The sequence below is a fragment of the Eubacteriales bacterium mix99 genome (assembly GCA_038396605.1).
Lineage (GTDB): Bacteria > Bacillota > Clostridia > Caldicoprobacterales > DTU083 > UBA4874.
In genome coordinates this window covers 1,038,088-1,095,758 of record CP121690.1, presented here as the reverse complement: position 1 = coordinate 1,095,758, position 57,671 = coordinate 1,038,088, and the positions used below count along the sequence as shown (strand labels likewise).

Below are 57,671 nucleotides of genomic sequence, written 5' to 3'. Positions count from 1 at the left end.
TCAATTAGCATTTCTAAAAAAAGTGCCCACAGTGTCGATATTCTGTGGGCTTTCTGGTATTCTGACAGGTATTGCGGTTCAGGCCAAAATTCAGTCGGCTTCTGGAGAGGATATTATCAGGAATTCGAGGCGAAAGGTGCACTCAGGACAGATATTTGATCGGATTCTGCGGGGCATTGTTCACGCGGACTTCAAAATGCAGATGCGGTCCGGTGCTGTTGCCGGTGCTTCCCATATGTGCAATCAACTGTCCCCGTCTGACAACTTCGCCGGAAGATACGTCAAAGCTTTTCAAATGGCCGTAGCAGGTTATCAGGCCGCTGCTTCCGTGATCAATTTGTATGAAATTCCCATAGCCGCGGCTGGTACCTGCAAAAATGACCTTGCCGGAATCCGCTGCATAAATGGGGGTGCCGACGGAGTTTGCTATGTCAATGCCTTTATGCAGCCTGCCCCATCTCTGTCCAAAGCCGGAGGTAAGTCTGCCGCTGGTCGGCTTATATAGGGAACCGCCTCCCCCGCGGGAGGACAGGGCGGATTGCTCCGCTTTTCCGAACCCTTTGGCAATGATTTTCTTTACCGGCTCGGAAAGGACCTGCCCGGACAGGACTGCCCTGTTTTTTTCTTCCCCGTTCACCTTTTCCACCCGGATATCCATTTTCTTTCTCCCTTCCCTGCCTTTCTGAAGGGTTTTGGTCCGGCTCCTGTCCATGGATTCGTCTTCCCGTACCTCTGTTTCAAAGGGGATCGCTTCCTCCTGGGAAATCACTTCGGTGGTTACCACATTCAAAGGGCTCCTGTTACAGTATAAACGAAGCTTCTGGCCGGGCTTCAGATGGTCCGGATCCGGAACATGGGAATTTTCCGCAACGAGCCTGTCCAAATCCATATCATGGGATTCTGCAACCGTGGTGAGAGTATCTCCATCCGCTACGGTATATTCCTGAACGGTTTCCCTGCCCTTTGCCGTTTCCGCCAATACCGTGTCCATATCCTGAACCTGATCCGGCGGAACGGATATCGGAACAATCTTGATTTCCTCCTGAAAGGTTACGCTTTCCGGCTTCGTCCCATCTTCAACATATTGGGATTTGAACCGATTCAGGAATTCATTCGCTTCTTTTTCGTTCTTTACTGTTCCGATCCGTACGTCGTTTGCATAAACAGCAGAAGCATTGCATTGGACTTTTGCTTCCCTTCGGATCACGTTTTGGGTATCCGGCGGCAGGTAAACCCGTTTCGGGGACACCAGCTTTTTCTCAAATGTAATCTCCTGATCCAGGGAAACATCCATGTCATACTGCCGCTTTGTCTCTTCGATCTTCTGAGCAAGAGCGGACTTCACCGGACCCGGATCGGATACATAAACCAGCTCCGTCCCATCCATGGATACCTTATAGGCTGGTACCAGGCCGGAGAGAGTCTGCCCGTCATCCGGACGCACGGCTGCCCCGTCCGCCTCCAGAATCCCGGCTGCCAGGAAAATCATCAGCGTCAGCAGAATGGACAGCTGATGCTGATAAATCCGAAAGAACTTATCGTCTGCCATGCCGGAAATCCTGTTTTTCATCCCGGCCAGACTTTTTTTCGCTTTGGTAAGAAAAGAATTCATTGTCGCTGCTCCTTTCCAACGGAGTATATTTTACATTAAAGTTAAAAATATTTCAATATTATTACGAAATTATTTCATTATTATTATTTATGGCTCATCTTTTAGTGCCATGTTTTAATATAAATTTAATATATATTAATATTTACTGTTCCTGAAAAATTATTCATGCTTTTCATCATAGAGCCATTTGTTGAAATCCCCTTCCCAGTTCTTACCCGTTACACGATGGAACGTCCGGACCATATCTTCCTTGCCCGCATTCCGGAACTGATACTCCCTGCAGTATTCCTGGAGAACCTGAAGAAAGGTCTCCCTTCCCATCTTTCTTTGAAGATCATGAAACATCATTGCCCCTTTGCCGTAAACCAGCAGGTCATAAAGCGTCCCGTCGGAAAACTCATAGGCAGGACGGTGAATGGTTTCATCCACCTCCGCGGATTTTATATAGTAGGGGAGATAGCTGTACTTTCCTTCCCCCATTGTGCTGTGATAGACCCTTTTCTCCTGATTTGCCCCATAGCGGTTCCCATAATACAGAACAGTGGAATACTCCGTCAGGCCTTCATCCATCCAGGCATCCCTGACCTCATTGTTGCCGACCAGGCCATACCACCACTGATGCGCGGTTTCATGAGCGGTAACCAGCTCCAGGGAATCCGTTTCTCCCGGAGCATACAAATTGTGATCCATCATAATCAGATTCGGATATTCCATTCCGCCGATAAAGAAATCCGCCTCCACTACGGAAAAATGGCGATAAGGATATTTCCCAAAGGATTGATTATAGAATTTCATGGCGGAAGCCGCATAATCCAGAGCCCTTTCCCCGGTTTCCTCCGTGTAATAATAGGAAGTCACAGTGGCAGATCCCACCCTGCGGGATGCCGTCTGAAAATCCTTGCTGGCGATCCATGCAAAGTCCCGGACGGCCGGTGCATGAAACTTCCAGACTGTATTTCCGCTTTTCCCATCTTCCTTTTTACAGTCACCGGTGGCAGCAAGAACATAGTCCGACGGCACCTTTATGGTAACCTCATAATTGGCGGTATCGCTGTAAAAGGGATCCCCTATGGCATAATACCGGTCAAGATTCCATCCGTTTTCATCATGTACACAGGCAATGGGATACCAGTTTGCCGCCTTGTAGGTATGATCCCCATATCCAAACCGTCCGAAACAGTTTGGCATCCGGACCAGGTAATGCATTTCAATGGATAGGGCCTCCCCCGGTTTCAGGCTTCTCTCCGGAATCAGCATCAACACATTCTCACTGTCTCCGCCAATGACGAAGTCCGTTTCCTTTCCATTGATCCAAATGGTATCCATATCCAGGGAACCGGGAGAAAAGCCGTTGGGATAGGCGCGCATCCTGTCCCTTTCCTCAAAGACCGGCTTCTCCTCATAGCGGTAAGCATTGGGATAAAGATGAAAATAAAGCCGCGTCAGATTCTGGCCGGAACGATTCCGATATTCCACCTTTTGTCTGCACGCAAGGGTTTTCCGTGACGGATCAAAGGTAGCTGATATTTCATATTGACTCAGATCCCGGGATGCCCTGGCAAGCACCGAATTCCCTTCCAGCCGGCTCTTCCATCCCGGAGCATCGGTAAAGAACAGCCCGGCCAGCAGACCAATGGCGGCCAGCAGACCAATGAGCGAATACCTCAGTTTCCGGTTTTTCCATATTTTCATAAAACGACCCCGCCTTCCTCTTTCCACTGAAATCCCGTCGGTATCCATTTATATGCGGCCGTCTTCTGTGATTATGAAAAAAAGGTCCCCTGAGGGGATCTTATGCATTGCTTCAAAAGAGCGTTACTTCAATAGATCGGAAACCGCTTCCCGGTTCTCTGGGCTGCCGAAAATTTGTCCGGCCTCCCCTGCAGTATATTCCGGTATGTCCTCCAGCCCGGCTTTTGCCTTTATAATCCGCATCACAGAGGCATTCAGCCGCTCTTCCGTGATCCGGCCGGATGCCACGGCTCCCTTCAGTGCTTCCAGCACATCCGTCTGCATCTCCTGTCCAAATCCTATGGCAAAAAGATCCACCCCAGCCAGAATTGACGCCACAACGGCTTCTTTCCTTTCCTCTCCCTGGGGATACCCTTTCATATCAATGGCATCGGTAATCGCCACTCCCTGATAACCCATTCTGTCCCGCAGCTGCTCCTGCACGAAAACAGAGGACATGCTGGCCGGCTTTCCGGACGGATCGATATTGGGATAAGACAGGTGTCCCACCATGATCATATCCACACCAGCATCGATCATTGCCTGAAACGGAACCGCATCCTTCTGCTTCCATTCCTCCAGGGAAGCCGGAATCACCGGCATGTCCCTGTGGGAATCCACCACCGTGCCGCCATGCCCGGGAAAGTGCTTCGCGCAGCCCTGAACCCCGGTTTCTTTCAGCCCTTCCAGAAAAGCCGCCGCCTGATCGGACACTTTCTCCGGGGTATCCCCGTAGGAACGGCCAAGCATAAATTTGTTTTCCGGATTGTCCACCACATCCACCACGGGGGCAAAATCCAGATTTGCACCTGCTGCCGCCAATTCCCTTCCAATTACTTTCCCCGTGGCTCTTGTCAGCTGGGCATCCTCATGCCGGCCCACCTCCCTGGCGCCGGGAATCGGGGTTCTCCCTTCCGGAAGACGGGTTACCGTGCCGCCTTCCTCATCCATGGCAATCCAAAGCGGAAGCGGATTTCCCTCATTGTATCCCTTCCACTGCTTTGTCAGTTGATACAATTGGTCAAAGTTTTCAAAATTATCCCGGAACAGCACCACGCCGCCGACCTTACGTTCCCGGATCATCTGCGCGGCTTCCTCATTGTTCCGGCATCCCACCACCACCAGCTGACCGATTTTCTCATCCGGGGTCATGGACTCCAGAATCTTTCGATAGGGAAGGTCCGGATCTTCCGACGGAACCGGCTTCTTTGACGGGAAAGTGCCGCTTCCGGGAGCCGAATCCGCCGGCTGGCCCGATTCGGCCGGCGGATTCATCCCTTCCCCGGAAGGAGACGGGCTGCCTCCGTTCTGCCCCGTCTGCGGACTGCAGGCGGACAGCAATACACACACCAAAAGGAGACAAACCCCGCTTTGACCAAAAGAACCCATTGCGAAACGCTTTTTATTCAATTCAATTCACTCCATTTCCCACCATCTGTTTTTCTTCCATGATCTTTTTATTCTACCGCCTGTGTCAAAATCCTATTAGTTTTTCTTCAAAACCCGGGGGAAAATGCCTCCAAAATTATATACCCTTCAGCTTTCTGCTGTATACCATGGCTTCCAAACATATTTGAAATACCCAATTGACACTATATATAGTATATGATATTATAAAGAAAACAATATATAGGGTAATATGGTGCCGAACCCCGGAAGACATCGCTGTCATCGCTGCATTGCCGGATGGATCACATGTTCCTGCATTGGGTGGATCGCATGCATTCTGCCGGGGAAAGGTGAAAAGGGAAGCAGGTGAAATTCCTGCACGGTCCCGCCGCTGTATCGGGGAGATTTTTCAAACAATCCACTGGCTTTTGCCGGGAAGGGTTGAAAAATTCAGGATCCGGAGTCAGAAGACCTGCCATATCGCCACACCGGAACTCTACGGACGATAGGGGGTGTGACCAGGGACAGGTATAACGGGCTGCCATATATTCCGCATTGCCGTGCTTTTTCCCTTCCGCCTCCGCATTTTTCGCGAGGCTCTTATTTTACATAAAATGCTGTCATTCTTTGCTTTCTGCAAAACAGAAGTCAAAGTTCCGGAAAAAAGGAAGAGGAGAAAGGTAGGATGCAAAAATGATCACAAAGATAAGGAAAAGGGACGGCAGGGAAGTACCGTTCAATATCGAGAAAATTACCAATGCCATTTTCAAGGCAGCCGTTGCTGCAGGAGGCAGTGATTATCATACCGCCGAATCCCTGGCGGAGCAGGTGGCGGAAACTCTGGAGCACGGCAAGGAAAAGGTTCCTTCCGTGGAGGAAATCCAGGACACCGTGGAAAAGACACTCATTGAATCCGGCCATGCCCGGACGGCCAAAAAGTTTATTCTCTACCGGGCAGAGCGCACCCGTATCCGGGAAAAGAACACACAGCTGATGAAGACATACGAAGGACTGACCTTCCAGGATTCCAGGAACAATAACCTGAAACGGGAAAACGCCAACATCAACGGGGATACCGCCATGGGTACCATGCTGAGATACGGTTCGGAAGGAGCAAAGCGGTTCAACAGTCTGTATGTATTGAAGCCGGAGCATTCCAAAGCGCACAATAACGGCGACATCCACATTCACGACATGGACTTTCTGACCCTGACCACAACCTGCTGCCAGATTGACATCAGGAAGCTGTTCCGCCATGGGTTTGCCACCGGCCACGGACATCTCCGGGAACCGCAGGACATCCAAAGCTATGCAGCCCTTGCCTGCATTGCCATTCAGTCCAATCAAAATGACCAGCACGGCGGACAGAGCATCCCGAACTTTGATTACGGCATGGCTCCCGGTGTCGCCAAAACCTATGCCCGGCTCTACTTTCAGAATCTTGCCAAGGCACTGGAGCTCCTGGGCAATGTGGAAAATGCAGCAAAGCAGGCCCAAAGCATACGGGATTCCATCCGAAAGGAATACCATCTTCGTCCCACTCTGGGAAACGTTGAAAACTATCAAACTATCGAGAAGCAGATGCTGAACCGCATCGTTCCCGAAAAATCAGCCGTTCAGCGGATTCAGTCCTTCGCAGCCGAAAGTGCGGAAAAGGAAACGGACCGGAATACCTATCAGGCAATGGAAGCCCTGATCCACAATCTGAATACCATGCACAGCCGGGCAGGGGCACAGGTTCCCTTCAGCTCCCTCAATTATGGGACAGATACCTCCCCGGAAGGGAGAATGGCCATGAAGAACGTGCTGCTGGCAACCGATGCAGGTCTGGGAAACGGGGAAACTCCCATATTCCCCATCCATATCTTCAAGGTGAAGGAAGGGATCAACTACAACCCGGGAGATCCCAATTACGATCTGTTTCAGCTTGCCTGCAAGGTCAGTGCAAAAAGGCTGTTCCCCAACTTCTCTTTCCTGGATGCGCCCTATAACCTGAAATACTATAAGCCGGGGCATCCTGAAACAGAAATTGCCTATATGGGCTGCCGGACCCGCGTCATCGGCAACGTTTATGATCCCTCCAGAGAAATTGTCAACGGGAGGGGAAACCTGAGCTTTACCTCGGTAAACCTTCCAAGGCTGGGACTGAAGCACAGGCAGGATGTGGACGGTTTCTTTGAAGAGCTGGACAAAATCATCGATCTGGTCATCGATCAGCTGCTGGATCGCTTTGAGATCCAGGCAAGGAAAAAAGTAAAAAATTTTCCCTTCCTGATGGGACAAGGCGTCTGGATGGATTCAGAAAAGCTGGGGCCGGAGGATGAAGTACGGGAAGTCCTGAAGCATGGCACCCTTTCCATGGGATTCATCGGGCTGGCCGAATGTCTGAAAGCCCTGATCGGGAAACATCATGGAGAGTCGGAGGAAGCACAGAAGCTTGGTCTCCGTATAATCGGTCATATGCGCAAACGGATGGATGAGGCAAGCAAAGACCATCAGCTGAATTTCAGCTTGTTTGCGACTCCTGCGGAAGGACTGTCCGGTCGTTTTGTTGAAATGGATCGGAAAATCTATGGCTCCATACCGGGAATCACCGATCGGGAATACTATACAAACAGCTTCCATATCCCGGTCTATTATGAGATCAGCGCCTTTGATAAGATCCGCCTGGAGGCTCCGTATCACGAGCTGACCAATGCCGGACACATCACCTATGTGGAGCTGGACGGGGATCCCCTGAAGAATCTTCCCGCCTTTGAAAAGATTATCCGGGCCATGAAGGAGACCGGAGTGGGTTACGGATCCATAAACCATCCGGTGGATCGGGATCCGGTGTGCGGGTTTACGGGAATTATAAATGACACCTGCCCATCCTGCGGCAGAAAGGAAGGAGATGTGAAATTTGAGCGGATCCGGAGAATCACCGGCTATCTGGTGGGAACCCTGGACAACTTCAACGATGCCAAGAAAGCGGAAGTAAGGGACCGGGTCAAGCATTTTGCCGGCAGTTTCTGAACCATTGGAAGAAAGGGCATGAGATGTTATGTTAACTAAAGCAACAACAAATATGGTGAAAACAATCCGGACAATAGCTCCATCGGCCACATTACAGGTCGCCGGTGTCATTCCGGAATCCATTGTCGACGGTCCGGGGATCCGGTATGTGGTCTTTGCCCAGGGGTGCAGACACCGCTGTCCGGGATGCCACAATCCCCAGACCCAGCCCTTTGACGGGGGAAGCGTGTTGAAGATCGGCTCTGTCCTCCGGGATATGAAGAAAAACCCGCTGCTGGATGGCATCACGTTCAGCGGCGGGGAGCCTTTTGAACAGGCAGCTGCCTTTGCAGAGCTGGCCAGGCAAGTGAAAAAACAAAATAAGGATTGGAATGTCCTTGTTTACAGCGGCTATACCTATGAGGAACTTTTCCGCCGTGCTGCGGTTCATCCCGATTGGAGCAGTCTGCTGAATGCCGTGGATATTCTGGTGGACGGCCCGTTCGTACAGGAAAAGAAGAGTTATGAGCTGCTGTTCCGCGGCTCTTCCAATCAGCGGATCATTGACATGAAGAGCACCCGGCACTCCGGCCGGGTAGTTCTGGCGGAAGAAAGATGACAGGACAATATTTGTGTGATAAAATAAAGCCCAACAAAAAGTCTTTGCTGATTTTCAATGGATCCAGGGAGGAAGGATGATATGACACACAAAGGCACGTGTACACTTGAAACAAAGCAGTTGCTGCTGCGCCGCTTCACGGGGAACGATGCGGAGGCCATGTTCCGCAACTGGGCAAATGACCCGGAAGTGACAAAGTATCTGACGTGGAGCCCCCATGGAGACATTGTGGAAACCAGACGAATACTGAAAAACTGGACAGAGTCCTATGAGAAATCCGACTTTTACTGCTGGGCAATTGTACCAAAATTCCCTGGAGAGCCAATCGGCAGCATCAGCGTCGTCCATCGCGACGACAAGGTGAACAGCGTTCATATCGGCTATTGCATCGGCAAAGCCTGGTGGCATCATGGCTATACTTCAGAAGCTTTATCCGAATTGATCCGGTTCTTCTTTGAGGAAGTCGGTGTGAATCGTATCGATTCCCGGCATGACATACGAAACCCCCATTCCGGAAATGTAATGAAAAAAGCCGGCATGCATTATGAAGGTACCATGCGACAGGCAGACAGAAACAAACAGGGGATCTGCGACAGTGCTTACTATGCCATCCTTGCAGAAGACTATCAGGCGCAGAAAAGTCCTCATCCGCTGATAGGGAAAACCGCCATTGTAAGCAAAACGGCGGAGGATACCGATACCGCTGCCTCGATAAAAAGCGGGTCGCTGCCGGTGCTTGCCACACCAGCCCTGACGGCGCTCATGGAACAGGCTTCCTGCAAATGCCTGTCCGATTGCCTGGAATCCGGTCAGACTTCCGTAGGAACGGCAATCTCTGTCGAACATACCGCAGCAAGTCCCCGGGGTGCAAAGATTACTGCAACCGCCGAGATCACTGAGGTGACAGGAAGAAAGATCGGCTTTGCCGTCACCGCCCGTGACAATACAGGGGAAATCGGTCACGGAACCCATAGTCGTTTTATCGTGAAAACAGACCGATTTATGAAGAAAGCCGAGGCACGGAAATAAAACTCTACTGAGAGATTGCCTTGACATTACTATGTGATTACTACACTATGTGATTACTACGTATCGTATAAACAGGAGCAAAATATAAAACCCGCCAACCATTGTGATTAGTGGGTTTTCTGTGGAGCTGATGGGCGGACTTGAACCGTCAACCTGCTGATTACAAATCAGCTGCTCTGCCAATTGAGCTACATCAGCAATGGCGACCCGGGACGGGCTCGAACCGACGACCTCCAGCGTGACAGGCTGGCATTCTAACCAACTGAACTACCGGGCCAAATGAAAGCCGGGACCCAGAGCTGTTCTGTCTCCAAACCCTGACCTTCCAAACTTTATAAATGGTGACCCCTAGGAGATTTGAACTCCTGTTACCGCCGTGAAAGGGCGATGTCTTAACCACTTGACCAAGGGGTCCCAAATGGTGACCCATCGGAGATTCGAACTCCGGACACCTTGATTAAAAGTCAAGTGCTCTGCCAACTGAGCTAATGGGTCCCGCAATATATCCTATGTTTCGCGGACAAGTAATATTCTACAACAGCCTTCTGCGTATGTCAACCAGAATTTTTGGCCAAATCGTTATATCATATTGCGGGCAACGACAATTCCGGTAACCGATGCCTGCATCAGTCCGCGGGTCACTCCCGCGCCGTCCCCGATGGCATACATATTCTGAACCTCTGTCTCAAATTGATGGTTCACTTCCACCTTGCTGCTGTAAAATTTGACTTCCACCCCATACAGCAGGGTGTCCCTTCCGTACAAACCAGGCGCCAGCTTGTCAAAAGCCTTCATTGTTTCCGTAATGGAAGTCAGATAACGCTGGGGGAGCACATAGCTCAGATCTCCCGGTACCGCACTGGAAAGGGTGGGTATCGTGATTGATTTGCGCAGACGGCTTGCATCGGTCCGCCTTCCCATCATCAGATCTCCCAGTCTCTGTACCATGATTCCTCCACCGGTCAGCATATTCCCCAGCTGTGCAATATATTTGCCGTACTCAATGGGCTGATGGAACGGATCGGTAAACCGTGTGGAAACAAGAATCGCAAAGTTGGTATTATCCGTTTTCAGCTTCGGATCCGCATAGCTGTGTCCATTGACCACGGCAATTTTCCCGTCATAATGTTCTTCGGAAACCACACCGCCCGGATTCATGCAGAAGGTGCGGACCTTATTCTCAAACGTATCGGAATAATAGACCATCTTGGCCTCATACAAATCCTTTGTAAGGTGGTCCATAATGGCATTGGGGACTTCCACACGGACACCGATGTCCACCTCGTTATTGAACGTGCGGATTCCGATTTTTCCAGCCTGATCGGCCAGCCATTCTGCACCATCCCGTCCCGGAGCCAGAACCAGGTGCTCACAATGGACGGTCTGCGGTGCCTCTCCTTTCTTCTGAAGAACCACGCCCTCCACTTTACCGTCTTTCACCAGTATGTCCTGAGCCGTTGTGAGCTCACAGAATTCCGTATGGGTTTCGCTGATTAGGTAATCATACATGCCCATCAGTACATCAAAGGCTTTTTCCGTTCCAAGATGTCGCACACCGCAGGGAATCAGACGGATATTGTATTTCTGCGCTTCGTATTTGATTTCATCCACACGGGTTGTGTTCAGGCCATGAATGACACTGCTGGCCCCGAATCGGAGATAAATGCTGTCCGCATACTGAATCAGGTCTTCGGCTTCTTTCCGATCCATATAGTCCAGGATCCGGCCACCCACTTCCGGGCTCAGACTGAGTTTTCCATCGCTGAAGGCTCCCGCTCCGGACCATCCGCTGACAATGGCGCATGGCTGGCAGTTAACGCATTTGCCCGTCTTTCTGGCCGGGCAGTTCCTTTTGCGGATTTCCCTGCCTTTATCCACAATAAGAATCTTTCGGTTCCGGTCCCTCCCTGACAGTTCCAGGGCAGTAAAGATGCCGGCAGGCCCGGCTCCGATGATTACCACATCATATTCCTGTTTCGTCATGTTCCGTATGATCCTCCTTATCTGTTATCCACATTTCCTTTATGGTTTTCTCCAAAATCCACAGCTCCTGTTTTCCACAACTTTTCCTGCAGATTCCGCTGGATAATCCGCCTTGCTTTCCACTTCCTTCTCACTTATCCACAGAGTTATCCACATTTTCGACGGGTTATCCACATGTTATCGAAAAAATGCGTAAAAAAGCTCTTCCCCGATGGAGGAAGAGCCTTGAATCAAAGCAGGTCAAACCTATTTGTCTGCCAAATACTCGTTCAGTGCTTTTATCAATGCATCCACATCAATGCCATGAACGGCGGCTGCATCTTCAATGCTCTCACCCATAGCGGCCGGGCATCCCAGACAATACATCCCGAACTGCATGAATATAGGAGCAGTACTGCGGTCTATGTTCAGGGCTTCAGCGATTGACATATTCTTCGTGATCTGTGTGGCCTGTGCTGCCATATGCAAAACCTCCCTTAATCCTCTCTGTAATCTCTCCAATTCTTCTCACCTTTATCATACACTTACTATTTTCTTTTGGCAAGCATTTTATTCAGATTTCAAATGGATCTCCGTCGTTTCTATTGAAATTATCTCCGGATGTGATAAGATGATAAATGGGTTCGCCGCTGGACTACATCCAACAGGCGCTGCCAATATTTTGAGGTTCCATATACCGCTTGATACTGCTTTTATTTACGGCTTTTATACAAAGGATGATGTGGCAATGCCGTTATGTAAATTTTCGGAAAACTTTCAGATGTTTGATATTACCCCTGTGGAAAATCTATTTATCAATGAATTCATGCTGAAGGCACCCGGAGACTTTGTAAAAGTCTATCTGTATGGACTGATGCAGTGTTATAACCCCAATACGACGGAAAACTCCCTGGATTCTTTTTCACGTGCCCTGGAAATCGACAACGGGACTATAGAAAATGCCTTTCAATACTGGGAGCGACAGGGAATCCTGACCTACCGCAAGGACAAGGACGGACAGCTTTGCATTGAATTTTACAATATCAAGGATGTCCTGTACAATCAGGGCCTGAGTTCCGAAAAGACAATGTACAAATACAAGGACTTCAATCAAAACATGCAGCAGGTATTCGGCAACCGTCTGCTGACTCCGCAGGAGTACCTGAGGATCTATGACTGGATCGAAATACTGAACCTGCCTATGGAAGTCGTCCTGATGATGGTACAGTTTTACATATCCCGTATGGGAAAGAAAATCCGGATCAATTATCTGGACAAGGTAGCGGAAACCTGGGCCAGGGACGGTATCAATACATTGCAGAAGGCAGAGGAATACATTCAATCCAACGATACCTGCTTCAAGGATTCGGTAGCGGTTCTGAAATACCTGGGAATTCACCGTTCTCCCTCCAAGGCGGAGTTGGAGCTGTATAAAAAATGGCGCGGCTGGGGGTTCAGTCTGGCTTCCATTCTGCTGGCCTGCAAGGAAACCACCAAGGTGCAGTCCCCCAACTTTGGCTATCTGGACAAGATCCTGGAGAATATGCACAAAAAGGATGTTACCACCCCACAGGAAGTCAAAATGCATATGGATACCCAGGAAAGCGATGCCTCCCGGCTCAAGGAAGTGTATCAGCAACTGGGTTATAAGGGCAGCAAACCAACTCCGGAGCATCTGGCCATGTACCGCAGCTGGACCCACGACTATAATTTGGGCCACGACGTCATTCTCCAGGCCTGCAGGCAATGCGTCCGAAAGAATGCAAATTCCTTTGAGTATCTGGACGGCATGTTGAAACAATGGGCCAAAAACGGTCTGACCACGGTACCGGAAGTAAAGGACTTCCTGTCCAGGAGACAGGCAACGGACAATGAGATCCGGGCAATCCTGGAACGTACGGGAGACAACGCAGCAAATATTTCCGGTTCCGAACGGAAGCTTTATCGGCAATGGACGGAAGCCTGGAATATGCCCTTTGAAGTCATACTGCTGGCAGCGGAGTACTCCAGCCTGGCAAAGGACAAGATCCGCTTTTTGAATAAGATCCTTGAAAGCTGGCATGGAAAAGGCATCCGCACGATCCGGGCAGGAAAAGAAGATCATGAGCAGCACAAAAAGGAGCTGGAACTCATGAAGCAAAACACGGGAAAGAAAGGAAACGGACTGAAAAAACAGCTTGACTTCAATAAATTCCCACAACACAGCTATACAGAAGAGGATCTGGACAACCTGTTTGAAAATATCGAAAAATAAGAAACCAGGAGCAGCAGCATATGAAAGATGAATTGCTGAAAGAAATACTGAGAGAATATGATGCCTATCGGCTGGAAGAGCAGCAGGCGCAGAAAGAGCGGGAAGCGGAAGTCCTTCGCAGCATACCCGAGCTTGCCCGGCTGCGCCGTTCTCTTGTGTCTTCCATGGCGAAAAAAGCCCGGACCCTGGTTCGGCAGTCCGATCCCATCTCTCATAGCACTGCAAAAGGATCGGTCAGCGGGCCAGCCGATTCAGACAGGAATGCAAAACCGGATCAAGGCACAGAATCCAGTCCGGACATGGAATCGGAATGGAGCCGTCAGACAAAGGAAAAGGAAGCCGCACTTCTTGCAGAGCACGGATATCCCAGGGATTATCTCGATACCCATTTCCGATGCCCCAGGTGCAGGGATACCGGTTATGTGGGGGATCTGGTGAAAAAAAAGTGCAGCTGCCTGATTCAGAAGCTGGCAGAGCGTTCCTATCGCTTTGCCGAACTCTCCGAAACAGAGCAGGAAAACTTCGGAACCTTTGATGCCGGCGTCTTTCCGAAAGCACCGATGGAAGGCAGCAAGCTGAATCAAAGGGAATATATGGAGCACCTGAAAAATGTACTCTGGGACTATCAGACCGCCTATCCGGACAATCCGAAAAAGAATATTCTGTTTACCGGAAAGACCGGACTGGGAAAAACATTCCTGTTGAATTGCCTGGCAAAATCCATATTGGAGAAGGGTTATACCGTCCTGAAGCTGACCTCCTTCAATCTGTTTGAGAATTTATTCCGCAGTTCCCTGCAAAATTCGGAGGAAGGAGCCCTTCTCCTGAAGGACCGTATCTTCAGCGTGGATGTTCTGATCATTGATGATCTGGGCACGGAGACCCGGCGTAATAATTTCACCGCTGAGGAACTGTTCAATATCCTGAATGAACGGTATCTGCAGAAACAGCATACCTTCCTGTCCACCAATCTGTCCTTGTCGGACCTGAGGGATTTTTATTCGGACCGGGTAACCTCCCGGCTGTTTGACACCCAGAACACCATGATATTCCGTTTTGCCGGTCAGGATATCCGTCTGCGGACCCGGCACTGCGGGGACAACAGCTCGTTTAAGGAAAAAGCGTGACCCTGAACAGAAATCACGCTTTTCCAAAACACTCCATCCTTCTGTATTGAAGTCTGTTGTAAGGTAATATTGAAACAGGCATGACAAAGCTTTCACGGTTTTTATAGCTCTTACAACTTTTTACGGCAGTAACGATTTACATAATCCCTGATATTTTGCATGGATGCATATTCAAATGTTCCTTCCGGCATGGAAGTCGTCTTCTGAATATGAAAATCATCCCCAAAGGCTTCTTTCAGTATTTTCAGACCTTCTTTCCGAAACTCCTGATTCTCCGGATGTTTTTCCATAATCCGGATCAGGGAAACCGCTGCATAGGAAATCACCTGGAAATACACTTCATTGAAATTCCTGTTCGGATTGAACAGATAGCTGGTTTTTGTTATTTCATGATATAGTCCTTTTCCATATTCCCTTTCGTCCAAAAGGATTTCCTTCAGCATTGGAGCCAATTCCATATCTCCCAGTTTACCAGCCAGATAGATGGCGATAACCGTTCTCAACTGATTCGTCCTCCGATTATCCTTATAATAAAAACTATCACGGTTTCGGACAATATCCCGAAGGACGGGCAGACAGGCTTTATCCCCAATCAATCCAAGAGCTATGGCACAATTGCTGCGCAGCAATTCATTCCCGTCCGCACCAGACATCCATTGCTTCAACTCTTCCGCCATCCGATTCCCCAGACGTTTGCAGGAATAAATGGCAATGCCCGGCATATCTCCGGCCAATTCCCTCCGGATCTCATTTTCATCTGTCAGCCAGCGAACCTGCATTCTTCGATACTGGTCATCAAACATGATTCCCACATTGTTTTCTTCCTGCAGACATCCGGTTTCCTGCAATATTTCCCGGACTTCCTTATAAGGAAGATCTATGGGCTGAACGCCTTTTTTTACCGCCAAAGCAGCACAGACGCCTGCACTTTCCCCGCATTTGAACATATCCTTTTTCATGCGAACAAGACTTGCCGTATCATGATCCACTCCAATATGCCTCCCGGCAGTCAGAAGAGACCGGTATCCTTTTGGAATCAGCGATTTTATGGAAATGGGCACCGACAAACAGACTGTGCTTAGGTTGCTTGCCACATACCAGTCCTGCAGAAGCTCCGTTTCCAGAGCATTGTCCTTTCCATGTTTGTCAAAATCAGAGTAAGCATAAAACAACGGAGTTTTGGTCTGGTCCCCGTCCAGAATTTTCTGCATGGTGACGGTTTCCTCCGCCAGAATGCGTCTGCCTTCCCGGATCCCGATAGAGGGAGCTAAAAAGAGTACTCTTCCATGTTTATTGCGGAATTCCCCCAGGAGCTGACTTTCATGGGCAGCCAAAATGGCGTTGGAAAGCTCTTTTGGATCGTATTGATTGATATAGCCACTGTCATGATTGGTTCTGGCGATATTTCCTTCCTCTGTTACCCAAACCTTCACGCTGGTATACGGCCTGGTTTTCCCGTCGGATTGCCTGCCGCAGTCTACCGCACAACCAGCCATAGCGCATACCTCTGCCTCCGCAGTGGCGTCGATCAGCATCTCACAGGCCAGATTTTGTACTCCATCTTCCGTCAGTACGGAAATGCCCCGAACGGTCTTTCCGTTCAAGTAAACCCCTGTTACAACGGTTTCAAATAAAAACTCCGCTCCCTGATCTGCCGCCTTTTTTTCCAACAGGTATTGTTTTGCTTCCACTTTCCCGAGAAACATCTCATCCTGCAGGGCTTTGCCCTCCCGGTCGATTTTTTCATACATGCCTCCATTGGCACCATAATAATAACCATCCACATAACCAAACGTACTCATCCCACCGGCACCGGAAAACCGATCAACGCCCAGAACAGATACTCCCTGCATGGCAGCTGCCAGAACGGCAAAGGATCCGGCAGTGCCTGTTCCCGCTACGATCACATCATAATGTCTGTCAAATGCAATGTCGTCCGCTGCAGTCTCCCTCGGGATGCCGTCTGCCATTCTCCTGTAAATCATATGCCCGCACTCCTTCCCAAAGCAAAACCGACGTCCATGGCAATTAAGGGATTGACCTGCCAGGCGGATGGAAGCAGAAAATGTGTTTTGCTGATCTTTCGATATCCTATGGATGGAGTTACATCAAAGCACAAGCCAACGGCCGCAATCTTCCAGTTTTTCATATCTTCCGGGCGCCGCGCCCAATACCCGATAAGCTGATGTCTGGCCTGATACAGAGTTGTATCGTTCGTAACAGGGTACCGCATCACTGCACTGTTCACCGTCTCATCCCCATCCGGATAAAACTCCGCACCCTCCGGAAAAATGGAAGGAAACAGTTCGGATTGATCCCGGTTTACCAGCAAACAGTTCAGGGACTTGTTCCGGATCCCGATTTCCCGCTCCGTGGTATCAATGATGCAATCCGCATATATCGTCTGAAATCCTCCGATACAGTAAACGGAAAGCTCATAGCCACCGTCCTTTTCCTTCACACTTACCAGTCCGGTTTCCAGCAGGATATCCGCTTTCAGTGCCCGAAATGCCTTACAGAACACAGACCCGGCCGAATAGATATGTGTGCTCCTGCCATTCCCGGTACAAAGAATGTTTTCGGACAGCAACTCCTCCCGAATCGTGCGGGCCGGTATGGACTCCGGCTCTTTCTCCCAGCCGGTGCCCGGTTTGTATGCATTAATGAATTCATAGGCGACCATTGAGGTGGAATTGAGTATCAGGATATGATACCTGTCCCCTGCCTCGCTGGCAATGCCCAGGGCTGCACTGGTTGCGCCAAGGATCACCAGATCATATTTCAAGATAACATCCTCCCTCCGATATTCTCTTTCCTGTGTACACTTAAAGTGTGCCTGATGCCGCTACTGATATCTTATCATGGAAATCCACACAGGCTTCCTGATCCTTACATTATTTATACAAAAAATTTCGTATGCCTGAAGATCGCTTTTATATAAAATACAGCTGGGTTCACCCCTTCAGCGCTCCAACCATAACACCCTTTACGAAATACTTCTGGATAAGGGGATAGACCAGCAAAATTGGCAGTGTGGCAACGATTATCGTTGCGTATTGAATGCTTTTCCCCACCATTTCCCTGTCATCCACGCCCGTTATCCCTTCCAGCATGGTATCCGTATTGTTGGAGATCAGGATTTCCCTTAAGATCAACTGCAGGGGATAAAGGTCTCTCTCTCTCAGAAAAATCATGGAATCAAACCAGGAATTCCAGTGGGAGACTCCATAAAACAATATCATTACAGCAACGACAGCTTTGGATAAGGGCAGGACAATGCGAAAGAGTATAACGAAATCATTTGCTCCGTCTATTTTGGCAGACTCCTCCAGGCTGTCCGGAAGGGACGAAAAAGATGTTCTCATAACAATCAAATTCCATGTGGATATCGCCTGAGGTAAAATTAATGCCCATAAACTATTCCCCAAATGATAATTATTGTACACCATCAAATACCTGGGAATCATCCCGCCGTTGAAATACATGGTAAATACAATCAGAATCATCATGACATTTTTGAACTTGAAGCTTTTTCTGGACAAAATATATGCACCAAAGGATGTAAGGAGAATATTGAGGATCGTTCCAATTACCAGTATAAACAAAGTATTGCGGTATCCTGTTGCAATATTGGGATTTTTGAAAACCAGTTTATAAGCCATCAGACTGAATCCTTTTGGCTTAAGCAATAATCCATGATGGCCGATTAGCAGACGGGACTCGCTGACAGAAGCCAGTATTACATAAATAAATGGATACACGGTAACAATCATCATGCAAATCATAAACAATGCATTAAAGAAATCAAAGATTCGATCTCCTGCGTTCTTTCTCACAACCATATCTGTCTCTCCTTACCATAAACTCGTATCACTGACTTTTTTGCTGAACCAATTCGCAGAAATCAAAAGGGCAAAATTGATTAGTGAGTTAAACAATCCAACCGCCGAAGTATAACTGAACTGAAAACTTTCGCCGAGACCCTTTCGGTACACAAAGGAAGAAATCACATCTGCTGTTTCATATGTATTGGGATTATACAGCAGGATAATTTTTTCAAACCCTACACTCATTACCTGCCCGATTCTCAGTATCAGCATGATAATAATCGTGGGCATAATACCGGGCAGCGTCACATGAAGCAGCTGTTTGAGCCTTCCGGCTCCATCTATTATTGCAGCCTCATACTGCTGAGTATCGATGCTGCTTAATGCGGACAAATATATAATAGCGCCCCATCCTGTCTCCTGCCATATCCCGGTGCCGACGTAAATGCCCCTGAAATATTGAGGCTGACTCAAAAAGCTTGTTGCTTCTCCGCCAAACAAGGTATACAGACTGGTAATCACCCCATCACGTGCAAAAAAATCATGAATCAGGCCGCATACCACTACAGTGGATATAAAATGAGGCAAATAAGCAGCTGTCTGGATTGTCCTCTTAAAGGCATGATTTCTGATCTCATTCAACAGCAGGGCAAACAGAATGGGAGCAGGAAATCCCCACAACAGCTGATAGAAGCTCAACAAAAATGTATTTCGAAGTAATCTGCTAAAATAGTAACTTTGAAAAAATTCCCTGAAATATTGAAATCCTACCCAGGGACTTCCCCAGATCCCTTTTGACACATCAAAGTTCTTAAACGCAATCACAGCGCCATACATAGGACCATAATGGAACAACAGATAATAAGCCAATACGGGCAGCGCCATGAGATATAAGTATTTATTCTTTGAAAGTTCTTTTATAATCCTATCAGACAGTGTGTTTACCACTGGTATCGCCGATCCCGGCTTTACTTTATAATTACTGTTCAGCTTCATAATAGCACACCCTTCATTTTATATTGTGTTCCGGAAGAAGATTCCTGCTTCTTCCGGAACACAATATTCAACTTACCTGCTGTTATAACGGTCCAACGCCTTCTGCTTCAGCTCAATGACACGATTGATATTCATTTTTTCCATTTCTTTTACATACTGATCAAAATGATCGGGAGATTCCTGTCCCATTATGAACTTTACAGCCATTTCCTGCTGATAAGAGCTTACCGTAGCCATAATCGTCGAAACTTCTTCTGCTTCCTTTGCTGAGTTGGTAATAGGAGGTACCAATACATCCAGGGCATTATCGGCCACCTTCGCCCAAAGATTTGCGGCATCCTTTTGCTGAGGCAATTGAAAATATTGCTCATGATATCTTCCATCAATATACCCTGGTGTAGGAGTACTGCCTCTTGTATATTTCCCCAGGGCCTGTGTCACGGAAAGGCCATCGGGATTATTCATAATCAGGTCTGTATATTTGGGATACCCGTTTTCCATATTATAAGATACGCCTTCCACCCCAAAATTTTTGAGAAGAGCACCTTCTTCGCTGTATAAGTAATCGATAAGTTTTGCGGACTCCTCCGGATATTTATTATGAGGAGTGATGGCAACGGAACCGCCGCCTCTGTATTCCCATGGCCTGGGTACAAACTTCGGCTGTTCCCCTTTCTTCTGAACCGGAAATTGGGCGGCAACCAGATCAAAGGAAGAATCGTCTTTCATGGTATTCATATACTTTCCCATTCCTCCGCCTATATGGGTCATTAATGCGCCGGACTGCCCTTCAATCACCCTGGAGTCCACTGCATTACCGTCATTTGCAGCAAAATCCGGATCCAGTAGCCCATCCTGATACCATTCACACATCAGCTCCAGGAATTGCCTGTATTCCGGTTGCATGGGACCATACATCATCTTTCCGTTTTCCAGATAGAATCCTTTTCCTATATGAAAAGGATCATTGAAAATTCCTTCATTGCTTAAAATATCAGCAACAGTGCCGGTAAGTGGTGCAGAACTGCCCTTTTCTTCCTTGAAACCGGTCAGCACTTCCGTCCAGTCATCAATGGTCTCCGGGACGGATAAATGCAGTTCGTCCAGCCAATCCTTACGGAGAACCAGGCCTCCGGAGATATGATACTTGCTTCCTGAATAAGCCGGGAATACATATAAATCCCCTTCATCCGTCCGTACCTGCTTATTGATCAATTCATTTGTCTCCAGAACAGTTTTGAAATTTGGTGCATTTTGATTCACCAATTCGTTCAGCTTGATTATAATGTTGTCGCTTATTGCCTTTTCCGGTCCTCCCGGATATCCCAGCCAGTTATATTCAAACAGATCCGGAAGTTCCCTGGATACAATGGCAAGATTGAATTGCTCCTTCTCCTGGCCAGCAGGCGGATGCATAAATGTGATATCAATGTTGAATTCCTTCAGCCACTTCTTTACCATTTCCACTTCGCCTAAATTGGAAACCACAGTGGCAGCATTATTGTCCAGTGCAGCCCAATAGGTCAGCTTAATTGGTTTGTCATCTTCCTTATCTTTCTGCCCATCGTCGTTTGCCGTCTTCCCGGATACCTCTTGATCGGCTTTTCCCCCTTCTCCTTGTGCCGTTTTCTCTTTCCGGTCCGCAGCACACCCTATCAGAATGCTTCCTGACAATAAAACTGTTACCATGATAGAAAGAAGCCGTTTCCACTTGCTTTTCATGATACGTTCCCCCCATTTTTATTTTTTTCTCAGGACTGCTTTCTTAACCATGGCTCATTGTATTTGCTGCCAGAACCAAAATCAATTTTTAATTTTTTTATTCGTTTTCAATATGTTACAATTCTATAAACAATAAAAACTTTTACTATCAATTTTTAATAATCTCTCATCGTATCCCTGTACTTCCCGGGAGTTGTGCCTTCATATTTTTTGAATACCCGAATGAAAGAGACACTGTTGTTGTATCCAAGCTTCTGAGCTACCTCTTCAATTTTACACCTGCTTTCCTGCAGCATCTGTTTTGCTGTCTGCATTCGAAGTTTGTTGATATAATCCAGTACTTTTTCTCCGGTTTGCTCTTTAAAAAAGCGGGACAAGTATGCGGGGTGAATGGAAAAATGCTCCGCAATCATTGCATTGCTCATTTCCGGACAGGAATAGTTTTCATTTATAAAGTTTATAATATCATCCTTTAATTTGCTGTTATGGCTTTGCTTCTTCCTCTCCACACACCCACAGATATCTTCCAGTGTAGATTCCATATATTCCTTCATTTCCATGATGGTATTGCATTTCAACATTTGTTCAACTCTTTCCACCGGGTCTATCGTCTGCAAAAGATCCGGATCAGACGTTTCACTGAATTCATTTATCGTTTTGATCATGGTACTGACCAGATTAAACATCAAACACCTGGCCATATCAACGGATAATATGCCCCCGTCCAGATTGTTTGATATAACAGAATTTACCATGGCCTTTGCTTTTGTAAGATCCCCCGATTTAATGGCATTGATCAGTTTGTACTCCACATCCATAGGATAGGAATAGTGGTAATTCGGATGCCTTATGTTATTGTACTGAATTATTTGTTCTGCTCCGATCACCATCCTATATTCCATAGCTTCGATCGCTTCCTGATACGCCTCCGGAAAACCAGCCAACGAATCATGCACACGGCTTACAGATATTGTGAGCGTGGTATACAGGTAATTTTCAACAAGTCTCTTTGCGTTCTTTGCTATGTCCAGAATTTCATTTTCGGCTTCCGTTGCTTCTGTCAGGCTAACACCCATTAAACACGCCAGAGAGTGATCAATTTCAACGATATACCCCTGGTGGCCCTGATTCGTTATTTCGCCCACTACATTTGCTATTACATAATTAATCAAGTCCAGCTTGCTTTCTTCCGTAATGTTTTCTTCTCCGTAAAAAAACTGATCATATTGCTCTATGTGAAATAAAATTACCGCATAATAATTGGAGTGAAACTGGATGTGATAGGATTCTGCAATGCGAAAAAACTCATCATTCACCTTAATTTTACCGCAAAGTAATCTTCGCATAAAACTCAATCGCATTTCATCGTTTTGCTGATCCAGCTTCCTGTGGATAGATTCCTTCTCTTCTAATATATTGCTCAATGCTTCCTGGATAAAATGATATTCATTATCATTCTTTGGATCCCCCGCAGGGATGCTGTCCTTAAGCGAAACAATAAGCTCTTCCAATGGATGATAATTTCTTTTGGTAAAAAAGAAACTGATGATCCCTCCAGCCACCATACATAGAACGAGGCTTAAGACAGCATATTTTTGAATATAATTTGCTTTTTCCAAAAAGACGGATTCCGGTATAGTGGAGATATATTTCCAGCTCATGATATCGGAATCAATATACGATATTACCATATCATTCCTGCTTTCCAGGACAGGCGAAACATTATTGGCATGCGGATATTTACTATATTCAAGAACATCTGCTGTTGCAGGAAGATTCCTGGAATTTTGCGAAGTAATCACACGATTACTTTTATCAAGGATAAAGAAGCTCCCTTTCGCAATCCATTCGGTGCTGGAAAGGATATCATCAATACACCTGCTGTTTAACAGAACAATAATAGTAGCAGCATCTCTTCCTTCTGATGGGAAGGAATGCAGATATGCAATTGTACTTCCTTCTTTCCCCCGTGAGCCTGAAGGCAGTGTCATACAGGTATGGTGATATCCTTGTTGCAGCAAGTGATTCCATTCCTCACGGGTTATTTTGCTTACCTTTTGAACCTCTTTAAAAGCAACGTCCGAGGAATAATATGTCCCCTGGGAAAGAACGATATTGCTGTTCTTTAAATAAATATAAACTTTATCAATAAAATCATTGTCTATGCTGTGATACTTCAGTTCCTTGGAAATAACCTCCAGAAGCTGGTAACGATAAAAGGAATCGATATATTGCGGATACAGAACAGATCGAATCTTCTTATTTAATGATATATCTGTTGCCATATGTTCTATATTTGACATCTGTCCATCTATGCTCTGCTGGACCTGTTTCAGAATTGCTGCATTTGCCCTGTTTATCTCATTATGTATAATTTTCTCAGATTCATTGTATACTACGATACTCAGCAAAACTGGAACAAACAGAATGACGAAATAAGAAGCAAGCCATGAGAGAAACACACTTTTCCCAGACCTCCATTTACCCTTTATATGCATACCCCAAGCCTTCATCTCCCGCTCGCTGGCAATCTCGTATGAAATTGCGTTACGTTTATGTGCATTAGAAAACTATTCTATTTTCCAGCCCGTAAAAATCTTTTATATAACCATCCACTATTCTATCAAAAAGCAACAAAAAACAACAGAAAAAAAGCATTCTGTAAAGAGATGCTGCATAGGATTATTAAGAAAGCTTTATACCAAACCGATATATGACTTACTCATGGATCTGACTTATCATAATGTAATCAGGAGGATGGATAACATGAATTACCAAATGGTATTATCCTGGAACCGTTCGGATTGGATTTTCCCGGACACAAACAGTAAGTCCGAATTTGAAGCAAACCAATATTGGAAACTTGCTGTACCCACTGGGATGAAAGTGGATCAAAGCGGGAACATTTACGTCGCAGTCCCGCGCTGGGGCGAAGGTCATCGTTGCTGACAATAGAAACGGTTTGGCTTATATTACAAATTCAGGAAAAGGACGGGCGGGCCATGGCAGCTCCCCCCTCAAGTGAGTTGCCAGAGATGCCCTGATTTACTTACAGAGTATAATCGGTAATGCAGTCGTACCAGTAAACATAGGGCTTGCCATTCAGCGAGAGCTTTTCATCTTCCGCAGAACCTCATTCCACGGTCTTTTGAAGCGATCGATGCACCAGTCATTGTGCTCCGCCAAACCAGTCATCCAGAATCGGAATGTCCTTCTTCACGACATAACCGCTTCCGCCTCTCCCCTTTACATCCTCCACCATGCTGAGGAGAAGCAAGGGCTTTTCCGTATCCGGATCCGCCGTAAAGACACCGAACCATCCCAGTTCCGTCCCAGTTTTATCTTCTTTTGTTGACTTGATTTCTGCCGTTCCGGTTTTCCCTGCCAGGGAAACATCCCCACGATAAGCCTCATGCCCTGTTCCCTGTTTTGACTGCAGGACCTGCTTCATCGCATTTTCAATCAGCTCCGCCTGTTCCGGCTCATATGCAGAGGGAATCCATACCTCCCGCCGGCCTTCCTCCTGATACAGCAGATACGGTTTGATCACATCTCCCTGATTTGCAAAGCCGGTATACAATGCAGCAAGGTGGATGGGATTCATCAGTATTTGTCCCTGCCCATATCCGCTGTCCGCCACCTGGATTTCAGATTCCATCTGTTTGGTGTTGGAATATTGGGATTCCGCCACGGAAATCTCAAACGGAAGCTTCCTGCCAAATCCCAACTCATCCAGCCCTGCCTGCAGCTTTTCCTTCCCGATTTTCAGCGCAGCCCTGGCAAAATAAACGTTGTCGGAACAGATCAGTGCATTTTGCAGAACAGCCGGTTTTGCCGCATGAAGAGTCTTTACATAATAATTTCCCCAACTGCTGTCCTTCTGCCAATCAAGGCCTGTATTTCCAATATCTTCCTGAGGATCAATCGTACCTGTCTTCAGTCCGATTGCCGCAATAATCGGCTTGAAAGAAGAACCCGGGGATAATTTCTGACGGAACCGGTTCATGAGAGGCTTTCCTTCATCCTCCTTCAGGGAGTTCCAGGATTCATCATCCATTCCCAGCAAAAGATCATTGCCGTCAAAGGTCGGGGTGCTGACAAGCGCCAGCACTTCGCCTGTATAAGGATTCATGGCTACCGAACAGCTTTTTTCACCGGCAAATTTCTGATAGATATTCTGCTGCAGATTGGAATCAATGGTAAGGGCAATATCCTTTCCGTCCTGCTTCGCGATATCTGCAGGAACATCTTTTTTCTGCCCCTTCGAATCGACTATGGCGATCTCCACTCCATCCTGCCCTTTTAATTCCTTCTCATACAGGCTTTCCATCCCGCTTCTGCCAATCATGCTGTTTTCATGGTATCCTTCTCCCGAATGCTCTTTCAGATCCTCCGCAGTTACTTTCTGAAGATATCCGATTAAATGGGAGCTGGCCATGCCGGTGGGATACTGCCGGATTTCCATATCGGACAGCATCACCCCCGGAATCGACAAAAGAGCTTCATCCCGCTCTTTTTTCCGTGTTGTTTTTTCATCCGGCTCTTCCGACAGTTTCTCCGGCTGCGTTAACTTTTCTACGGTTTTGAGGGGGACAAAGGAATCCGCTGTTACCCATTTGGCTCCCAGCCTTTTTCTGATTTCCTCCGGGGAAATCCCTGTTATCTCCGCCAGTTTCCCGATGTCCTGACTGCTGTCTTCCCTCATCTTTCCCGGGACAAGCCCTACCAAGGAAGCCGTTCCTTCCCCGGCAAGCACGACTCCGTTCCGATCCAGGATCCTGCCGCGTTTTGCTTCCTCCCTGGATACCTTTACCTTATCGCCGGAGGTTAATTCCGGAAAAATCATGCTGTCTTCCCAATGCAGCATATAGGGATTCTCTTTCTCCTGACCGGCTTGAAACACCGCCTGATTGGAAAAAGAGACTTTTCCGGCCACGGTATCCATGGTTACTTCATATTGAACCGTGGTTCCTTCTTTTCTGCTCTTTTCCACATCCGTGGCTTTTACCCTGATATTTTTTGCCTGAATTCCTTCATAGATCCTTTGATTTCTGGAGATAAAATTCTCTTTCGAAATCTTTTCCCTGCTTTTCTTCTCCAGCATCCGATACATTTCTTCATACTTTCCTTTTTCAATATCGGAATAATACTGTTCCAACAGCTGATCCGGCTTCACCCGGCTCTCCGTCCTGTGCTGAAGCAGCTCCATAATAGGGACCTTCTTCTGTACGAACAATCCCCCTATCGCCAGCAATAAAATACAACCGACACTTAACAGCAAAATGGTCTTCTTTTTGCTTTTTCCCTTTCCCATATCCATCTTTCCTTTATTTGGATCGCTCGTTTCGCAGCCAGAATAAGTCATACTCCCTGACCAATGCGTCGATCTGCGGTTTGATATATTCCTTACACCATTTCCGCTGACCTTCGCGGTTCAAATGCATCCCATCCGGCAAAAACAGCGAAGTGTCATAATCCTTTCCGTCATAAGTCATGGACGTGGTATCCACAAAATACATATAATCCGGGGAATCACAGTATTTTCTCAGCTTGTCATTGATCTTCATCGTCAGCGACGCATACCGGCTTCTGCCGGGAAGCAGAAGTCCGCTCATTACAACCAGCTTTGCTTCCGGTAATTTTTCATAAACCGTATCAAACATTTTTTTCTTATAAGCCATGCATGCAGCGGCAATTTCGTGTTCGGTACCGGTCTGATCCACATAATCGTTGGAACCGGTCTGGAAGAAGACCAGGGACGGATGATACGGATACAGTATTCGGTCCGCATTTTCCAAAAGATCCTTGTCCGTACATCCGCCGAACCCATGATTCTGTACCTTGTACTCACTGAGGTCATCTTCCAGATCTGTCCACATCCTGAAGTTGGATGCGCCGTAAAAAATAATCTCATTCTGACGCTTCAGGCTATACTTATTCGCAATGGCATTGACTTCTTCTTCAAACATAGGCAAAACAGTTCCTCCCCCGTTTCTCTTTTGTTGGTTAACATCCCCCGAAATTTTTTAATACTCCTGCCGGTTCTTTTCATAACTTGCAAACTGGGTATACTGCCCCAGCCACACCAGCTCCACGGTGCCTGTGGGGCCATTCCTCTGCTTTGCAATAATTGCCTCGGCAATATTCTGCTTCTCCGAATCCGGATTGTAGTATTCATCCCGATACAGAAACACCACAAGATCGGCATCCTGTTCAATGGCACCGGACTCCCTCAGGTCACTCAGCATGGGCCGGTGATCCTGTCTGGCTTCGGGTCCGCGGCTGAGCTGGGAAAGGGTCACAACAGGCACTTCCAACTCCCTGGCCAACGCCTTGAGGGATCGGGATATATCCGAAACTTCCTGCTGTCTGGACTCGATGTTCCCCCGTCCGGACATCAGCTGAAGATAATCAATCACGATCATCCCCAGACCATGCTCCAGTTTCAGCCTTCTGGCCTTGGACCGGATTTCCATGGCAGAAATGGCCGGTGTGTCGTCAATATAAATCGGAGCCTGGGACAGAGGCGTTGCCGCATGCACCAGCCTGATCCAATCCTCTTCCGCCAGATCCCCGGTACGAATCTTCTGGAGCTCAATATGCGCCTGACAGCTGAGCATACGCTGCACCAGCTGCTCCCTGGACATTTCCAGACTGAAAATAGCCACCGGCACTTTGGAATGGACGGCTGCATATTGAGCGATGTTGAGGGCAAAACTGGTTTTCCCCATGGATGGCCGCCCGGCAATCAGAACAAAATCCGACGGATTCAGCCCGGATGTGCGCAGGTCAAAATCCCGAAACCCAGTGGCAACCCCTACAATCTTACCCTTGTTCTTTGCCAGTTCCTCAATCCTGGAGTACGTATCCAGCAGAATGGTTTTTATGGGCTCAAAATCCCGATCATTTTTCCGCTGGGAGATATCAAATATCTTTTTCTCTGCATGATCGATGATGATATCCAGGTCCTCGGAAGCTGCATAGCTTTCCTGCATAATATCGCCGGAAGCGGCAATCAATCTGCGGAGAATCGCTTTTTCCTCCACAATCCGGATGTAATACCGCACGTTGGCGGTGCTGGGCACCGACATGGACAGATCGGAGATATAGGTGCCGCCTCCCACCGATTCCAGAGTTCCCCTCTGGCGCAGGGCTTCTGCCAAAGTGACCAGGTCCGCCGGCATGCCGCGGTCGTAAATATCCAGGATCGCCTCATAAATCTCCCTGTGTGCATCGGAATAAAAATCCTCCCCATGCAGTACTTCTGCCGCGGCGGCTACCGCCTCTTTATCCAGAAGCATTGATCCAAGAACCGACTGCTCGGCTTCCATGCTGTTCGGAGGAATACGCTGCTTTAATTGTTGTATAGAACCGGATTCCATTCTCCAGAGCCTCCCATGAATTGCCTCTCTACTCTTCCTCCACCTTTACATTCAGCATGGCGGTTACTTCAGGATAAACCTTTACCTCCAGACGGAAATTCCCCAGGTTTCGGATGGGCTCCGGCAACACAATCTTCTTCCGGTCAATATTCAGATGATGCCGGGACTTCAGGGTATCGGCAATCTCCTTATTCGTCACGGAACCAAACAGCTTGCCGTTCTCCCCGCTTTTGGCCTTTACCGTCACCTGCATACCGGACAGGGCTTGCGCCTGCTTCTTTGCTTCCTCCAGTTCTGTTTCCTTGCGCTTATCCTCTGCAGCCTGCCGGTTCTTCAATTCATTCAGGCCCTGACTGGTGGCCTGAACCGCCAGCTTATGGGGCAGCAGATAATTGCGTGCATAACCGTCGCTGACGTTGACAACCTCGCCTTTTTGTCCCTTGTTTTTTACATCTTCCAATAAAATTACCTTCATTTGTTTTCTCCTTCCTCACTGAATTCTTTCAAATATTCCTCAACGGCATCCATAACCCGCTGTCTGGCTTCTTCCATTGAGATATCCCCCAGCTGTGCGCCGGCCATGGTCAAATGCCCTCCACCTCCCAGCTTTTCCAATATCAGCTGCATATTGATGCTGCCAAAGGAACGTCCACTGATCATAATGCCTTCCGGAGTGGAACACAGAACCACCGATGCCGAAATCCCCTGAATGGCCAGCAGGCTGTCTGCTGCCTGCGCTGCAATCAGCTGGGCATTGGGCGTGTCGGGTGGGCACTCCGACATGGCAATGCCCTGCTGAATCATCGTTGCCCTTTTTACCGTTTCCGACCGGCTGACAAAGGTATCCATATCATCCCGGAACAACTGGCGGACGGAAGTGGGATTCGCTCCCAATCTGCGCAGATAGGATGCTGCCTCATAGGTCCGGACTCCGGTCTTGAAAATAAAATTCTTGGTGTCCATGGTGATCCCTGCCAGCAATGCATCGGCTTCCAGAGGATTTACTTTTATATTCTCACCGAAGTACTGCATGACCTCAGTTACCAGCTCACTGGCCGAAGACGCATAGGACTCCAGATAAGTCAGCGTGGCATTTTCAATGGAATCCCCGCTCCTTCTGTGATGGTCAAAGACCACAATATGCTCCGCTTTTCGGACCAGATCCGGAGCCTCCGTAAAGCCGGGCCGGTTGGTATCCACTACAACCAGCAGCGTATCATGATCCATTTGCTCCATCGCATCCTCCGGGCGGATAAAAAGCCCGTTGTAGGCTTCTTTTTCCTGCAGCCTCTTCATCAGGGGCTCCACGGAAACATTGGATTTGTTCAGTACAATATGGGCCTCCCGGCCGACGTGCCTGGCGCAGCAGTAAATTCCCAATGCGGAACCAATGGAATCCAGATCCGGGATTTCGTGGCTCATGATAAATACGGTATTGGAATGCTCCATCAGCTCCCACAGCGCATTGGCAATCACCCTGGACTTCACCTTTGTCCGTTTCTCCACTCCCTGGCTCTTTCCGCCGTAAAAGAACAGCTTCGTACCCTGTTTGACAACGGCCTGATCCCCTCCGCGTCCCAAAGCCAGGTCCACAGCCGACAGTGCACTGATGCTGGACTGTGCAGGGTTTTCCGCATCCAGTCCCACACCGATGCTGAGGGTAACCGGGATCCGGTTGCCGGCCTGGATCCCCCGCACCCGGTCAAGGATGTTGAATCGTTCCTTCTGCAGCTTTTTCAGTGCCTGCGCCTCCATGACCACAATAAACTTCTCCCGGTCATATTTGACCCAGGCGGCATGAATACCAACTGCCCACTCTGCAATGCCGGATTCAATCTCCGCAAGAACCGCTGCTCTTCTGGTATCCTCCGTATTGGCCAGGACTTCGTCATAATTGTCCACCCTGATATGGGCGATCACGATCCTCTGTGCCTGATACAATGCACGGATCCGGTGTTCCTCCGTGATATCCAGCCAATAGATCAGGAAGATCACCTTGCTTTTGCGGCTGTCATTTCCCGTCTTGACAGGCGTCCACAGAACTTGATACCATTTATTGTGAAAGAACAGATCATGATGACTTTCCTTCCGGGAGTCGCCAAACCTGGATGGCGTCAGTTCCGGTACAAAGTCATGAATATTGCGCTCCAGCAGCTTTTCCCCCTGAAACAGTTCCCCGAACTGGGGATTGTACCAGGTAATGTCCCCTCCCGCCTCGATGACCACCAGGGGAACGGGGATACTCAATACCGCATTCTTGGTGGCCCAGTCAATATCCTCCGACAGAGCTTCCAGGTAACTGTTCCATTCTACCTTGCGGCGGCGCACAATTCTCCGGTTATAACAAGCCAGAAGCAGAAAGACAAGAAGAGCCATTCCGCCGACCCGGTAATCAAATCGTAAAAGGACCAGGGCCAAAAACAGGACAACAGCCAAATAAATCCTGGCTTCCGGCAGGTTCAGTTTCTTGAAATGGTTTTTCATCGCCCTTCCCTACCTTCTGTTTAGTTCTTGTTGAGAATAAATTTATCCCGATACCGCTTCCGTAACCGAAAAATATGGTCCAGTATCCCCAGAAGAGGCAGTCCAAACCCCAGAAGCAGATAAAGAAAAACAGCCAGCAGCAGCCGAAAAACAAAAGGAATCCGAACTGCTTTCAGAAAAAACCATAATGCCGAAAGGCCCAGCACCATAAAAAGAAATGAAATCAATGCGGTGACCGTAGAATATACCACTTCAAAGTTTGGAATCCCCATCCAGCTGCCAAACAGGGTAATCAGCAGCAGGACAATCAAGCCAAACCCCATCCCCCTGGGCAGCTTCCATTCCGCAAATGCAGGGATCTGTCTCATGTCGCGGCCGGACTTCTTCATGATAAAACAAATCACAAGAAATAAAAATGCTCCGTGAACAATGGAATAAATCAGAAGCGAAGCGGGCACTGCCTGCTTCATCTGCTGTATCATAAAATCGGCCAGCTGCTGTGCAGAAGTAAAATTCTTGAATATCCCCAATTCATGATACCTGGACAAAATTTCATCTGTATTGACTGCGCCGCTGGTCAATACCTGCCGAAAGGAGTTCCATACTGCGTCAAAAGCCGATTGTCCGGTTCTCATGGAATAAACCTTTAAATACAGTAATATGGAAAGCAGGACACTCCCGGATGACAATAAAATATTCTCATAGAAATCGGACCGCTTTCCCAGTTTCCAGGCCTGCAGCACAATCAGCACAATTGGCAGAGCAATGAGGAAAAAGCCCGAGACAAACTGCAAATTCATTTCAACACCTCAAATATTTCTTTCAACCCTCTTTCCCGGTTTTACAGTATTCACCGAGAGAGGTCAGGTCCCCATAATACTTTTCCACATCGTGCTCCTCCACAATGCCAAGGCGGATTTTGCGTTCGATCCTGCGGCCAATCGTATCATAGGAGATACCCAGCCTCTTTCCAAGCAAATAAGCAGCAACAATCATACTGGAAAGACAATCCGCCAACGCTTCCTGGGATCCTTTGATGCCATTGGCCAGCAGCCGGTAAATCTCTGCTACTGATGTCAGGATTTCACTTTTCAGCCATTCCACCAATCGTATATTCTTTGCAATGTCCAGCTCTGCATCTTTTGCCATCTGAAGCAGGCCACCACCTTTCCCGGCATCCTGCCAAGCCTGCCCGGGCTTGCCAGGCCTGTCCGTCCTTTCACCGGCGCCCCGCCACAGACAGGGAGCGGGCATATAAATACACAATTATTTTATACGTATCCCGTCTCTTTGTCAATATTGGTAATTCCATCCCATTCCGTCCCTTTCCATACATCATTATCCAATACCGCATTCCATCCCCCTGTCACGAATCCATATAGAACAAAAACCGTTCCGGTAATGGAACGGCTTTTTCTTTACTCCGCAGAGTAAGGCAGCAGTGCAATGTGACGGGCTCTTTTAATTGCCGTGGTCACCTGACGCTGATGCTTTGCGCAGTTGCCTGATATTCTTCTGGGAAGAATCTTGCCCCGCTCTGTAATATACTTTCTCAGTTTGAATACGTCCTTGTAATCAATCGTATCCACTTTATCTGCACAGAAAGCACATACCCGTCTCTTGGGCCTTCTGTTCCTCTGTCTTCTTGCATTATCAGCCATTCTCCTGCCTCCTGTTCATTTAGAATGGAAGTTCATCGTCATCCACATCCAATGGAGAGAATCCATCCGGTTCGGATGCTCCATTGCCGGTAGGTTTGGAATTTCCGCTGCCCGGTATCGGCGCATTTCCAGGTGCACCGCCGGAATTCGGATTCCTCTCCAGGAACTGAACTTCGTCTGCCACAACTTCAGTGATATAACGCTTCAGACCGTCATTGCCTTCATAACTTCTCACCTGCATACGTCCGGACACTGCAACAAGCCTGCCCTTTGTCAGATACCTGGCACAGGTCTCCGCCAGGCTGCGCCACGCAACAACGGGGATAAAGTCCGTTTCCCTTTCTCCCTGTTGATTGGTAAAATTCCGATCAACAGCTATGGTAAAGGATGTAACGCTTATATTGTTTGAAGTGGATCTGAGTTCGGGATCCCTTGTTAAACGTCCGATCAAAATAGCTTTGTTTAACATTAATCAACACCCGCCTTTTTTTCATCTTCACGAATCGTCAGAAAGCGTATTATATCATCGGTTATTTTATAAACACGTTCCAGCTCATGCGGCACGGTCGGTTCAGCAGTAAAATTCACAAGAACATAGTAGCCTTCCTTGAAATCCTGAATCGGATAGGCCAGCCTTCTTTTGCCCCACTCGTCCACATTATCAACGTGACCGCCTTGCTGCTCAATCAAAGTGTTGAACTTTTCCATCAGAGCCTTCAAGCCTTCCTCTTCCACTGTAGGCTTGATGACATAAATCGTTTCGTATTTATTCATAGTCTGCTCACCTCCTCCTGGACAAACGGCCCTGCATATTCTGCAGAGCAAGGATGTTATTTAAAACAAGTATATCATCGAATATTGCGTTATGCAACCTGAATTTGATTTTTATTATTTCCGTAAATCGCGTTTCTGTGCATAACCCATGCTGATTTCATTGAATTTATCAAGAATATCATCGACTTTTAATTGCTCCTTTTCCTTTTTCGACCGATCCATTACCATTTTACCCTGATGCATCATGACCAGCCGGGTTCCATATTCCACCGCATACCGCAGATTGTGTGTCACCATAATGGTGGTGATTCCCTTCGCCTTTACGATCTTGTCCGTTAGCTCCATAATCCGTTCCGCCGTGCCAGGATCCAGCGCTGCGGTATGCTCATCCAGAATCAGGAATTCGATGGGGGTCATGGTGGACATCAGCAAAGCCAGGGCCTGCCGCTGACCGCCGGACAGGGCTCCTACCGGAATGTCCGGATTCTCCTCCAGTCCCAGGTTCAGCTCCCGGAGAGCCTCCCGGTACCGGGAGATTCGTTTCGCATCAATCCCTTTCTTCAGTCCAAAGGCTTTCCCCTTATTATCCGCCAGGGACAGATTTTCAAGAAGAGTCATGCCGGGACAGGTGCCCATAGCCGGATCCTGAAAGACCCTTCCGATAAACTTCAGTCTTTTGTACTCGGGCATGCCGGTGATGTCCTTTCCCCGGAGGATAATTTTCCCACAGTCCAACGGAATGCTGCCGCATATCATATTCAGCAAGGATGTTTTCCCTGAGCCGTTGCTCCCTACCACCGTTACGAACTCCCGATCCCCCACGGTAAAATTAAAATGGTCAAATAAACAGAGTTCGTGAGCCGTACCCGGATTATAATGCTTCTGAATCCCCCGCAGCTCAAGCATTTGCCGTCACCTGCCCTTTTTGCCCGTTGCTCACGGCCAGAATCAGCAGAAACAGCACGGCTGTAATCAGCTTCAGATCGGAAGCGGCCATGCCAAGGGAAATGGCAGCAGACACGCATGTCTTGTAGACGATGGAGCCAAAGATCACTGCGGTTGTCGCTTTTACAGAGGATCGCCTCTGAAACAGTTTCATCCCGATAATGACACTGGCAAGACCGATCACCATGGTGCCGGTTCCGGTGGAAATCTCAAAGAATCCGCTTTTCTGACAATAGAGACAGCCGGACAGGGCAACAAACGCATTGGAAATGGACAATCCAATGATTTTAACCGTGCCCTTGTCCTTTGCCAGGGAGGTGACCAGGGCTTCGTTGTCCCCTGCAGCCCGGAGCAGACTCCCGGATTTTGTGCCAAGATACCAATCCAGCAGCCGCTTCATGACCATTCCCATCAGAAACAGGAGGAGAACTGCCAGAAAGGGCCGGACACCGGTCGGAACCCATTTGTCCAGAAAAGTATTGTCAAAGATGGTTTCCCTGGAGAACACAGGTACATTGGCTCTGCCTGCAATCCGCAGGTTCAGGGAATACAGGGCGGTCATCATGATAATGCCGGACAGCAGATCCCTTACCCGGAGCTTTATATGAATCAGTCCGGTCAGCATTCCGGCAGCTGCCCCTGCAAAAAAGGAAACAGGCAGAGTAACCAGGGGATTCACACCAGCCTGGAGCAGGGCTGCAGTAACCGCTCCTCCCAGCGGAAAGGTTCCGTCCACGGACAGGTCCGGAAAGTTCAGTATCCGGTAAGTAAGATATACCCCCAGCGCCATAATCGCATAAGTCAGGCCTTCCTCCAATATTCCTGTTATAATATCCGTCATGCCTTTTCACCTCCTGGCTGTTCCGTTACAATATCTGTCATATTTCTTCACCTCCTGGCTGTTAGGATTCCCCCTGATGTTCCGCTATCCTGTCGAACATTTCCCCTGCGGTACCGGTCAGTTCCTCCGGTATGGAAATCCCGAGATTTTTGGCAACAGCGGTATTCCCGTAAAAGGAAGCTTCCTTACATACCTTAAAAGGGATTTCCTCTGCCCTCGCTTCGCCTTTCAGCACCTTGCCTGCCATTTTTCCGGTCTGAATGCCCAGCTCATAATAATCCAGCCCGACGGCAGCCAGACATCCGATTTTTACCTGCTCAATCTCGCTGCCAAACACCGGGATCCCTTTCCGGCCTGCTTTCTCCAGAATCAACGGGAGAGAACTGACTACGGTGTTATCTGTCAGATTACAGAGGCAATCGACTTTGGTAAGCAATTGATCCGCTGCCAGCGGAATATCAGCCGATACGGAAATTCCGCTTTCCACAATCTTAAAATCATAGGCGGGCGCTGCATCCCGGTACTCCTGAACGGTGGAAATGGAATTGACTTCACTGGTGCTGTACAGAATACCAATTTTTTTTGCATCCGGCAGGATGGTACGAATCATCTCCAGCTGCTGTTCCACGGGAAGCCGGTCACTGGTTCCGGTGACATTCCCGGTCGGGGTACCATCCTCCCTGGCCAGCTCCGCGGCAACGGGATCGTTGACGGCGGTATAGATCACCGGAGTGTCTGCTTTTCCCGCCGCACGGAAAGCACTCTGCGCCATCGGCGTGCCAATGGCAGCAATCAGATCGGCCCTGCCGGCAACAATACTGTCTGCAATCTGATTGGCAGTGCCTCCATCTGCCTGTGCATTTTCATACCGAACCCTCAGGTTTTTGCCCTCCGTAAAACCTTCCTTCGCAAGCCCGGCGAGAAATCCTTCCCTGCAGTTGTCCAGCGAACCGTGCTCCGCAAACTGCGCAATTCCCACCGTATACTTTCCTGCCGCTGCTCCTTTTTCCGTGCATCCGGAAGCTGCAGTGAGAAGCAAACCAAGTGCAGACAGCATCGCCGATATCCGTTTCATCCGTTTCATTTGACATCCTCCCCCAATTAATTTTTCACTTAAAAATCCGCTGCTTCCCTTCCATTATCCGGATGGTATGCTCCCGTAGCTCCAAAAAACAAAAAACGTCTCAAGCATTGCCTGAGACGAATAAATCCGTGGTGCCACTCAAATTGACATAAGTCCACTCTCTTCCTATACCATCATATAGGCCATATCAAATAACGGGTATGGTTCCGTCAACGCCTACTTCGATGGCGGATCTCCCCTTCTCTCCCTGGAATATCCGGAAAACGGATTCCTCCGTCCGGTTCCTTTTGGGACTGCCGGATCCAAGTATCCCGTCATCGTTCGGGTTGCCCTCAAAAGCCCATTCAGCTTAAAACTCCATATCGCATTCCCACCGACGGCGACTCTCTGTCATGTCGTAAAAAGCCTACTCCTCTTTCTCAACGGTTTTCAATTGATATCTTTATGGTAATCCGTTTATGCAGTTTTGTCAATCACCAATTTTTGCTTTTTGAAATCCACAGCACAAATGCAGGGCAGGACATGCAGCCATGCCCTGCCCTGCCGGTTCCGAATCCTTTTCCCTTCAGAGGATTTTGATCAGCATGGTCTTCGCCTCGTTGAATTCGATCCGGATGATCTTATCCTTTTCGAGGCGTTTCATCATGTCGCTGAATTTTTTAAATCCAATCTGGCGTTCGTCAAAATCCGGGTACTTTTTCTGAAGCTCGGACTTGATGATACTGGGATTGACACGGTTAAATCCACTGTTTTTCAGCCTGGTCAGGAGGTTCTGCAGAATACTGACCCAATTGGACTTGCTGATCTCCCCTGACAGATTTTTTTGATCGCCGAGTAATTTCACCTTCAGGGAGTTGTTGTCACCGAAGACCTTTATGGTATGGTATCGGGTCTCCATAACATTCAGCAGTTTGCCAAAGGAACTGTAGCCGTAGCTCTTTTCACTGAACTCCGGCCGCAGACGCAGCAACGTCTTTTTCAGTTCACTGACAAACATGGTACCGTCCGTATCTGCCTGATCACTGATGATTTTTTCCAGAACCTCTGAAAGATCATCCGGATCACTGTAGGTATCGTCTTCGTCCGATGCCGGGCTGGAAGAATCCGTCGTAACGGATTCCAGAAAAATAAACTCATTGCATGCCTTGATAAATATGTTGGAAGCCACTTCGGAACGGGAAATGCCCAGCACATACTTGCCCATGGACTTTAGTTTCCCAACCAGGGGGGTATAGTCACTGTCGCCGGACACGATACAGAAACAGTCTATCAGGTCATTGGTATAAGCGACATCCAGAGCATCGATGACCAACTGTATATCCAAATTGTTTTTCTGGTTTACGCCGTACTTGATGGATGGCAGGACATTGAAGGTATTGGAAAGCAATACCTCCTTCAGCCCGGAGAAAGCCTCCTGATAACCGTACACCTTGCCAATCAGAATGTCGCCTTTTATCTTGATCTTCTCAATGACACGATTCAGGGTGATGACTTTGCCGCCGGTGTTTTCCAGATCAATGAATATCGCAAAATTCTTTTTATCCATACACACTCCAGATTTCTTATATTTTTCATTCCTGCTCCGGCATTTCTCTGTCCATCCATTACCATTTTTCATAATGAATCCTGGAAGGATCAAGCCGGTCTCCCACTTTGGGTTCCTCCGCCGGATAGCCAACGGCTATCAATGCAATGGGAAAAGTACTTTTGGGAAACGAAAGCGTTTCCTTTAAATAGCGCGAAACATCCGCTCCGGTGCGGATTCCGCACCACACTGCGCCAAGTCCCAGCCCATGGGCCGCGAGAAGCAGGTTCTCCGTTGCCGCAGAACAATCGTTCAAAAGAAAGTCATGCGTCTCCTGCACACTTTCATCTCCGCAGACCACGATACAGCAGGCAGCCTGTCCAATGGGCCTATGATATCTTTGAATCCTTGAAATCACGGCAAGCTGTTCCCTGTCCCGGATCACAACAAAATGCCAGGGCTTTTTGTTGTTGGCGGATGGGGCACACATGGCAGCCTCCAGTAATTTCTGCAGAGTCTCCTCATCAATGGGCCGATCGGTATAGGACCGAATGCTTCGCCTCGTTTGAATTGCCTGAAGTACATCCATAGATTACACACCTCCTTTCTTTTTTCATCCTTCCCGTTCCTTTTGCATCAGGGGCTGTCTGAGCAGCCTGATGCAGGATGGTCATGCATCCCTCTTTCCTGATTATACCACATTTGATTGCCCTATGGTGAGAAATTTCAGTGCCCGTTTTTCAGCGCCCGTCTTCACAGCAGAGGGCGGCAATGGCATGAGCATAGATTTTCGTATGGAGAATGAGATCATCGATAAAAATATGCTCGTCCGTTTCATGGGCAAGCTCCGGCCGGCCGGGAAACAGCGCTCCGAATGCCACTGCATTCTTCATGGCCCTTGCATAAGTTCCTCCACCGATGGCCAGTACCTTTGCAGGCTGTTCGGTCTGCTCCGTGTATACCTTCTTCAGCGTCTCAATCAGAAAACCTTCCTCCGGTACGTGCAGAGGAGCCTGGGCATTGCAGCACTCCACCCCGATACCGGTACCTTTCACAGCATTCTGCAGAATGTCCATAATCTGATCCTGGCTGTAACAAACCGGATAACGAATGTCAATCTCCGCCTCGCCATGGGCCTGATCCACCAGAATGGTACCAAGGTTCAGGGTCAGTGCACCGGACACTTCATCCTTCAAATCCAGGTTCAGGCCGGCACCGGTGGTATCCACACCGATTTTGTTGTTCAGGAACAGAAGAAACTGCTCCATATCACTGTTGCCCAGCCCCATGGTGCTCAGGAAAGCCAGCATTCTGCCAATGGCGTTGCTCCCCTTTTCCGGCGTGCTCGCATGGGCAGATACCCCTTTTGACCGTATCCGAATCCCTGAGTCCTCACAGAAGTCGGCAGTCAGCTCATAGCCGGAATACTGCTCCATACTGTGAAGATGCGTCAGGATTTTATCCTGATCTCCCGTGGGCAGGAAGCAGCAGGTGCATTCATCCGGCACCATATTGGAACGGTGTCCTCCTGTCAGGGACTTAATTTTCACGGCAGAATCTGCCCCCGCGGAAAAGTCCTTCTTCAGTTTGAAGGCCAGAATTCCCTTTTCCACATTGATGATCGGATAATCCGCATCAGGCGTGACTCCAAAGTCCGGCATGGGCTCTCTTTGAAAATAAGTCTCCATGTCCTTCCATCCGCTTTCTTCATCCGTGCCAAAAATGATCCGGACCTTCCGCTTCATCTTCTTACCGGACTCCATGACGGCTTTCATGCCGTACAGGGCGCCGATGGTGGGGCCTTTGTCGTCCGCCGTACCCCGTCCGTACATCCTGCCGTCCACAATTCTTGCCTCATAGGGCGGATAGGTCCATCCGCTTCCCTCCGGCACCACATCCAGATGACCAAGAATCGCCATGGTCTCGTCCCCCTCGCCGAACTCCGCGTATCCGGCATATCCGTCGATATTCTTTACGCGGAATCCCAGCCTTTCCGCTAAAGCCAAAGCATTGCGCAGCGCATGATCCACATTCTCCCCGAACGGCTTCCCCGGCAGCGGGGATGCCTCCACACTGGGGATCCGTACGATGTCCTGCACCGACCGGATCACATCCTCCCGGTGTTCCTCAACGTATTTGTTACAATCCATTTGTCTTCTCCCCTCCACATTTTTTCAATCATTCTTTTTCAATCATTCTCTTAAAAATCCTTTTCCCTCCACTTCACGGGTATCAATAATGGACAGGAAGGCATCAGGATCAATCCGTTTGACAATATCCCGCACCCGGGCAAGCTCCATCACCCGAACAACCATATAGATCAACTTCCGTTGCTTTTTTGTATAAGCACCTTCTGCTTCAATAAAGGTAATGCCCCGTTTCACTTTTCGAAACAGCTCATCCGCAATTTCCTGACAGGCGTCGGAAACAATGATAATGGTCTTGCTGTGATTGAATCCTTCCTGAATGGAATCAATCACCTTGTTGCCGACAAAGATGGAAACCAGGGTCAGCATGGCCATTTCCACATCAAACAGAAACGCGGCAATTGTCAGAATGATGCCGTTGATCGCCAGGCCGATGCCGCCAATGCTGAAGGAAAAATATTTATTGATGATAACGGCTATAATATCCGTCCCGCCCAGAGATCCCCGGTTCTTGATCACGATGCCCGTGCCGATGCCGGAAATCAATCCGCCGAAAATGGCCGCCACCATGGAATCCTTCACCGGAATCACCCATCCCCTTGTCAGGGATAAGAACAGGGAAGAACTCAGGATGCCAAGGACGCTCAGCCAGGTAAACCGTTTGCCGATCACCCGATAGCTTCCAAAAAACAGGGGAATGTTTAAAACAGCCACAGACAAACCGGTTGGCAGATGCAGCAAATATTCCAGCATCATGGCCACGCCGGTCAGTCCCCCGCTCAGCAGATGATGAGGAAGAAACAGGGCATTGATCGCCACGGAATAGATAAAGCTGCCCAACAGTATGATAAAAATCCGGAATATCATATTCCTTTGCCTCTTGCTCAGGATAAAGACCACTCCTCCCCTGGAAACTTCTCTTGTTTCTTTATCAGTATACCATAAAGAGCCTTCCCGGATAGTATGCCATTCAATATATTTTAAATTTATTGTGATGTTGTGTTATAATGGAGACAATCCAATCAGGAAATAGTTATCAGGAGGTCAGAAATATGCAGTTATTTATCGATACAGAGGAGGCCTGTGATGAAAAGGCCGCTTTGGAGATTGTAAATCAAGTCAAAAGCAAACCCGATACCATACTGGGACTTGCCACAGGTTCCACCCCCATTGGCATGTATCAAAGGCTCGTTAAAAAATACCAGGACGGGGAAATCCATTTCGATCATGTCCGGACCTTTAATCTGGATGAATATGTCGGCCTTCCAAAGGATCATCCCTGCAGCTACTATTATTTTATGCAGAAGCATCTTTTCAAGGCAGTGGATCTGGATCCGGAAGCTTCCTCCCTTCCGGACGGAACCGCTGCCGATCCGGAAGAGGAATGCATGAACTATGAAAAGAAACTGGAAGCAGCAGGAGGCATTGATCTGCAGGTACTGGGAATCGGCCGCAACGGACATATCGGATTCAATGAACCCGGAACGCCCTTCAACGCCGTTACCCATGTGGTGCCGTTGACGCAAAGTACCATTGATGCAAATGCCAGGTTTTTTGACAATGCGGATCAGGTTCCCCGCCGGGCGCTTTCCATGGGGATCAAAACCATTATGCACGCAAGAAAAATTCTTTTGATCGCCAAAGGGGAAGACAAGGCGGATGCAGTACAAAAAGCCCTGCAGGGTCCAATTACCCCCAATGTTCCGGCGTCTATCCTTCAGCTGCATCCCAATATCACCGTAATTGTGGATCACGCTGCAGCAGGAAAACTGAAAAAGCAATAAGATACGGGAATGATAAAAAAGCAAAAAAGTTTAAAAGAAAAGGTCCATCGGATTGATGGACCTTTTTCCATGCGCACTTTTTTTTTCTGCGCATTCCTCTCTCAGTTTATAAGATTCCATTTAAAAAACTTTATCTATAAGACTTCGAGTCTGCACGCTTCCTTTAATCTTCAATATCCGCATACTGGAAATACCAATATCCATAGGGAGAGTGCCAGGCACCTTTGATTTTGCTGCTCTGCAGATAAAAGTCATTGTAGTAGGCAATGGGTATCGCACCGGCATCCTCCATCAGGATGTCTTCTGCCTGATGCAGATAACCGGAACGTGTTTTCGCATCTGCTTCCATGGCGGCCTTATCCATCATGGCATCAAACTCAGGGTTGTTGTATTTGCTGTCATTGTTTCCATTGTCGCTGTAAAAAAGCTCCAGCATATTGGAAGGATCATTATAGTCCATGACCCAGCCGTTCCGACTGGCTTCATAGTCTCCTGCACGGCGCATGGGAGTAAAGGATGCCCATTCGACAACATCCACGTTTACCGTAACCCCCAGCTTCTTCCATGCTTCCTGCATGTACTGCGCAAACACCTTATGCCAGCTGGCATCATTGGTGGAATACGTGATGGTGGGGAACCCTTTGCCATCCGGATAACCGGCTTCCGCCATCAATTTCTTTGCTTCCTTCAGATTGCCTTCGTAGTCGTCCGTGTCAATATACGGTTTCCCGCCATTGGCATTGTCCATAAAGGAACTGTCATCCCAATCGGTTAAACCGGTTCCCAGGAAATTGCCTGCAGGAGTATACACTCCTTCTGCCAGGGTCTCCGACATATATTTCCGATCCAGTGCCAGACTCAGTGCCTTGCGGACACGGGGATCCTGAAACTGGGGCAGGGAATCATTCAGGCTGACATAATAGGTGCCCAGACTGGGTTCAATATGAAACTCCTTATTATCCCGCAGAGCTTTGATTTCTGCAGTCGGGACATCCTTGATCATCATGGTCTCACCGGTCTGATAGGCAGCATAGGCGGAGTTCGCATCTTCGATCAACAGTAATTTAATCGAATCCAGCTTGACTTTATCCGAATCCCGGAAATAGGGATTCTTTTTGAACATGATATAGGAATTGGGCACCCATTCGCTGATATAGAATGGACCGTTGCAGATATAGGTTTCCGGCTTGGTCGCCCAGGCGTCTCCGTTTTCTTCAATGGTTTTCTTATTGACCGGACTCAATGGTGCAAAGGCAGCCATCTTGTCAAAATACACACAGGGATGAGACAGTTCCACCACAAATGTGCTCTTATCAGGAGCAGAAACCGCCAGCTTATCCGGATCACCATTTTCCGCTTCGTCAAATCCCTTTACCATACCCAGGGCAGTTTTGGCATAAGGCGCAGCGGTATCCGGATCCACCATGCGCTTCCAGCTGTATACAAAGTCCTCTGCGGTAAGATCCGAACCATCCGACCATTTCAGATCTTTGTGCAAATGAAATGTCCAGGTCAGTCCGTCCGGACTTATGTCATACTTCTCCGCCGCACCGCTGGTCACCTTATTCTTCTGGTCAATGTTCAGCAGACAGTCAAAGGCAAACAGAAGCATATTGCCTCCGTCCACGGTACTGTTCAGGGCAGGATCAATGGTCTCGGGATTGGGACCGATCTCTGCCACCAGCTGTTTTCCGCCTTTTCCCTCTTTGCCGGGTGCTTCGCTGGTTTTATTGGAACCGCCTTTTGATTTATTATCGGAACTGCCGCAGCCGTAAACGCTGAAAGACAGGAGCACGGTAAGTGCCAGCACCAATGCAATCTTTCTTCTCATAAATTTGTCCTCCTTTTATTCTTACTTTGATCCTTCCATATGTCCAATACGGACACCTTCAGGAAACCAATTGTCATTTGTATTCTTCCATGGCATACCGTCTATCCGGATCCATTGTTCCTCCACACCGTACCGTGCATGCTTCAATCGGTTACCGGTTTTTCATCCTTCACCCGATCCAGGTGATGGCAGGCAGCAAAGTGACCGGGAGACACTTCCCGCCATTCCGGCTCCTCCGCCGCACATCGCTCATCCGCATACGGGCACCTGGTACGGAACCGGCATCCCGAAGGGGGATCCACCGGACTGGGAACATCCCCTTTCAGCACAATGCGGTGAGCGGCCCGGGCAGTTTTCGGATCGGCTATGGGAATGGCGGAGATCAGACTCCGCGTATACGGGTGCACGCTGTGAAAGATCAGCTCATAGTTGTCCGCCAGTTCCATCATCTTGCCCAGGTACATGACGCCAATCCGGCTGGAAATGTGTTTCACGACGCTCAGGTTATGGGCAATGAACAGGTAGGTCAGCCCCAGTCTTTCCTGAAGCTCCTCGAACATGTTGACTACCTGAGCCTGGATGGAAACATCCAGAGCCGAAACAGGCTCATCACACACGATAAACTCCGGATCCACCGCCAGGGCACGGGCAATGCCCACACGCTGGCGCTGGCCTCCGGAAAATTCGTGGGGATAACGATTGGCATGCTCTGTATTCAGGCCGACCAGGCTCAACAGCTCCACAATACGATCCCGCCGTTCTTTCGCATTGGTTGCCAGATGATGGATATCAATGGCTTCCCCGATAATATCGCCCACGGTCATCCGGGGATCCAGGCTGGCATAGGGATCCTGGAAGACGATCTGCATTTTCCGGCGGTAAGGGAGCATATTGACATGCGTAATATCCTTCCCGTCATAGAATATTTTCCCGCTGGTAGGCTCGTACAGCCGTAATATGGTACGGCCTGCAGTGGTCTTTCCGCAGCCGGACTCTCCCACAAGACCGAATGTTTCGCCCTTTCGGATGTAAAAACTGATGTCATCCACAGCCTTGACATATTTTCGCTCAAATGGCCTCTCCCCCTTTACGGGAAAGTATTCTTTCAGGTGCTGCACTTCGACCAGTTTTTTGTCTTCCATTATGTCAAAGCACCCCTTTGTTTTTTCATAAATTTCTCTTTATCCAGCAGCCAGCATGCACTGTAGTGACTGTCGTTCAAATAAGTGTATTCCGGCATGTGCTTCATGCAAACCTTCATGCAGTTTGGACAGCGGGTTGCAAAAGGACAGCCTTCCGGAAGATCGAGCAGATCCACCGGCAGCCCCTGAATGGGAACCAGTTTTTTGTGCTCTCTTTCATACAGGTTGGGAATACTCCGCAGCAGCCCTTTGGTGTATTCATGGGAAGGCTGATAAAAAATCTCATCTGTTGTCCCGCATTCCACCACCTTGCCGGCATACATTACGGCAATCCGGTCACACATGCCTGCCACAACGCCCAGATCATGGGTGATGATAATAATGGACATATCCAGCTTTTCCTTCAGGCTCATCATCAATTCAAGGATCTGTGCCTGAATGGTCACATCCAGAGCTGTGGTCGGTTCGTCGGCAATCAGAAGCTTCGGTTCGCAGGCCAGGGCAATTGCGATCATGACCCTCTGCCGCATCCCGCCGGAAAATTCATGAGGATACTGCTTCATCCGCTTTTCCGGTTCATTGATGCCTACCAGGCGCAGCAGCTCGCAGGCGCGTTCATTGGCTTGCTTTTTGGTTCGTTTGGTATGCAGGAGAATGACCTCCCGGATCTGATTGCCAATGGTATAAACCGGGTTCAGGCTGGTCATCGGATCTTGAAAGATAATGGAAACCTCATTCCCCCGGATCCGGCGCATCTCCTTTTCCGTCATCCTGTTGATATGATGACTGTTAAAGTAAATATCCCCGCCTGTCAGCCGTCCGGGATGAGCGGTCAGGCCCATGAGACTGTATGCGGTAACGGACTTTCCGGAGCCGCTCTCGCCAACGATCCCCAGGATTTCACCCGGACGGACATATAACGACACATCATTGAGGGCTTTCACTTCCCCGGCAGGGGTAAAAAAAGAAAGCTTCTCATTATGGATGTCAACTAAGTTTTCACTCATATTCTTTCCTCCTTCCTCAGCTCTTCATCTTGGGATCAAAAGCATCCCGCAGCCCATCGCCGAACAGATTGAAGCTTAAGATAATCAGACTGATCAAAAGGGCCGGAGCCATCAACAAATAGGGATAACTGGTCAGTCCGTTCAAAGAGTCACTGGCCAAAGAACCCAGGGATGGAAGCGGAACTGCCACACCCATACCAAGAAAGCTGAGAAAACTCTCCGTAAAAATGGAAGATGGAATCTGCAGCGTGGTGGTAACAATCAGAGTGCCGATACAATTGGTCAGCAAATGCTTGCGTATTATGCGGGCATTGGAAGCGCCCAGCGCTTTGGCCGCAGTGACATATTCATTCTGCTTGAGTGTCAGGATCTGTCCCCGGACAATCCGGGCCATCCCCACCCAATAAAGCAGGGCAAATACAATAAAAATACTGATCAGGTTGGGCCCCATTACCTGGATCCATCCAAAACCCTTCCGTACAGCCAGCTTTGCTATGGGCGCCTTCAGGGCAAAGGAAAGCAGGACAATCAGCAAAATATCGGGAATGGTATAAATAATATCCACAATCCGCATCATTATGGTATCCACCCAGCCGCCGAAAAAACCGGACACGGCACCATATATGGATCCGATAATCAAAACAATGGCGGATGCCACCAGGCCAACCAGCAGGGAAATCCGACTGCCCACCATCACACGCACCGCATAATCGCGTCCCAGATTGTCCGTACCGAGAATATGGGGAAATACCTTCTCCCCCTCATCCATGCGGGCCTGTTCCTGTTCCGAATATGTCATGGGGTGCAGATACTCCGAGCCTTTGATCTGCTGCGCATACCGATAGGGATAGAAAGCCGGCACAATAAAGGAAAAAATCATAACGACCAGGATCACTGCAAGGCTGATCATTGCTACTTTATTTTTGCACAACCGGCGCATGGCGTCTTTCCAGAAGCTGATGCTTGGCCGCATCTTTATCAGATTTTGCTTTTCCTCATCGCTGGCAGGCAGAAAATCATCGGTATTCAATTGAAAACTCAATGGGTTTTTACTTGTCATTTAACCTGCCTCCTTATTTCAACTGAATGCGGGGATCAATAATCTTGTAGACAATGTCCACCACAACATTCATCAGGATGAGAAGCGTTGCCAGAAAAATCGTCGTGCCCATAATTACGGTATAATCACGGGTCATTATGGAACTGACAAACTGGCCTCCCAGACCGGGTATCACAAAAATCTTCTCCACAACAAAACTGCCGGTCAGGGTGTAAGCCAGCATGGGACCGACATAGGTCACTACCGGCAGAACAGCATTGCGCAGTGCATGTTTGAACAGGCTTCTGTTCCAGGACAGGCCCTTGGCTCTGGCCGTCCTCATATAATCCTGGTCGAGAACATCCAGCATGGAAGACCGCATCAGCCGGGTAATATAGGCTGTTGGATAAAAGGCCAGGGAAAATACCGGAAGAATATAATGAAGGGGAGACGTCAGTCCAAAGGTAGGCAGCCACTTCAGCCGAACTCCAAACACATACATCCCCACCGTACAGATCACAAAGCTGGGAAACGCAATCCCGCAGGTGGCAATCACCATAATCACCTGATCCAGCCATTTGCCCCGGTTCAGGGCAGCAATGCTTCCGAGGGGAATCCCCACGGCCAGGGCAATCAGAACGGAAACCCCGCCCAGCTTTGCAGAAATCGGAAATTTACTGGAGATAATTTCAGAAACCGTCCGCCCTCTCTGCTTCAGGCTCAGACTGAAATCACCATGAAGTGCTCCTGTCATATAGTTTTTATATTGAACATACACCGGTTTATCCAGGCCGAATTTTGCATTCAAAGCAGCCTGTGCCTGCTCACTAATGGATTTCTCCGCAATGAACGGGCCGCCCGGTACCATTCTCATTAAAAAAAATGTGATAGTCGCAACCAGAAAAATCGTCATCGCAGCCAACAAAACCCGCTTGACCACATACCACAGCATAAAAAACCTCCACCTTGTAATAAAAAAACATTCAAAAACGGATATTTATATATATTCCATTTTTGAATTCCCGCATAAGAAATCATTCATTTAAAATTACAATTATAGATTATAGCATTTTTGAAATGAAGTGACAAGGGGATATGCCGAATAAATTTTCATCCGGCTGCAATTCAAGAATCATAATATTCATGTTTATACAATCATTATACAATCAGGCAAAAAAAACCTCCTGCCCCTGCAGTCAGACCTCCCGCCTTTTTCTTCTCCCGCCGCTTTCACTGCTGCTGACCGGCCGCCGGATGCCCACCTTCCCAGGCCCTGAGAAATGGCCAGGGATTGAATGCCTCAAGATCCTCCCCCTTACAGTAATACATCCCAAAATGCAGGTGGGGTTCAAATTTCCCGGAGGTCCCTTCCGGGCCGTACCCGGTATCCCCGCTGTATCCGATCTGCTGTTCCCGTTTCACCTTATCTCCCTTTTTTGGTTTCCCTTCATAGCGGGACAGGTGCGCATAATAATAGTAGACATGATCCTCTCCCCGAACACCGATTCGATAACCGCCCAGTTCATTCCATCCGACCTGCTCAATGACGCCGTCGCAGACAGACCGGATCGGAACTCCTTTTTCCGTCATGATGTCAATGCCTTCATGGGTGCGTTCCCCGCCATAGGTGCGGGTATCGCCATATCCGTTCTCATAGACATACTCTGCCTCCGGGGATAAGGGAAACACCTTGTCATCGTGGATGGCCCGCAGATCGTCAAAGCGTCCGATCTGTCCCTTCACCCTGCGGAGAAGGGATTTACTCTTTTTATAGCCGGCAAGATACTGCGGAAGTTCGTCCGGATTCCGGATCCCGGTAAGATGCAGGGCTATGGAGGAAGTCCGCTTTTGACTGATTTTTTTCTTTGGAATGTTTTCCGCCTGATCCACAGCAGCCAGATAATACCAGGGCACTCCGGCATCCTCCCCCACCGAAAAATACATCGTCAGATGCTCCGGCAAAAATTGATCTGCCGTGTATTGCCTCATGGGCACGTTAAAGTTCAGGCACAGCAGAACCAATACAGCAACCAGGAGCAACAGAACAGTCAAAAACGGCAGGAATCGCTTCCTGTCGGCAATCTGAAAACGATGACGCCTTCTCAAAGCAGCCATAAAATCCCTCCTGCACGATAGGAATCCGCCGGCTCAGGAAACCAGCTTCCTTCCAAACCATTCAAACAATGGAACAATTCAAAACTGAACGTTCGGAACCTCCCGATCCCCTTCCTCAACCTGGAAAAACACCTCTCCCTGAAATCCAAACATGCCGGCTACGACATTGTTCGGAAATGTCTGGATCCTGTTATTGTATTTCAAAACGGTGTCATTATAGAACTGACGGGAATACCGTATCTTTTCCTCCACATCCTTCAGATCCTCCTGAAGACTCAGAAAATTGGAATTGGCCTTCAGATCCGGATAGGCCTCCACCACCACCATCAGTCTGCGAAGAGCGTCGGTTAGTGCGCCGTTGGCTTTCATGCTTTCCTCCGGGGTGTTGGCATTCAGGACTCCGGTTCTGGCTTTCACAATTCGGTCAAAGGTTTCCTTTTCATGACCGGCATACCCTTTCACCGTCTCCACCAGATTGGGAATCAGATCGGCCCGTTTCTTCAGCTGAACCTCAATCTGGGCCCACGCATTGCGTACCCTGTTGCGCAGTTCCACAAATCCGTTATAAGCAAATATCAGATACAGAACGACCAGAACAACAATCCCCGCAATCATATAACCTATCATCTTTTTCCTCCCTCAATTCGTCATTTAAATTTCTCTCTCTGTCCCCGGGGAAACCCATCTGACCTCCCCATTTCGAAGGGATTCTCTTTCAGGGGCATGCTGTCAGAAAGCGCCTCCGCCTCCTCCGCCCCCGCCTCCTCCGGAGCTGCCACCGCTGAATCCCCCGCCGCCTCCGCTTCCGGATGAATCAGGAGATGCCGCTGTGGCAGCAGTATTGACAGCATTATCAATGGAATCCATTGTACTATCGAACATACTGCTCATCAGCGCAAGATTCTGCAGGGATCCATAGTATCCCATATAGGTCAGGCCAGGATCCTGAATCTCCCCATCGCTGAAGACTTTCGGCATCTGTTCGATGACCTCTTTGGCGATGCCAAGGGAAACAGCATATACCAGATAGTGCTCCCAGATTACAATGGACGGAATCTCTGCCTTCTCCATCTCGGAGAAATGAAGCAGGAATCTCTTAAAGGCTGACCATTTGGCAGCCTGTTCCGCCCCATATTGGGTTTTCTTTGGCATAACGGAAACCAACAGCATGGAGAGCAGGGTTATCCCGCCTACTGCAGCGACGGCCCCGCCCCATCCCGAGCTCAGCTGTATTGCCGCCACAGATCCAGCCACCAACAGCGCTGTGGCAATCAGCGCGTATCTCCCACTGCCGTTCAGATTTTCCCTCCAGCTGTTCCGGCTGAAGAATCCCTGAGCTTTTCCTTCCGCCTGTACCATGGATTGAAACTTTTCAAAATCCTTGTTGAACTCCAATGCCCTGGACCTTTTGCCGGTAATCTTCTTCAGATCCCCCAGAACCAACGCGCCATTCCTTCCAAGCCTGTCGATAAACCAGGACAACAGAAACTCCTCATGGGCAAGGAGATGCTCTGTACCGGCTCCTTCGACGCGGGAAATCTCATAATCCACATGGGATCTCTTCAGCAGATGCCCGCTCTCCGCCTTGCTCCCGCGGATGGTAATCTGCTTTTCCCTCACCAGATCCAGGAGAGTGGCCATGATGTCCCTGGAGTATATATATTTCGTATTCATGAGATAGCTCATGACGGCAGGAGGATAATCCCCGGGCAGTTCTCTGCAGTAATCCCCCTGAAACTCCGGTCTGGGTCCACGGGCATATTTCGCAAAAAAATCCATCAGCGATAAGGCTCCGGCCAGAATTGCAGCAACAAAGACAGGCAGCAGTCCGTCCCGGATTTTCTTTTGCCCTGCACGCTTTTTGCGCAGTTCCTTCTGCTCTTTTTCCCATTTCTTCTGCCTTTGCCTGGCTTCCTCCCTGGCAGTATTGGCTTCCTCTGCCAGCTTCTGCTCATTGCTCAGAATGGCAGGAAGCTTTGTTTCGTCATGCACCCGGCCGGCACCCGGGATCAGCCCCGGAGGGAACACCGCCAGCGTCTCCACAAAGGTTCCGGGAGATACTTCCGGTACATGAAAGACAAAGGTCCGCTCATCCGCAATCCTGGACTCTCCTGTCAGAGGGCCATGGGCAAAAATCTTCAGATCCTCTTTTGACGCGCCTTCCGGAATCCGTATGGTAATCGTAATGTTATTCAATGGGACATCCCAGTTTCTATCGATCACCTTTCGGTTATAAACTCCAATATCCTGATACTTTTCCGCCACATTCCGCATCCGGTATTCATATCGGAAGGTCTTTTCCTCATCTTTGGACGTTTCGTAGACCTTTAATTTGACAAGACCGTCCTCCCGGGTCATTTCATAGGCATTTCTGCCCTTCTTTTTTGCCTGATGAAATGCCCTGAATTTGTCACCTTTTTCCACAAATACCCGGATGTCCTCCATCCCATCGGTCTGATCCGTATCAATATCCCTTAAAATACCATTGAACTTCCCTGAAAACTGATAGGTGATCTGTTCCCGGACAACAGCATCCCCGTTGGACTGTACCTCCACATTCACGTCATATCGCCGGACGGAATAATTCTTGTCATCTGCCTGTGCCTTCTGCGTACAAACGCCTGAAAAAAGGAGCGACAGAATCAGAAATCCAAAAAGGAAATCTCTGTAATTTATTCGTTTCTTTTTTATGGTATAAACCCTCCTCCATGGACCGGCAGGCCAGTGCAAATAAAGTCCATCATGCCTGTCAAGCCCGCAGGGCTTCCTCCGCATGATAGGAACTCCGGACAAGGGGAGCGGAAGCCACATACCGGAATCCCAGTTCCCTGCCGATCTCCCGGTACCGGTCAAAAACTTCCGGCCGGACATATTCCGTCACAGGATGGTGCTGCCTGGAGGGCGCCAGGTACTGACCCACTGTCAGGATATCGCATCCCACTTCCCTTAAGTCCCCCATCACCTCCGCCACTTCCTGTTCCTTCTCTCCCAATCCCACCATAATGCCGGATTTGGTGATTTGATCCGGGTACAGATCCTTTGCATTCCGGAGCAGGCAAAGAGACCGATGATACTGTGCCATGGGCCGGACGGTGGCGTACAGCCGGGGAATCGTTTCCACATTATGATTGAGAACCTCCGGGCGGGCATCCACCACCAACTTCAGGGCGTTGATATCGCCCCTGAAATCAGGAATCAGCACTTCCACAGCAGTGGACGGATTGAGGGCCCGCACCTCCCGGATCGTCCGCGCAAAATGATCCGCTCCGCCGTCCGGCAGATCGTCCCGGGTAACAGAGGTAATCACCACATAATACAGGCCGAGTTCCCGGACCGCCTCTGCCACATGAGACGGTTCTTCCGGATCCACCGGATCCGCACGGCCTTTCCGGACATTGCAGAACGTACAGTTCCGGGTGCAATGCCTCCCCAGGATCATGAAAGTGGCCGTTTTCCTTCCGAAACACTCCATTTGATTGGGACAGGCTGCCTCCTCACATACGGAATGCAGAGAAAGGCCTTTCAGCATTTTTCGGACCTTTGCCGCCTCCGGGGTGTTCCTTGCCCTTATCTTCAGCCATTCCGGCTTTGCCATGCTGCTCCCTCCCCCTGAATCACTTCGTACAGCTGCTGCTTTTCCATTGCTTCGGTTTTCATTTGAAAGACCTGACCAAAATAATCCGCCACCAGATTCCTTACCTTTGGGAGATCGACCGTCCTGCCCAGCTGGTCCGCCATGGAAGTGACCCCTTTATCGGCAATGCCGCAGGGTACAATCCATTGAAAACGGCTCAGATCCGTGTTGACATTGAAGGCAAACCCATGCTGGGTGACCCAGTGCTTTACTGCCAGACCAATGGCCGTGATTTTTTTCTCTCCAATCCAGACCCCCGTATGAACCGGGTCCCGGCCTGCCGGAATATGATATTCCCGGTTCAGAAGGCGTATAAACACCTCTTCGAGATTACGCACAAATGTCCGGATGCTTTTTCCCATGGAAGATAAGTCGATAATCGGATATCCTACGATCTGACCCGGGCCGTGATAGGTGATATCCCCTCCCCGGTTGATGTTATATACCCGGACCCCCCTCCGGTCCTGCTCTTCCTCCGATAGCAGAAGATTGGACCGATGACCGGAACGCCCGATGGTCAGAACGTCCGCATGCTCCAAAAGAAGGAGCACATCCCCGATCCGATTCTGCTGCCTCAGACACAGCAACTGATTTTGAAGATCCAGGGCCTCCGGATAAGAAATCCTGCCCAGATCCACTACCCTGATTGTCATCTGCTCCGCCACCCTTTCCCGGCCATCCTGCAAATGTCCTGTTCGGCTTTATTCCGGACTGCTGTCCTCATCCCCGGCTTTTTGCAGGACTTTCTTCAGCCTCTTTCCAAAGGTCTCCCGATCCAGCATGACAATACGGCCGCATTTCAGGCATTTTATCTTGAAATCCGCACCGGTCCGGATGACGGTCCACCGGTCGCCGCCGCAGGGATGCTTTTTCCGCATCATTACGATATCTCCAATATTACATTCCACAATCATCCTTCTTCTCCTCCTTTCCAAAAAGTTTCAGCTGCAACTTTCCGCCGGCCGGATCTTTCAGGATGTCCGGGCAGCCGAAGCCTTTACAAACGCTTCAAACAGCCGGATCATGACCGGATTCTCCAGCATGCGTTCCGGATGCCACTGAACCCCGATAAAGAACGGATGGGCCTCCGACTCGATCGCCTCGATAATCCCGTCACTGGTACGGGCCACTGCATGAAGGGACTTTCCCGGGTGCCGGACGGCCTGATGATGAAAGCTGTTTACCCGGATCTGTCCGATTGCCAGAATCCTCCTCAGAACAGACTCTTCAGAAATCCGGACCTCATGAAACCCATACCATTTGGGTGCCGGCTGCTGATGACAAAGAAGGGGTTTGCCGTCCTCCGCCTGCGTGTAAATATCCTGATAAATGTCGCCGCCCATGGCAATGTTCATCATCTGTATCCCTCTGCAGATGCCAAATACCGGGATGTCTCCGGCATTGGCCTCCCGTGCAAGGGCAAGTTCCAACCTGTCCCGGCAGGGGTTGACGTTACCGATGGCAGGGTGAGGCTCCTCTCCGAACCAGCAGGGATCCGGATCCTGCCCGCCCGTCAGAAGAAGCCCGTCCAGCCGGGTCATTATCGGGCCTGCAGCAGCAGGATCCAGTGCCGGGATCAGAAACGGAAGTCCTCCGGACCGGTAAACCCCTTCAAAGTATCCCGGTCTCAGCCGGCTGTCTCCCGTCTCCCAATTGTAATCACAGGTAATGCCGATAATCGGCCTCACAACAAACCGCCTCCTGAAAGGCTTTCCGGATGGAAAACCGATGAAAATATCTAGAATTTATTCAAATATTGATCCAGCTCCCACCGGCTGATCTGCATTTTATATTTCTTCCACTCCATCCGCTTTGCCTCCCGGTACCGGTTGTCAATGTGCCTGCCCAGAGCGTTTCGGATCAGCGGGTCATTCTCCAGCGCATCAAGAGCTTCCTTCAGATTGCCGGGAAGGCAGCGAATACATTCCTTTTCCCGCTCGTAGTTCGTCATGTCAAAAATGTTCCGGTTGACAGGGGCCGGAGGCTGTATCTTTCTTCGGATTCCGTCCAGTCCTGCTTTTAGGGTGACCGCCAACGCCAGATAAGGATTGCAGGATGGATCCGGGCTTCTCAGCTCCAGTCTGGTTCCCTGCCCCCGTTTGCTGGGAATCCGGATCAGGGGGCTCCGATTCCGGAAAGACCAGGCAATGTATACCGGCGCTTCATATCCGGCAATCAGTCTTTTGTAGGAATTGACCAGAGGATTGGTAATCGCGGTAACCGCCGGTGCATGTTCCAGGAGGCCCCCCATGTAATGATATGCCTCCGGGCTGAGCTGATGCGGATCCTGCGGATCATAGAATACATTCTTTCCATCCCTGAAAACGGACTGATTCAGATGCATTCCGGATCCGGCAATTCCGGCAATGGGCTTTGGCATAAATGTAGCATGGAGCCCATACTGCTGCGCAATAAACCGAACAACCATTTTGAAGGTCATGACATTGTCCGCTGTGGTCAGGGCATCGCTGTATTTAAAATCAATTTCATGCTGACCCGGAGCCGTCTCATGATGGGAGGTCTCCACCTCAAAGCCCATTCGCTCCAGGGTCAGGCACATATCCCTCCTGGCGCTTTCTCCCCGGTCCACCGGGCCCAGATCAAAGTATCCTCCGTTGTCGTGGGTTGCAATAGTGGGCCTTCCTTCTTCATCCGTATGAAACAGAAAAAACTCCGCTTCCGGTCCGGCCTCCAGGGTGTAACCCATTTCCTCCGCTTCCCGGATCACGCGCTGAAGCGTATTCCTGGGACAGCCTTCGAAAGGAGTGCCGTCCGCTCCATAAACATCACAGATCAGCCGGGCTGTTCTGCCTTCCCCGGAACTCCAGGGATAAATCACAAAGGAATCCGGATCCGGATAAAGTACCATGTCGGATTCTTCGATACGTACAAAGCCTTCAATGGAGGATCCGTCGAATAGTATCTCATGATTCAGGGCCTTTTCCAGCTGTTTCGTCGTAATTGCCACATTTTTCAGGGTGCCAAAGATATCCGTAAACTGAAGGCGGATAAACTGCACCTGCTTTTCCCTGCATATCTGCAGGATGTCTTCGTTTGTATATTTTGCCATTCCCTTGCTCCATTCTTCTGCCAACCTGAAATTTTTTGGATGATTTATTCCATCAAATCCTTTTTGAGTGCATGCACTTCATCATCTGAAATGGTTCCGTTCCCATACCGGGCGGTCCCATACAGCCGTTTCAGCAGAGACTGCAGATTTTTCTTCAGCCTTCCGCTTCCTGCCAGATCCCGAATGGTTTCATCCGGTGTCCGACTGGCATGAAACTCATATCCGTTCCGGATGGATCTTTGCACCAGGTGACGGTACAAATACCGGATCCTCTGCCGGTTGCCCGTCAACTGATCCCATCCGGGTTCCCTTCGGAAAAGCCGGTCCATCCGATCCCGAATGCTGTCCGCATAGCTGCGCCGTACCGCCTGCCAGTCCAACAGGCTCTCCTTTTCGTCCCGGTAGTCCGGGGTCTCTTCCTGCCGGCTGCCCTCCGCCAGCCACCGCCGGATCCATCGGGCAAAACGGCGCAACAGACGAATCAGCATTCGGACAAGAAAAATCAGAAATCCGGCCATAAGAACAAAAGCAAGAACATATCCGATAATCCGTACTGCCTGATCCCAGAAAGGGGAGAACTTTGCCGGCCCGGCAGGCGGCAGCTGCGGCGCCCGCCCCTCTCCCTCCGGCTCCCCTCCCGGATTCCCGGTATCCAGCAGACTCATGATCCGCCGGAAAATCCTCAAAAGAAAGAAATATGCAGACTTCAGGGCATTCAAAACCGCATCCTTCAGGGTATGGTAGCTGGCAAGCAAAAGTCCGATCGCCAGGGTAACCGCCGTAATGATGCGATTGTTTCTTTTTACCGCCGGCAAAGAGGAGGAATCCTTCAATTCTTCCCTGGATGCCTTCTTCAGTACATCGGAATTGATCCAGTGCAGATGAGTCGGAACGGCTATCAGCCCCGCATACAGTACGGCGCTTTGATACGGACGCAGCACCACGATCCTGCCGTAGAGGAAATAGGCAAGGAAATAAATCAGGAGGGATACAAAGCAATATGCCCTGGGAAATACTGTCGGAAAGGGCAGATCCGTGGTCAAAATGGCACGGCAGGCAACAGCAAGGGAGAGCAGTGCAAAAAGGATCCCACCGGCTGTGCTTCCACTGAACAGGAGCCCCGAGCCAATGCAGGCGATGAGGGAAAGGACAACGGAGGGCAGCCGGCTCTTCCGGATCAGCAGGCTGCGTAAGATCATGCCTGCGGCATAGACCCCCGCCAGGAGCCCGATCCCGACATAGGGATTCCGCTGCGGGAAAGCAGCCAGGCAAACGGACAGCGCAATGGGAAAGGCCGACCAGACATCCGTCCAGAGCGCTGCTGCTTCAGAGATTACAAATTTTCGATTCATCCGACATTCCCCTTCGCTTTCATCGAAAGACCTTCCTGCGATTCCCCGGTTCGGTCCGCTTCCGCAGCACCCTCCAAAAAGATCAAATCCACAGAATTGCCCTGATCTCTCAGCCTGGCAATCTGATTTTCCATTCTTTTGCTGACAAAAGGAGTGATCAGGAGAATATCCGCCGGAATGCTTTCCCGATCCAGTTCTTCTTCCAGAAAGGTATAAAACGTACAGCTTCGGACAAGGATCAACTTCGCCAAAACTTCAAGAATGTGATTCAGCTGCTCCCGGCCGGGCTGTGGCCCGATCCGGATGGGCTGCTTCCTTTCGTCCATCTCACAGGCATTGCTGCCAAAACCAACCGGAATGCCGTTTTCAATGGCATCCTCGGCAATGGTGGCACTGTAGGAAATCCCCCGTTCCATTCGATCCGGATCCGTGACAGCATCCCACATGTCCTCGCTCAGGTCAATATTGAGCAGGACCATGATATGAGGATCTGCCGTATGGTCCCGGTTGTACACCTTGAATGTTTCGGTGCGGGCGGACGCCTTCCAGTTGATCCGGTTCAGCGGATCCCCATATTGGTAATCCCGGACGC

The 57,671-nt window shown here is 49.1% G+C and carries 48 protein-coding genes, 4 tRNA genes, 1 pseudogene and 1 riboswitch (1 of these 54 running past the window's edge); of the genes and pseudogenes, 6 read left to right on the top strand and 47 right to left on the bottom strand.

Annotated features, from left to right (window positions below; translation table 11 throughout):
- Window positions 1–142: 142 nt before the first annotated feature.
- The 3 genes from QBE55_04550 to nagZ form a co-directional block, all read right to left on the bottom strand.
- Window positions 143–1,612: a M23 family metallopeptidase gene (locus QBE55_04550; protein ID WZL79427.1), complete on the bottom strand. Its 1,470-nt coding sequence runs from the start codon at window positions 1,610–1,612 to the stop codon at window positions 143–145.
- 159 nt (window positions 1,613–1,771) lie between these two features.
- Window positions 1,772–3,304: a M1 family metallopeptidase gene (locus QBE55_04545; protein ID WZL79426.1), complete on the bottom strand. Its 1,533-nt coding sequence runs from the start codon at window positions 3,302–3,304 to the stop codon at window positions 1,772–1,774.
- A gap of 123 nt (window positions 3,305–3,427) precedes the next feature.
- A complete protein-coding gene (nagZ, locus tag QBE55_04540) occupies window positions 3,428–4,753 on the bottom strand; it encodes a beta-N-acetylhexosaminidase (GenBank protein ID WZL79425.1) in 1,326 nt (441 codons plus the stop codon).
- A gap of 281 nt (window positions 4,754–5,034) precedes the next feature.
- Window positions 5,035–5,227, top strand: a riboswitch (cobalamin riboswitch).
- A 198-nt stretch (window positions 5,228–5,425) separates the two neighbouring features.
- Between nagZ and QBE55_04535 the strand changes: the two genes are divergently transcribed.
- From QBE55_04535 to QBE55_04525, 3 genes and pseudogenes are all read left to right on the top strand, one after another.
- Window positions 5,426–7,747: an anaerobic ribonucleoside triphosphate reductase gene (locus QBE55_04535; GenBank protein ID WZL79424.1), complete on the top strand. Its 2,322-nt coding sequence runs from the start codon at window positions 5,426–5,428 to the stop codon at window positions 7,745–7,747.
- A gap of 52 nt (window positions 7,748–7,799) precedes the next feature.
- Window positions 7,800–8,345 (top strand): anaerobic ribonucleoside-triphosphate reductase activating protein, encoded by a 546-nt coding sequence (gene nrdG / locus QBE55_04530; protein WZL79866.1) that lies wholly within the window; start codon window positions 7,800–7,802, stop codon window positions 8,343–8,345.
- A gap of 81 nt (window positions 8,346–8,426) precedes the next feature.
- A pseudogene (locus tag QBE55_04525) lies at window positions 8,427–8,978 on the top strand (GNAT family N-acetyltransferase).
- Between the two features lie 518 nt (window positions 8,979–9,496).
- Here QBE55_04525 and QBE55_04520 read toward each other — a convergent pair.
- From QBE55_04520 to QBE55_04495, 6 genes are all read right to left on the bottom strand, one after another.
- Window positions 9,497–9,572: transfer RNA gene (locus QBE55_04520), tRNA-Thr, on the bottom strand.
- A 2-nt stretch (window positions 9,573–9,574) separates the two neighbouring features.
- A tRNA-Asp gene (locus QBE55_04515) sits at window positions 9,575–9,651 on the bottom strand.
- A gap of 62 nt (window positions 9,652–9,713) precedes the next feature.
- A tRNA-Glu gene (locus QBE55_04510) sits at window positions 9,714–9,788 on the bottom strand.
- Between the two features lie 5 nt (window positions 9,789–9,793).
- A tRNA-Lys gene (locus tag QBE55_04505) sits at window positions 9,794–9,869 on the bottom strand.
- An 84-nt stretch (window positions 9,870–9,953) separates the two neighbouring features.
- The gene (locus tag QBE55_04500) at window positions 9,954–11,357 is read right to left on the bottom strand and encodes an NAD(P)/FAD-dependent oxidoreductase (protein ID WZL79423.1); all 1,404 of its coding nucleotides are present in this window, start codon (window positions 11,355–11,357) and stop codon (window positions 9,954–9,956) included.
- A 246-nt stretch (window positions 11,358–11,603) separates the two neighbouring features.
- Window positions 11,604–11,819: a DUF1858 domain-containing protein gene (locus tag QBE55_04495; protein WZL79422.1), complete on the bottom strand. Its 216-nt coding sequence runs from the start codon at window positions 11,817–11,819 to the stop codon at window positions 11,604–11,606.
- 265 nt (window positions 11,820–12,084) lie between these two features.
- On the opposite strand from QBE55_04495, the gene QBE55_04490 reads away from it, so the two are divergent.
- The gene (locus QBE55_04490) at window positions 12,085–13,590 is read left to right on the top strand and encodes a DnaD domain protein (GenBank protein ID WZL79421.1); all 1,506 of its coding nucleotides are present in this window, start codon (window positions 12,085–12,087) and stop codon (window positions 13,588–13,590) included.
- A 20-nt stretch (window positions 13,591–13,610) separates the two neighbouring features.
- Complete coding sequence (locus QBE55_04485; GenBank protein ID WZL79420.1) at window positions 13,611–14,717, top strand: ATP-binding protein; 1,107 nt, start codon at window positions 13,611–13,613, stop codon at window positions 14,715–14,717.
- A gap of 110 nt (window positions 14,718–14,827) precedes the next feature.
- Here the strand turns inward: QBE55_04485 and QBE55_04480 are convergent, their stop codons facing one another.
- The 23 genes from QBE55_04480 to QBE55_04370 form a co-directional block, all read right to left on the bottom strand.
- The gene (locus QBE55_04480) at window positions 14,828–16,702 is read right to left on the bottom strand and encodes an FAD-dependent oxidoreductase (GenBank protein ID WZL79419.1); all 1,875 of its coding nucleotides are present in this window, start codon (window positions 16,700–16,702) and stop codon (window positions 14,828–14,830) included.
- A complete protein-coding gene (locus QBE55_04475; GenBank protein ID WZL79418.1) occupies window positions 16,699–17,502 on the bottom strand; it encodes a hypothetical protein in 804 nt (267 codons plus the stop codon). The genes QBE55_04480 and QBE55_04475 overlap by 4 nt, the downstream gene beginning before the upstream one ends.
- Before the next feature lie 169 nt (window positions 17,503–17,671).
- Complete coding sequence (locus tag QBE55_04470) at window positions 17,672–18,559, bottom strand: carbohydrate ABC transporter permease (GenBank protein ID WZL79417.1); 888 nt, start codon at window positions 18,557–18,559, stop codon at window positions 17,672–17,674.
- Between the two features lie 12 nt (window positions 18,560–18,571).
- Window positions 18,572–19,540, bottom strand: a complete 969-nt coding sequence (locus tag QBE55_04465) for an ABC transporter permease subunit (protein WZL79416.1) — start codon at window positions 19,538–19,540, stop codon at window positions 18,572–18,574.
- Window positions 19,541–19,612: 72 nt separating this feature from the next.
- The gene (locus QBE55_04460; GenBank protein ID WZL79415.1) at window positions 19,613–21,262 is read right to left on the bottom strand and encodes an extracellular solute-binding protein; all 1,650 of its coding nucleotides are present in this window, start codon (window positions 21,260–21,262) and stop codon (window positions 19,613–19,615) included.
- A gap of 155 nt (window positions 21,263–21,417) precedes the next feature.
- A complete protein-coding gene (locus tag QBE55_04455; GenBank protein WZL79414.1) occupies window positions 21,418–22,953 on the bottom strand; it encodes a helix-turn-helix domain-containing protein in 1,536 nt (511 codons plus the stop codon).
- A 1,478-nt stretch (window positions 22,954–24,431) separates the two neighbouring features.
- On the bottom strand, window positions 24,432–26,576 hold the full coding sequence (locus QBE55_04450; GenBank protein WZL79413.1) for a penicillin-binding transpeptidase domain-containing protein: 2,145 nt from the start codon (window positions 26,574–26,576) through the stop codon (window positions 24,432–24,434).
- Between the two features lie 13 nt (window positions 26,577–26,589).
- Window positions 26,590–27,231, bottom strand: a complete 642-nt coding sequence (locus QBE55_04445) for a GDSL-type esterase/lipase family protein (protein ID WZL79865.1) — start codon at window positions 27,229–27,231, stop codon at window positions 26,590–26,592.
- A gap of 57 nt (window positions 27,232–27,288) precedes the next feature.
- Window positions 27,289–28,644 (bottom strand): replicative DNA helicase, encoded by a 1,356-nt coding sequence (dnaB, locus tag QBE55_04440; protein WZL79412.1) that lies wholly within the window; start codon window positions 28,642–28,644, stop codon window positions 27,289–27,291.
- A 28-nt stretch (window positions 28,645–28,672) separates the two neighbouring features.
- Window positions 28,673–29,119, bottom strand: a complete 447-nt coding sequence (gene rplI, locus QBE55_04435; GenBank protein WZL79411.1) for a 50S ribosomal protein L9 — start codon at window positions 29,117–29,119, stop codon at window positions 28,673–28,675.
- Complete coding sequence (locus QBE55_04430; GenBank protein WZL79410.1) at window positions 29,116–31,128, bottom strand: DHH family phosphoesterase; 2,013 nt, start codon at window positions 31,126–31,128, stop codon at window positions 29,116–29,118. The genes rplI and QBE55_04430 overlap by 4 nt, the downstream gene beginning before the upstream one ends.
- Window positions 31,129–31,148: 20 nt before the next feature.
- Window positions 31,149–31,928 carry a DUF2232 domain-containing protein gene (locus QBE55_04425; GenBank protein WZL79409.1) on the bottom strand — a complete coding sequence of 260 codons (780 nt, stop codon included), beginning with the start codon at window positions 31,926–31,928 and terminating at the stop codon, window positions 31,149–31,151.
- A 22-nt stretch (window positions 31,929–31,950) separates the two neighbouring features.
- Complete coding sequence (locus QBE55_04420; protein ID WZL79864.1) at window positions 31,951–32,277, bottom strand: MazG-like family protein; 327 nt, start codon at window positions 32,275–32,277, stop codon at window positions 31,951–31,953.
- A gap of 269 nt (window positions 32,278–32,546) precedes the next feature.
- Window positions 32,547–32,789 carry a 30S ribosomal protein S18 gene (gene rpsR / locus QBE55_04415; GenBank protein WZL79408.1) on the bottom strand — a complete coding sequence of 81 codons (243 nt, stop codon included), beginning with the start codon at window positions 32,787–32,789 and terminating at the stop codon, window positions 32,547–32,549.
- A 19-nt stretch (window positions 32,790–32,808) separates the two neighbouring features.
- On the bottom strand, window positions 32,809–33,258 hold the full coding sequence (gene ssb / locus QBE55_04410) for a single-stranded DNA-binding protein (GenBank protein WZL79407.1): 450 nt from the start codon (window positions 33,256–33,258) through the stop codon (window positions 32,809–32,811).
- Entirely contained in the window at window positions 33,258–33,563 is a 306-nt protein-coding gene (gene rpsF, locus QBE55_04405) for a 30S ribosomal protein S6 (GenBank protein ID WZL79406.1), read from the bottom strand. Before rpsF ends, ssb begins: the two co-directional genes overlap by 1 nt.
- A 114-nt stretch (window positions 33,564–33,677) precedes the next feature.
- On the bottom strand, window positions 33,678–34,469 hold the full coding sequence (locus tag QBE55_04400) for an ATP-binding cassette domain-containing protein (GenBank protein WZL79405.1): 792 nt from the start codon (window positions 34,467–34,469) through the stop codon (window positions 33,678–33,680).
- Complete coding sequence (locus QBE55_04395; protein ID WZL79404.1) at window positions 34,462–35,349, bottom strand: ABC transporter permease; 888 nt, start codon at window positions 35,347–35,349, stop codon at window positions 34,462–34,464. Before QBE55_04395 ends, QBE55_04400 begins: the two co-directional genes overlap by 8 nt.
- Before the next feature lie 61 nt (window positions 35,350–35,410).
- The gene (locus QBE55_04390; protein ID WZL79403.1) at window positions 35,411–36,433 is read right to left on the bottom strand and encodes an ABC transporter substrate-binding protein; all 1,023 of its coding nucleotides are present in this window, start codon (window positions 36,431–36,433) and stop codon (window positions 35,411–35,413) included.
- 565 nt (window positions 36,434–36,998) lie between these two features.
- Window positions 36,999–37,979: an NYN domain-containing protein gene (locus QBE55_04385; protein WZL79402.1), complete on the bottom strand. Its 981-nt coding sequence runs from the start codon at window positions 37,977–37,979 to the stop codon at window positions 36,999–37,001.
- 58 nt (window positions 37,980–38,037) lie between these two features.
- Complete coding sequence (locus QBE55_04380; protein WZL79401.1) at window positions 38,038–38,547, bottom strand: nitroreductase family protein; 510 nt, start codon at window positions 38,545–38,547, stop codon at window positions 38,038–38,040.
- Window positions 38,548–38,698: 151 nt separating this feature from the next.
- Window positions 38,699–40,108, bottom strand: a complete 1,410-nt coding sequence (gene pepV / locus QBE55_04375) for a dipeptidase PepV (GenBank protein ID WZL79400.1) — start codon at window positions 40,106–40,108, stop codon at window positions 38,699–38,701.
- Window positions 40,109–40,150: 42 nt separating this feature from the next.
- Window positions 40,151–40,972: a YitT family protein gene (locus QBE55_04370; GenBank protein WZL79399.1), complete on the bottom strand. Its 822-nt coding sequence runs from the start codon at window positions 40,970–40,972 to the stop codon at window positions 40,151–40,153.
- 185 nt (window positions 40,973–41,157) lie between these two features.
- On the opposite strand from QBE55_04370, the gene nagB reads away from it, so the two are divergent.
- Entirely contained in the window at window positions 41,158–41,889 is a 732-nt protein-coding gene (gene nagB, locus QBE55_04365) for a glucosamine-6-phosphate deaminase (GenBank protein WZL79398.1), read from the top strand.
- Window positions 41,890–42,052: 163 nt separating this feature from the next.
- Here nagB and QBE55_04360 read toward each other — a convergent pair whose 3' ends face one another.
- The 15 genes from QBE55_04360 to QBE55_04290 all read right to left on the bottom strand — a co-directional run.
- Complete coding sequence (locus QBE55_04360) at window positions 42,053–43,720, bottom strand: peptide ABC transporter substrate-binding protein (GenBank protein ID WZL79397.1); 1,668 nt, start codon at window positions 43,718–43,720, stop codon at window positions 42,053–42,055.
- 143 nt (window positions 43,721–43,863) lie between these two features.
- The gene (locus QBE55_04355) at window positions 43,864–44,862 is read right to left on the bottom strand and encodes an ABC transporter ATP-binding protein (protein ID WZL79396.1); all 999 of its coding nucleotides are present in this window, start codon (window positions 44,860–44,862) and stop codon (window positions 43,864–43,866) included.
- Window positions 44,862–45,869 carry an ABC transporter ATP-binding protein gene (locus QBE55_04350; GenBank protein WZL79395.1) on the bottom strand — a complete coding sequence of 336 codons (1,008 nt, stop codon included), beginning with the start codon at window positions 45,867–45,869 and terminating at the stop codon, window positions 44,862–44,864. The genes QBE55_04355 and QBE55_04350 overlap by 1 nt, the downstream gene beginning before the upstream one ends.
- Before the next feature lie 16 nt (window positions 45,870–45,885).
- Window positions 45,886–46,929: an ABC transporter permease gene (locus QBE55_04345; protein ID WZL79394.1), complete on the bottom strand. Its 1,044-nt coding sequence runs from the start codon at window positions 46,927–46,929 to the stop codon at window positions 45,886–45,888.
- Between the two features lie 13 nt (window positions 46,930–46,942).
- On the bottom strand, window positions 46,943–47,860 hold the full coding sequence (locus QBE55_04340; GenBank protein ID WZL79393.1) for an ABC transporter permease: 918 nt from the start codon (window positions 47,858–47,860) through the stop codon (window positions 46,943–46,945).
- A gap of 278 nt (window positions 47,861–48,138) precedes the next feature.
- Window positions 48,139–49,023, bottom strand: coding sequence for a M23 family metallopeptidase (locus tag QBE55_04335; protein WZL79392.1), 885 nt, complete (start codon window positions 49,021–49,023; stop codon window positions 48,139–48,141).
- Between the two features lie 78 nt (window positions 49,024–49,101).
- Complete coding sequence (locus tag QBE55_04330) at window positions 49,102–49,650, bottom strand: LemA family protein (GenBank protein WZL79391.1); 549 nt, start codon at window positions 49,648–49,650, stop codon at window positions 49,102–49,104.
- Between the two features lie 102 nt (window positions 49,651–49,752).
- Window positions 49,753–51,798 carry a DUF2207 domain-containing protein gene (locus tag QBE55_04325; protein ID WZL79390.1) on the bottom strand — a complete coding sequence of 682 codons (2,046 nt, stop codon included), beginning with the start codon at window positions 51,796–51,798 and terminating at the stop codon, window positions 49,753–49,755.
- Window positions 51,773–52,618 carry a lipoyl synthase gene (gene lipA / locus QBE55_04320; protein WZL79389.1) on the bottom strand — a complete coding sequence of 282 codons (846 nt, stop codon included), beginning with the start codon at window positions 52,616–52,618 and terminating at the stop codon, window positions 51,773–51,775. The genes QBE55_04325 and lipA overlap by 26 nt, the downstream gene beginning before the upstream one ends.
- Window positions 52,597–53,310, bottom strand: coding sequence for a lipoyl(octanoyl) transferase LipB (gene lipB, locus QBE55_04315; protein ID WZL79388.1), 714 nt, complete (start codon window positions 53,308–53,310; stop codon window positions 52,597–52,599). The genes lipA and lipB overlap by 22 nt, the downstream gene beginning before the upstream one ends.
- A gap of 48 nt (window positions 53,311–53,358) precedes the next feature.
- Window positions 53,359–53,571, bottom strand: coding sequence for a DUF951 domain-containing protein (locus QBE55_04310; protein ID WZL79387.1), 213 nt, complete (start codon window positions 53,569–53,571; stop codon window positions 53,359–53,361).
- Between the two features lie 57 nt (window positions 53,572–53,628).
- Entirely contained in the window at window positions 53,629–54,345 is a 717-nt protein-coding gene (locus tag QBE55_04305; GenBank protein WZL79386.1) for a gamma-glutamyl-gamma-aminobutyrate hydrolase family protein, read from the bottom strand.
- A 50-nt stretch (window positions 54,346–54,395) separates the two neighbouring features.
- Window positions 54,396–55,727 carry a type I glutamate--ammonia ligase gene (glnA, locus tag QBE55_04300; GenBank protein ID WZL79385.1) on the bottom strand — a complete coding sequence of 444 codons (1,332 nt, stop codon included), beginning with the start codon at window positions 55,725–55,727 and terminating at the stop codon, window positions 54,396–54,398.
- Between the two features lie 44 nt (window positions 55,728–55,771).
- Window positions 55,772–57,079 (bottom strand): DUF4129 domain-containing protein, encoded by a 1,308-nt coding sequence (locus QBE55_04295; protein WZL79384.1) that lies wholly within the window; start codon window positions 57,077–57,079, stop codon window positions 55,772–55,774.
- Window positions 57,076–57,671 carry the 3' portion of a DUF58 domain-containing protein gene (locus QBE55_04290; GenBank protein ID WZL79383.1) on the bottom strand. 541 nt of this gene lie beyond the right edge of the window, so 596 of the gene's 1,137 nt are visible here — the last part of the coding sequence; its start codon lies beyond the right edge, outside the window — the gene reads right to left on this strand; the stop codon is at window positions 57,076–57,078. The genes QBE55_04295 and QBE55_04290 overlap by 4 nt, the downstream gene beginning before the upstream one ends.

What these genes read in the sequence shown, in the direction of transcription:
- QBE55_04380 (WZL79401.1), bottom strand. Translation starts at nt 38,547, where the DNA reads ATGGATGTACTTCAGGCAATTCAAACGAGGCGAAGCATTCGGTCCTAT.
- QBE55_04395 (WZL79404.1), bottom strand. Translation starts at nt 35,349, where the DNA reads ATGACGGATATTATAACAGGAATATTGGAGGAAGGCCTGACTTATGCG.
- QBE55_04465 (WZL79416.1), bottom strand. Translation starts at nt 19,540, where the DNA reads ATGAAGCTGAACAGTAATTATAAAGTAAAGCCGGGATCGGCGATACCA.
- QBE55_04500 (WZL79423.1), bottom strand. Translation starts at nt 11,357, where the DNA reads ATGACGAAACAGGAATATGATGTGGTAATCATCGGAGCCGGGCCTGCC.
- QBE55_04550 (WZL79427.1), bottom strand. Translation starts at nt 1,612, where the DNA reads ATGAATTCTTTTCTTACCAAAGCGAAAAAAAGTCTGGCCGGGATGAAA.
- QBE55_04425 (WZL79409.1), bottom strand. Translation starts at nt 31,928, where the DNA reads ATGAATTTGCAGTTTGTCTCGGGCTTTTTCCTCATTGCTCTGCCAATT.
- QBE55_04470 (WZL79417.1), bottom strand. Translation starts at nt 18,559, where the DNA reads ATGGTTGTGAGAAAGAACGCAGGAGATCGAATCTTTGATTTCTTTAAT.
- QBE55_04480 (WZL79419.1), bottom strand. Translation starts at nt 16,702, where the DNA reads ATGATTTACAGGAGAATGGCAGACGGCATCCCGAGGGAGACTGCAGCG.
- QBE55_04545 (WZL79426.1), bottom strand. Translation starts at nt 3,304, where the DNA reads ATGAAAATATGGAAAAACCGGAAACTGAGGTATTCGCTCATTGGTCTG.
- QBE55_04330 (WZL79391.1), bottom strand. Translation starts at nt 49,650, where the DNA reads ATGATAGGTTATATGATTGCGGGGATTGTTGTTCTGGTCGTTCTGTAT.
- nagB (WZL79398.1), top strand. Translation starts at nt 41,158, where the DNA reads ATGCAGTTATTTATCGATACAGAGGAGGCCTGTGATGAAAAGGCCGCT.
- QBE55_04460 (WZL79415.1), bottom strand. Translation starts at nt 21,262, where the DNA reads ATGAAAAGCAAGTGGAAACGGCTTCTTTCTATCATGGTAACAGTTTTA.
- QBE55_04485 (WZL79420.1), top strand. Translation starts at nt 13,611, where the DNA reads ATGAAAGATGAATTGCTGAAAGAAATACTGAGAGAATATGATGCCTAT.
- QBE55_04450 (WZL79413.1), bottom strand. Translation starts at nt 26,576, where the DNA reads ATGGGAAAGGGAAAAAGCAAAAAGAAGACCATTTTGCTGTTAAGTGTC.
- glnA (WZL79385.1), bottom strand. Translation starts at nt 55,727, where the DNA reads ATGGCAAAATATACAAACGAAGACATCCTGCAGATATGCAGGGAAAAG.
- QBE55_04535 (WZL79424.1), top strand. Translation starts at nt 5,426, where the DNA reads ATGATCACAAAGATAAGGAAAAGGGACGGCAGGGAAGTACCGTTCAAT.
- QBE55_04420 (WZL79864.1), bottom strand. Translation starts at nt 32,277, where the DNA reads ATGGCAAAAGATGCAGAGCTGGACATTGCAAAGAATATACGATTGGTG.
- pepV (WZL79400.1), bottom strand. Translation starts at nt 40,108, where the DNA reads ATGGATTGTAACAAATACGTTGAGGAACACCGGGAGGATGTGATCCGG.
- QBE55_04490 (WZL79421.1), top strand. Translation starts at nt 12,085, where the DNA reads ATGCCGTTATGTAAATTTTCGGAAAACTTTCAGATGTTTGATATTACC.
- ssb (WZL79407.1), bottom strand. Translation starts at nt 33,258, where the DNA reads ATGTTAAACAAAGCTATTTTGATCGGACGTTTAACAAGGGATCCCGAA.
- QBE55_04370 (WZL79399.1), bottom strand. Translation starts at nt 40,972, where the DNA reads ATGATATTCCGGATTTTTATCATACTGTTGGGCAGCTTTATCTATTCC.
- QBE55_04310 (WZL79387.1), bottom strand. Translation starts at nt 53,571, where the DNA reads ATGATTGTGGAATGTAATATTGGAGATATCGTAATGATGCGGAAAAAG.
- QBE55_04345 (WZL79394.1), bottom strand. Translation starts at nt 46,929, where the DNA reads ATGACAAGTAAAAACCCATTGAGTTTTCAATTGAATACCGATGATTTT.
- rplI (WZL79411.1), bottom strand. Translation starts at nt 29,119, where the DNA reads ATGAAGGTAATTTTATTGGAAGATGTAAAAAACAAGGGACAAAAAGGC.
- QBE55_04390 (WZL79403.1), bottom strand. Translation starts at nt 36,433, where the DNA reads ATGAAACGGATGAAACGGATATCGGCGATGCTGTCTGCACTTGGTTTG.
- QBE55_04350 (WZL79395.1), bottom strand. Translation starts at nt 45,869, where the DNA reads ATGAGTGAAAACTTAGTTGACATCCATAATGAGAAGCTTTCTTTTTTT.
- QBE55_04355 (WZL79396.1), bottom strand. Translation starts at nt 44,862, where the DNA reads ATGGAAGACAAAAAACTGGTCGAAGTGCAGCACCTGAAAGAATACTTT.
- QBE55_04325 (WZL79390.1), bottom strand. Translation starts at nt 51,798, where the DNA reads ATGCGGAGGAAGCCCTGCGGGCTTGACAGGCATGATGGACTTTATTTG.
- rpsR (WZL79408.1), bottom strand. Translation starts at nt 32,789, where the DNA reads ATGGCTGATAATGCAAGAAGACAGAGGAACAGAAGGCCCAAGAGACGG.
- QBE55_04360 (WZL79397.1), bottom strand. Translation starts at nt 43,720, where the DNA reads ATGAGAAGAAAGATTGCATTGGTGCTGGCACTTACCGTGCTCCTGTCT.
- nrdG (WZL79866.1), top strand. Translation starts at nt 7,800, where the DNA reads ATGGTGAAAACAATCCGGACAATAGCTCCATCGGCCACATTACAGGTC.
- QBE55_04340 (WZL79393.1), bottom strand. Translation starts at nt 47,860, where the DNA reads ATGCTGTGGTATGTGGTCAAGCGGGTTTTGTTGGCTGCGATGACGATT.
- lipA (WZL79389.1), bottom strand. Translation starts at nt 52,618, where the DNA reads ATGGCAAAGCCGGAATGGCTGAAGATAAGGGCAAGGAACACCCCGGAG.
- rpsF (WZL79406.1), bottom strand. Translation starts at nt 33,563, where the DNA reads ATGAATAAATACGAAACGATTTATGTCATCAAGCCTACAGTGGAAGAG.
- QBE55_04295 (WZL79384.1), bottom strand. Translation starts at nt 57,079, where the DNA reads ATGAATCGAAAATTTGTAATCTCTGAAGCAGCAGCGCTCTGGACGGAT.
- QBE55_04335 (WZL79392.1), bottom strand. Translation starts at nt 49,023, where the DNA reads ATGGCTGCTTTGAGAAGGCGTCATCGTTTTCAGATTGCCGACAGGAAG.
- QBE55_04430 (WZL79410.1), bottom strand. Translation starts at nt 31,128, where the DNA reads ATGAAAAACCATTTCAAGAAACTGAACCTGCCGGAAGCCAGGATTTAT.
- QBE55_04445 (WZL79865.1), bottom strand. Translation starts at nt 27,231, where the DNA reads ATGTTTGAAGAAGAAGTCAATGCCATTGCGAATAAGTATAGCCTGAAG.
- QBE55_04400 (WZL79405.1), bottom strand. Translation starts at nt 34,469, where the DNA reads ATGCTTGAGCTGCGGGGGATTCAGAAGCATTATAATCCGGGTACGGCT.
- QBE55_04385 (WZL79402.1), bottom strand. Translation starts at nt 37,979, where the DNA reads ATGGATAAAAAGAATTTTGCGATATTCATTGATCTGGAAAACACCGGC.
- QBE55_04495 (WZL79422.1), bottom strand. Translation starts at nt 11,819, where the DNA reads ATGGCAGCACAGGCCACACAGATCACGAAGAATATGTCAATCGCTGAA.
- dnaB (WZL79412.1), bottom strand. Translation starts at nt 28,644, where the DNA reads ATGGAATCCGGTTCTATACAACAATTAAAGCAGCGTATTCCTCCGAAC.
- lipB (WZL79388.1), bottom strand. Translation starts at nt 53,310, where the DNA reads ATGACAATCAGGGTAGTGGATCTGGGCAGGATTTCTTATCCGGAGGCC.
- QBE55_04455 (WZL79414.1), bottom strand. Translation starts at nt 22,953, where the DNA reads ATGGTAATATCGTATATTGATTCCGATATCATGAGCTGGAAATATATC.